At 66.7% G+C, this 57,133-nt stretch carries 53 protein-coding genes (1 of these 53 only partly in view); 33 read left to right on the top strand and 20 right to left on the bottom strand.

Annotated features, from left to right (window positions below):
- The 10 genes from gspG to hrpB form a co-directional block, all read left to right on the top strand.
- Positions 1–106: the 3' end of a type II secretion system major pseudopilin GspG gene (gene gspG / locus CA260_RS18975; RefSeq protein ID WP_111984631.1), read on the top strand. It extends 320 nt beyond the left edge of the window; the window shows 106 of its 426 coding nt (coding positions 321–426); the start codon falls outside the window, past its left edge; its stop codon occupies positions 104–106.
- 4 nt (positions 107–110) lie between these two features.
- Positions 111–617: a GspH/FimT family pseudopilin gene (locus CA260_RS18970; protein ID WP_111984630.1), complete on the top strand. Its 507-nt coding sequence runs from the start codon at positions 111–113 to the stop codon at positions 615–617.
- Positions 614–1,045: a type IV pilus modification PilV family protein gene (locus CA260_RS18965; protein WP_111984629.1), complete on the top strand. Its 432-nt coding sequence runs from the start codon at positions 614–616 to the stop codon at positions 1,043–1,045. Before CA260_RS18970 ends, CA260_RS18965 begins: the two co-directional genes overlap by 4 nt.
- Before the next feature lie 20 nt (positions 1,046–1,065).
- Positions 1,066–1,746 carry a prepilin-type N-terminal cleavage/methylation domain-containing protein gene (locus CA260_RS18960; protein ID WP_338065748.1) on the top strand — a complete coding sequence of 227 codons (681 nt, stop codon included), beginning with the start codon at positions 1,066–1,068 and terminating at the stop codon, positions 1,744–1,746.
- Entirely contained in the window at positions 1,743–2,606 is an 864-nt protein-coding gene (locus tag CA260_RS18955) for a general secretion pathway protein GspK (RefSeq protein ID WP_111984627.1), read from the top strand. Before CA260_RS18960 ends, CA260_RS18955 begins: the two co-directional genes overlap by 4 nt.
- A gap of 160 nt (positions 2,607–2,766) precedes the next feature.
- The gene (locus CA260_RS18950) at positions 2,767–3,933 is read left to right on the top strand and encodes a PilN domain-containing protein (protein ID WP_111984626.1); all 1,167 of its coding nucleotides are present in this window, start codon (positions 2,767–2,769) and stop codon (positions 3,931–3,933) included.
- Positions 3,930–4,556, top strand: a complete 627-nt coding sequence (gspM, locus tag CA260_RS18945; protein ID WP_111984625.1) for a type II secretion system protein GspM — start codon at positions 3,930–3,932, stop codon at positions 4,554–4,556. The genes CA260_RS18950 and gspM overlap by 4 nt, the downstream gene beginning before the upstream one ends.
- On the top strand, positions 4,553–5,284 hold the full coding sequence (locus CA260_RS18940) for a general secretion pathway protein GspN (RefSeq protein WP_111984624.1): 732 nt from the start codon (positions 4,553–4,555) through the stop codon (positions 5,282–5,284). The genes gspM and CA260_RS18940 overlap by 4 nt, the downstream gene beginning before the upstream one ends.
- A gap of 3 nt (positions 5,285–5,287) precedes the next feature.
- The gene (gene gspD / locus CA260_RS18935; protein WP_111984623.1) at positions 5,288–7,666 is read left to right on the top strand and encodes a type II secretion system secretin GspD; all 2,379 of its coding nucleotides are present in this window, start codon (positions 5,288–5,290) and stop codon (positions 7,664–7,666) included.
- 109 nt (positions 7,667–7,775) lie between these two features.
- A complete protein-coding gene (gene hrpB / locus CA260_RS18930; RefSeq protein WP_111984693.1) occupies positions 7,776–10,400 on the top strand; it encodes an ATP-dependent helicase HrpB in 2,625 nt (874 codons plus the stop codon).
- Between the two features lie 89 nt (positions 10,401–10,489).
- Here hrpB and CA260_RS18925 read toward each other — a convergent pair whose 3' ends face one another.
- Positions 10,490–10,939, bottom strand: coding sequence for a hypothetical protein (locus tag CA260_RS18925; protein WP_191983780.1), 450 nt, complete (start codon positions 10,937–10,939; stop codon positions 10,490–10,492).
- Positions 10,940–11,165: 226 nt separating this feature from the next.
- On the opposite strand from CA260_RS18925, the gene CA260_RS18920 reads away from it, so the two are divergent.
- The 7 genes from CA260_RS18920 to CA260_RS18890 all read left to right on the top strand — a co-directional run bounded on the left by CA260_RS18920 (position 11,166) and on the right by CA260_RS18890 (position 20,186).
- Positions 11,166–11,912, top strand: a complete 747-nt coding sequence (locus tag CA260_RS18920) for a CPBP family intramembrane glutamic endopeptidase (RefSeq protein ID WP_172461917.1) — start codon at positions 11,166–11,168, stop codon at positions 11,910–11,912.
- 184 nt (positions 11,913–12,096) lie between these two features.
- Positions 12,097–14,070, top strand: a complete 1,974-nt coding sequence (locus CA260_RS18915; RefSeq protein ID WP_238149837.1) for a serine hydrolase domain-containing protein — start codon at positions 12,097–12,099, stop codon at positions 14,068–14,070.
- A 3-nt stretch (positions 14,071–14,073) separates the two neighbouring features.
- Complete coding sequence (locus CA260_RS18910) at positions 14,074–14,454, top strand: MliC family protein (RefSeq protein ID WP_111984621.1); 381 nt, start codon at positions 14,074–14,076, stop codon at positions 14,452–14,454.
- A 263-nt stretch (positions 14,455–14,717) separates the two neighbouring features.
- Entirely contained in the window at positions 14,718–17,648 is a 2,931-nt protein-coding gene (locus tag CA260_RS18905) for a TonB-dependent receptor (protein WP_111984620.1), read from the top strand.
- Between the two features lie 148 nt (positions 17,649–17,796).
- A complete protein-coding gene (locus CA260_RS18900) occupies positions 17,797–18,693 on the top strand; it encodes a hypothetical protein (RefSeq protein WP_146745386.1) in 897 nt (298 codons plus the stop codon).
- A gap of 62 nt (positions 18,694–18,755) precedes the next feature.
- Positions 18,756–19,709, top strand: a complete 954-nt coding sequence (gene pip, locus CA260_RS18895; RefSeq protein WP_111984618.1) for a prolyl aminopeptidase — start codon at positions 18,756–18,758, stop codon at positions 19,707–19,709.
- Positions 19,710–19,835: 126 nt separating this feature from the next.
- Positions 19,836–20,186 carry a UBP-type zinc finger domain-containing protein gene (locus CA260_RS18890; RefSeq protein WP_111984617.1) on the top strand — a complete coding sequence of 117 codons (351 nt, stop codon included), beginning with the start codon at positions 19,836–19,838 and terminating at the stop codon, positions 20,184–20,186.
- A 32-nt stretch (positions 20,187–20,218) separates the two neighbouring features.
- On the opposite strand, the gene CA260_RS18885 is transcribed toward CA260_RS18890, so the two are convergent.
- From CA260_RS18885 to CA260_RS21225, 8 genes are all read right to left on the bottom strand, one after another.
- On the bottom strand, positions 20,219–20,599 hold the full coding sequence (locus CA260_RS18885) for a potassium channel family protein (RefSeq protein ID WP_111984616.1): 381 nt from the start codon (positions 20,597–20,599) through the stop codon (positions 20,219–20,221).
- 49 nt (positions 20,600–20,648) lie between these two features.
- Entirely contained in the window at positions 20,649–21,713 is a 1,065-nt protein-coding gene (locus tag CA260_RS18880; RefSeq protein WP_202864114.1) for a DUF2955 domain-containing protein, read from the bottom strand.
- 5 nt (positions 21,714–21,718) lie between these two features.
- Entirely contained in the window at positions 21,719–22,840 is a 1,122-nt protein-coding gene (locus CA260_RS18875; protein ID WP_111984614.1) for an HlyD family secretion protein, read from the bottom strand.
- Positions 22,837–24,384 carry a TolC family protein gene (locus CA260_RS18870; protein ID WP_111984613.1) on the bottom strand — a complete coding sequence of 516 codons (1,548 nt, stop codon included), beginning with the start codon at positions 24,382–24,384 and terminating at the stop codon, positions 22,837–22,839. The genes CA260_RS18875 and CA260_RS18870 overlap by 4 nt, the downstream gene beginning before the upstream one ends.
- 16 nt (positions 24,385–24,400) lie before the next feature.
- Positions 24,401–25,507: an AI-2E family transporter gene (locus CA260_RS18865; protein ID WP_111984612.1), complete on the bottom strand. Its 1,107-nt coding sequence runs from the start codon at positions 25,505–25,507 to the stop codon at positions 24,401–24,403.
- Positions 25,508–26,085: 578 nt separating this feature from the next.
- Complete coding sequence (locus CA260_RS18860) at positions 26,086–26,760, bottom strand: response regulator (RefSeq protein WP_111984611.1); 675 nt, start codon at positions 26,758–26,760, stop codon at positions 26,086–26,088.
- Between the two features lie 66 nt (positions 26,761–26,826).
- Complete coding sequence (locus CA260_RS18855) at positions 26,827–27,135, bottom strand: hypothetical protein (protein WP_146745385.1); 309 nt, start codon at positions 27,133–27,135, stop codon at positions 26,827–26,829.
- A gap of 259 nt (positions 27,136–27,394) precedes the next feature.
- Complete coding sequence (locus tag CA260_RS21225) at positions 27,395–27,553, bottom strand: hypothetical protein (protein ID WP_172461916.1); 159 nt, start codon at positions 27,551–27,553, stop codon at positions 27,395–27,397.
- 375 nt (positions 27,554–27,928) lie between these two features.
- On the opposite strand from CA260_RS21225, the gene CA260_RS18850 reads away from it, so the two are divergent.
- The 3 genes from CA260_RS18850 to CA260_RS18840 all read left to right on the top strand — a co-directional run bounded on the left by CA260_RS18850 (position 27,929) and on the right by CA260_RS18840 (position 30,969).
- Complete coding sequence (locus CA260_RS18850) at positions 27,929–28,879, top strand: alpha/beta hydrolase (RefSeq protein WP_111984609.1); 951 nt, start codon at positions 27,929–27,931, stop codon at positions 28,877–28,879.
- Positions 28,880–29,037: 158 nt separating this feature from the next.
- On the top strand, positions 29,038–29,523 hold the full coding sequence (locus CA260_RS18845) for a RidA family protein (protein WP_111984608.1): 486 nt from the start codon (positions 29,038–29,040) through the stop codon (positions 29,521–29,523).
- Between the two features lie 225 nt (positions 29,524–29,748).
- Complete coding sequence (locus CA260_RS18840) at positions 29,749–30,969, top strand: SGNH/GDSL hydrolase family protein (RefSeq protein WP_172461915.1); 1,221 nt, start codon at positions 29,749–29,751, stop codon at positions 30,967–30,969.
- 91 nt (positions 30,970–31,060) lie between these two features.
- Here the strand turns inward: CA260_RS18840 and CA260_RS18835 are convergent, their stop codons facing one another.
- The 3 genes from CA260_RS18835 to CA260_RS18825 all read right to left on the bottom strand — a co-directional run bounded on the left by CA260_RS18835 (position 31,061) and on the right by CA260_RS18825 (position 35,306).
- Positions 31,061–31,915, bottom strand: coding sequence for a ribonuclease H-like domain-containing protein (locus tag CA260_RS18835; protein WP_111984606.1), 855 nt, complete (start codon positions 31,913–31,915; stop codon positions 31,061–31,063).
- Positions 31,912–34,332, bottom strand: a complete 2,421-nt coding sequence (locus tag CA260_RS18830) for a DEAD/DEAH box helicase (protein ID WP_111984605.1) — start codon at positions 34,330–34,332, stop codon at positions 31,912–31,914. Before CA260_RS18830 ends, CA260_RS18835 begins: the two co-directional genes overlap by 4 nt.
- A gap of 71 nt (positions 34,333–34,403) precedes the next feature.
- Positions 34,404–35,306 carry a LysR family transcriptional regulator gene (locus tag CA260_RS18825; RefSeq protein ID WP_111984604.1) on the bottom strand — a complete coding sequence of 301 codons (903 nt, stop codon included), beginning with the start codon at positions 35,304–35,306 and terminating at the stop codon, positions 34,404–34,406.
- 133 nt (positions 35,307–35,439) lie between these two features.
- Between CA260_RS18825 and CA260_RS18820 the strand changes: the two genes are divergently transcribed.
- The 9 genes from CA260_RS18820 to CA260_RS18780 all read left to right on the top strand — a co-directional run bounded on the left by CA260_RS18820 (position 35,440) and on the right by CA260_RS18780 (position 47,357).
- Positions 35,440–36,318: a pirin family protein gene (locus CA260_RS18820; RefSeq protein ID WP_111984603.1), complete on the top strand. Its 879-nt coding sequence runs from the start codon at positions 35,440–35,442 to the stop codon at positions 36,316–36,318.
- Positions 36,319–36,437: 119 nt separating this feature from the next.
- Entirely contained in the window at positions 36,438–37,118 is a 681-nt protein-coding gene (locus CA260_RS18815) for a hydrolase (protein WP_111984602.1), read from the top strand.
- A gap of 57 nt (positions 37,119–37,175) precedes the next feature.
- Positions 37,176–37,814 carry a hydrolase gene (locus tag CA260_RS18810; protein ID WP_111984691.1) on the top strand — a complete coding sequence of 213 codons (639 nt, stop codon included), beginning with the start codon at positions 37,176–37,178 and terminating at the stop codon, positions 37,812–37,814.
- A 114-nt stretch (positions 37,815–37,928) separates the two neighbouring features.
- A complete protein-coding gene (locus CA260_RS18805; RefSeq protein WP_111984601.1) occupies positions 37,929–38,594 on the top strand; it encodes a response regulator in 666 nt (221 codons plus the stop codon).
- Positions 38,591–39,988, top strand: coding sequence for a sensor histidine kinase (locus tag CA260_RS18800; RefSeq protein ID WP_111984600.1), 1,398 nt, complete (start codon positions 38,591–38,593; stop codon positions 39,986–39,988). The genes CA260_RS18805 and CA260_RS18800 overlap by 4 nt, the downstream gene beginning before the upstream one ends.
- A 187-nt stretch (positions 39,989–40,175) precedes the next feature.
- Positions 40,176–41,531, top strand: a complete 1,356-nt coding sequence (locus CA260_RS18795; RefSeq protein WP_172461914.1) for a TolC family protein — start codon at positions 40,176–40,178, stop codon at positions 41,529–41,531.
- Positions 41,528–42,574 (top strand): efflux RND transporter periplasmic adaptor subunit, encoded by a 1,047-nt coding sequence (locus tag CA260_RS18790; RefSeq protein WP_111984598.1) that lies wholly within the window; start codon positions 41,528–41,530, stop codon positions 42,572–42,574. The genes CA260_RS18795 and CA260_RS18790 overlap by 4 nt, the downstream gene beginning before the upstream one ends.
- Positions 42,571–45,636 carry an efflux RND transporter permease subunit gene (locus CA260_RS18785; RefSeq protein WP_111984597.1) on the top strand — a complete coding sequence of 1,022 codons (3,066 nt, stop codon included), beginning with the start codon at positions 42,571–42,573 and terminating at the stop codon, positions 45,634–45,636. Before CA260_RS18790 ends, CA260_RS18785 begins: the two co-directional genes overlap by 4 nt.
- A 110-nt stretch (positions 45,637–45,746) precedes the next feature.
- On the top strand, positions 45,747–47,357 hold the full coding sequence (locus tag CA260_RS18780) for an ArnT family glycosyltransferase (RefSeq protein ID WP_172461913.1): 1,611 nt from the start codon (positions 45,747–45,749) through the stop codon (positions 47,355–47,357).
- Positions 47,358–47,423: 66 nt separating this feature from the next.
- On the opposite strand, the gene CA260_RS18775 is transcribed toward CA260_RS18780, so the two are convergent.
- From CA260_RS18775 to CA260_RS18765, 3 genes are all read right to left on the bottom strand, one after another.
- The gene (locus CA260_RS18775) at positions 47,424–49,208 is read right to left on the bottom strand and encodes a sensor domain-containing diguanylate cyclase (protein ID WP_111984595.1); all 1,785 of its coding nucleotides are present in this window, start codon (positions 49,206–49,208) and stop codon (positions 47,424–47,426) included.
- Between the two features lie 50 nt (positions 49,209–49,258).
- Positions 49,259–49,570, bottom strand: a complete 312-nt coding sequence (locus CA260_RS18770) for a hypothetical protein (protein ID WP_111984594.1) — start codon at positions 49,568–49,570, stop codon at positions 49,259–49,261.
- Between the two features lie 150 nt (positions 49,571–49,720).
- Entirely contained in the window at positions 49,721–50,623 is a 903-nt protein-coding gene (locus tag CA260_RS18765) for an SAM-dependent methyltransferase (protein ID WP_338065747.1), read from the bottom strand.
- 110 nt (positions 50,624–50,733) lie between these two features.
- Here CA260_RS18765 and CA260_RS18760 point away from each other — a divergent pair, with 110 nt between their 5' ends.
- Positions 50,734–51,174, top strand: a complete 441-nt coding sequence (locus tag CA260_RS18760) for a hypothetical protein (RefSeq protein WP_111984593.1) — start codon at positions 50,734–50,736, stop codon at positions 51,172–51,174.
- Positions 51,175–51,314: 140 nt separating this feature from the next.
- A complete protein-coding gene (locus tag CA260_RS18755) occupies positions 51,315–51,557 on the top strand; it encodes a fumarylacetoacetate hydrolase family protein (protein ID WP_238149835.1) in 243 nt (80 codons plus the stop codon).
- A gap of 109 nt (positions 51,558–51,666) precedes the next feature.
- Here CA260_RS18755 and CA260_RS18750 read toward each other — a convergent pair whose 3' ends face one another.
- Positions 51,667–53,220 carry a S53 family peptidase gene (locus CA260_RS18750; protein ID WP_111984592.1) on the bottom strand — a complete coding sequence of 518 codons (1,554 nt, stop codon included), beginning with the start codon at positions 53,218–53,220 and terminating at the stop codon, positions 51,667–51,669.
- A gap of 184 nt (positions 53,221–53,404) precedes the next feature.
- Here CA260_RS18750 and hemB point away from each other — a divergent pair, with 184 nt between their 5' ends.
- Positions 53,405–54,397 carry a porphobilinogen synthase gene (hemB, locus tag CA260_RS18745; protein ID WP_111984591.1) on the top strand — a complete coding sequence of 331 codons (993 nt, stop codon included), beginning with the start codon at positions 53,405–53,407 and terminating at the stop codon, positions 54,395–54,397.
- A 494-nt stretch (positions 54,398–54,891) separates the two neighbouring features.
- Here the strand turns inward: hemB and CA260_RS18740 are convergent, their stop codons facing one another.
- Positions 54,892–55,209: an antibiotic biosynthesis monooxygenase gene (locus tag CA260_RS18740; protein WP_111984590.1), complete on the bottom strand. Its 318-nt coding sequence runs from the start codon at positions 55,207–55,209 to the stop codon at positions 54,892–54,894.
- Between the two features lie 97 nt (positions 55,210–55,306).
- Here CA260_RS18740 and soxR point away from each other — a divergent pair, with 97 nt between their 5' ends.
- Entirely contained in the window at positions 55,307–55,792 is a 486-nt protein-coding gene (gene soxR / locus CA260_RS18735) for a redox-sensitive transcriptional activator SoxR (protein WP_111984689.1), read from the top strand.
- A gap of 59 nt (positions 55,793–55,851) precedes the next feature.
- On the opposite strand, the gene CA260_RS18730 is transcribed toward soxR, so the two are convergent.
- The 3 genes from CA260_RS18730 to CA260_RS18720 are packed head-to-tail and all read right to left on the bottom strand — an operon-like array spanning position 55,852 to position 57,122.
- The gene (locus tag CA260_RS18730; protein ID WP_111984589.1) at positions 55,852–56,232 is read right to left on the bottom strand and encodes a tautomerase family protein; all 381 of its coding nucleotides are present in this window, start codon (positions 56,230–56,232) and stop codon (positions 55,852–55,854) included.
- Between the two features lie 18 nt (positions 56,233–56,250).
- The gene (locus CA260_RS18725) at positions 56,251–56,793 is read right to left on the bottom strand and encodes a DUF4865 family protein (protein ID WP_238149844.1); all 543 of its coding nucleotides are present in this window, start codon (positions 56,791–56,793) and stop codon (positions 56,251–56,253) included.
- Between the two features lie 5 nt (positions 56,794–56,798).
- Positions 56,799–57,122: a carboxymuconolactone decarboxylase family protein gene (locus tag CA260_RS18720; protein WP_111984587.1), complete on the bottom strand. Its 324-nt coding sequence runs from the start codon at positions 57,120–57,122 to the stop codon at positions 56,799–56,801.
- Positions 57,123–57,133 lie beyond the last annotated feature (11 nt).

Raw genomic sequence — 57,133 nt, 5'->3', positions numbered from 1 at the left:
CTACAAGTACCCGGGCGACCACGGCAGCTTCGACCTGATCTTCTACGGCCAGGACGGCAAGCCCGGCGGCGACGGCTACAGCGCCGACGTGGGCAACTGGCAGTAACAACATGCCGGCGGCATCGCCACCCGTACCGTCATCACCTGACCGTGGCATCGGTCGGGGTGGGCGTTCGCGTGGCTTCACCCTGCTGGAAATGCTGGCCGTGATCCTGCTGATCGGCATCGCGGCGGCGGCCGTCGCGGTGTCGGTGACGCAGGGCCTGGCGAGTGCGCGCGTGGCGGCGGCCAGCGGCGAACTCGCCGCTGCGCTGCGGGCCACGCGCACGCAGGCCATCGTGCACGGCAACGAGCACACCTTCGATGTCGATACGCGCGCCAACACCTATCGCGCCGACGACGGCAAAGTGGTGCGGCTGCCCACGGGCATGCGTATCGGCATCACCAGCGCCAAGGAAGACCAGGTCAGCGCCACCACCGGGCGCATCCGCTTCTTCCCCGATGGCAGTTCCACCGGCGGGCACATCACGCTGCAACGCAACCAGCGCCAGTGGCGGGTGAACGTATCATGGCTCACCGGCGCGGTGAGCGTGGCCGACGTGAGCGGTCGTAAATGAAGCATCGCGTGCGTGGTTTCAGCCTGCTCGAGGTGATCGCGGCCACGTTGCTGCTGGCGATTGCATTCAGCGCGCTGCTCAAGGTCGCGGGCGGGTCGATCGCGCTGACGCGCAACGCCGACGATCACAGCCAGGCGGCGCTGTGGGCGCGCAGCCTGCTCGACACCGTGGATATCACCACGCCGCTTCGCGCGGGCAGCAGCGAAGGTCGCTTCGACGATCACTACCGCTGGCGCCTGGTGGTGACCCCGTGGACGGCGCCGCGGGCGCAGGTGCCCGCGCAGTTGGCCACGCCGGAGCTGGCCGCCAATCCGATGCGCATGGTGAAGCTCGACCTCGATGTCTATTGGGGGACTCGCCTGCGTGAGCGCTCCGCGCATTTCAGCACGCTGCGGCTGCTTGGCCCGCCCACCACGGCAACGCCATGACGACGCCATGCGCAGCGGTCATGCCTATGGGGACTGCGTCGGCGGAGCAGGGCTTCACCCTACTCGAAGTGCTCGGCGCGCTGGCGTTGTTCACGCTGCTGTTGCTCGGCATCTACTCGGGCGTGCGCACGGCGACGCATGCGGTGCGTTCGGGTGAGGCGTCGATCGAGCGGCTCGATGAAGTGCGTTCGGCGCAACAGTTCCTGCGGCGCGAGCTGGCGCAGGCACGGGCGGTGGCGATCGCGCATACCGACAAGGGCGACCCATTGTTCTTCACCGGCGATGCGCACGAACTGCGCTTCGTCGCACCGTTGCCGGGCTACCTGGGCCGGCTCGGGCCGCAATTGCACCAACTGAAGCTGGTGTCCGATGGCAAGGGCCGCTCGCGGCTGGAGGCGAGTTTCGCGCTGATGCCTCCCGACGGCAGCGCGCCGCGCCCGCTGGGCGAACCCGAGGTGCTGCTCGACAACATCCGCAACGGCAGCTTCAGCTATCGCGCGGCGGACACGCAGGAGACGAAAGGCGACTGGCAGGATCGCTGGGACGGCAGCCGCAGCATGCCGCGCATCGTGCGCATCGCGCTCGAACTGGACGGGACCACGGCATGGCCGCGGCTCGAAGCGCCGCTGCGCGTGGATGCCTCGGCCATGCAGGGACAGATCGACCTGCTGCAGGGCCTGCAGCGTCGGGGCGTGCAATGAACCGCGCCCCGGCCCGTGGGCAACGTGGCGTGGCCCTGTTGGTGGTGCTGTGGGCGTGCACGCTGCTGGCGATCCTGGTGGGCGGTTACGCGATGCTTGCGCGCACCGAAGGCCTGCAGGCCCGTTACCAGTTCGCCCAGACCCAGGCGCACTACGCGGCCGAGGCCGGCCTGATGCGCGCCATCTACGCCCTGCAGGATCCGCAGCTGCAGCAACGCTGGATGCCCGACGGACGTGTCTATCCGTTCGACTTCGACGGCGCCAAGGTCAAGGTGAGCATCGTCAGCGAGAACGGCAAGGTCGACCTCAATGCGGCCTCGCCGGACGTGCTGCAGAACCTGTTCAAGGCGGCCGGCCTGTCGGACAACGATGCCCAGTCGCTTACCCGCAACGTGGTCGACTGGCGCACCTTCAGCGCCGCGCCGCCGAGCAACGTGCCCAATGCGACCTATGCCCAGGCCGGGCGCGACTACGGTCCGCGGCATGGCCCGTTCGCGACCGTGGAAGAACTGCAGATGGTGCTGGGCATGCAGCCGGCGCTTTATCGCACGCTGGCGCCGCAGGTCACCCTGTGGTCCGGTCGGCAGAGCCCGGACCCCGCCACGGCGCAGCCGCTCGCGCTCGCTGCCGTGCCCGGCATGACGCCCGAGCAGGCGCAGGCCCTGGTGGCGGCCCGATCCGCGGGCGAACCGCAACCCGCGCTGGCTGCGATGCAGGGAGTAACGCATAGTATTCGCGCAGAGGCCACGCTGGCCGACGGCACGCGCGCGATACTGCGGGCGACGGTGCGATTACAGGGCGTACGCCCGGGCGCATTGCCTTACGCGGTGCTGCGTTGGCAGGAGGGAGACGGGGAATGACAAAAAGTCTGTTTTCATATGCCAACTGCCTCGCGCAACCCTGTGGGCCGGGCCTGTTCGCCCACAGGACGGCGTCATCACTCGGTCGCGTACCGACGTACGCTCTTTCGTTCTTCCTTGTCCTGCGCGCAAAGAGATCCCGGCGCGAGGCAGTTGGCATATGAAAACAGACTCCGGGGCTACGCAGCCGTTGCAATTGCAGCTGGACCGGGTGCGCCGCGCATGGCGAGCGTCGCCCGTGCCGCGTTTCCTGGGATGGTGGGGCGGCGAACTCGTCGCCTTGTTGCCGGCGAGCTGGCGTACGCGCTTCGGCGGCGGCCTCGCCTGGCATCTGCTTCACCTCGACGGCGAGGACTGGACGCTGCGCCGTGCGGGCGACATCTATCCGCTGGCCCGCTGGAACAGCCAGCTCGACGCGGCCAGCCAGCAGGTGGCGTTCAATGACGCCCTGCGTGGCGTGGATCGCGAAGACCTGCGCATCGCGCTATGCCTCGATGCCGCCGATGTGCTGCGGCCGCGCCTCAACCTGCCGGTGGCGGCGCGTGACAACCTGCAGCAGATCGGCGCCTTCGAAATGGACCGGCAGACGCCGTTCCGCGTCGACCAGGTGCGCTATGGCGTGCGCGAATTGCGCTCGGGCGCACCTGCCGGACGGTTCGCGGCGGAGCTGGTGGTGGTGCCCAGGACCACGCTCGATCCGCTGCTCGCGCGGCTCGCATCGTCGGGCTTGCAGGTCGATGCGGTGGACGTGGCCAGCGGCAACGATCGCCTGGGCGTCAACCTGCTGCCTGCCGACCAGGTGCCGCGCCGCCAGCATCCGCGACAGCGGTTGAATCTCGCGCTGGGCGTCGCTGCCATCGTGCTGCTGGTGCTGTCGCTGCTGCAGTTCCTGCACAACCGCGAAGCGGCGTTGGAACAGATGCGCGGCGAAGTGGAAGGCATGCGCACCGAAGCGCAGCAGGTGGCCTCGCTGCGCCAGCAACTGCAGGACAACGCCGGCGCCGCAGGTTTCCTGGCCCAGCGCAAGTCGCGCACCGTCTCCGCGCTGGCCGTGCTGCAGGACATCAGCCAGCGCCTGCCCACCACGGCGTGGCTGGAGCGCCTGAGCATCGACAACAGTGGCCAGGTTGGTTTCCAGGGCCAGAGCCCGCAGGCGGCGCGCCTGGTGGACGCCCTCAAGGGCTCGCCTGTCATCACCGACGCGAATTTCCAGGGCACCATCCAGGTGGATCCGTCGACCGGCAAGGAACGCTTCTACATGGTGGCGCAGCTGCGCAAACCCGCGGACGCCAAGCCGAAGCCCACGCCGGCCGGAGGCACGCCATGAAGATGACGGCGCTCAAGCCGCGCGACAGCCGCATCGCGGCCGTGCTGCTCCTGCTGGTGGTATTGGTGATCGCGTACTTCGCCTTGCTGCATTGGTGGTTCGTGGCGCCGCTGCGCACCATCCATGGGGAGATGGACGACCTGCGCGACACGCACTCGCGCTTCGCCGCCGCCATCGCCGAGAAGCCGCAACTGCAGCAACGCCTCGCCGCGATGGGTGCGGGGCAGGCGGCGAGCCATGCCTTCCTCCCCGAGGACGATCCCAACGCCGCCGCCGCCGGCCTGATGCAGCGCGTGGTCGACGCGGTGGCGGCGCATCCGGGCGGCGCCTGCGACGTGACGCAGAAGATGCCGGTGCCCAACCCGCCGGCTGCAGCCGACGAGCCCTATCGCAAGGTGGCCGTGAGCATCAGCCTGCGCTGCGATGTGCAGCCGCTGGCCGAGACGCTGCACGACCTGGAGCAGGGCACGCCCTACCTGTTCGTGGACGACCTCAGCATCTATCGCAATCCGGTGGCGGCCTTGCAGCAGAACACGGCGCCGCTGGAAGTGCAGTTCACCTTGTCGGGCTACGTGCGCCAGCCGCGCGCGGCCGGCGGTGAAGCTTCGCAGGAGGCGCCATGAACGCCGCTGCGCAACGCCGATTGACCCCGGTGCTCGGCGCCATCGCCGGCGTGTTCGGTCTCGCCCTGCTGCTGTTGCTTTCGGGCATGGGCCGTGGCGTGCATTGGGGTGCGCCACGCGCTTCCGCGCCCCTGCCTGAAACGCACGACCAGGGTCTTCCTGCGCCGGTACCGCTGGCCCAGTTCTCGGCGGTATGGCAGCAGCCATTGTTCAGCCCCGATCGCAAGCCAAGCCTGCGCACCGCCAGCGGCGGCGCCAGCCTCGGCGACATGCAGCTCACCGGCATCATCGTCACGCCTGCGCTGCACATGGCCTTGCTGCACGACAAGAGCGGCGACCGCGAAGTGCGCGTGCGCCAGGGCGAAACGCTGCCCGATGGCAGCTGGCGCCTGGTCGAACTCAAGCCGCGCGCGGCCGTCTTCGAATCGGCCAGCGGACGCACCGAGCTGGAACTGCCGGCCGGCGCACCGATCGACATGCCCAAGAACACGCCGGCGCCACCCGCACCGGCGCAGGCCGCCACGAACAACCCGCCGTCGCCGGCGCCGGCCGGCGGCATGCAGATGATGATCGGGCCGGTGAAGCCGCAGGGTGCGCCCCCTGCCGGCGCGAACACGGCGCCCGATCAACCCAACAGCACGCAGGCGGACCGCCTCCGCGCGCTGCGAGAAGCCATCCAAAAGCGTCGCGCCCAACAGCAGGCAGCGAACCCCGAGGGAGCACACTGAGCCATGACCATCCACCGCACACCGCGGCTTCACCGCATCGGCACGCTTGCCATGGCGATGTGGCTTGCCGGCTGCCAGAGCTTGCCGCCCCAGCACGACGACGGGGCGCTGCAACGCGAGGCCATGGCCGGCACGGAAAAGCCGGTGCCGCAGCCCCTGCCCCTCAATGCCGGCGGCAATGCGGAAAGCGCGGTGGTCCCGCGCCCCGACGTGAACAGCGGCAGCGGCCAGTTCATTCGCGCGACCGGGTTGGCTCAGCCGCGCAAGGCGGCCAGCGGCGACGGCGCGGTGACGTTCAACTTCGAAAACCAGCCCGTGCAGGCGGTGGTCAAGGCGATCCTGGGTGACCTGCTCAAGCAGAACTACACCATCGTCCCGGGCGTGCAGGGCAACATCTCCTTCTCCACCGCCGAACCGGTGGACAGCAGCCAGGCCATTCCCATCCTGGAGACGCTGCTGTCGTGGACCAACAACGCGCTGGTCATGCAGAACGGGCACTACGTGGTGATGCCCGCCAAGGACGCGGTCGCCGGCAACCTCGTGCCGAGCCTCAACGCGGTGGCGCCGCAGGGTGGATTGCAGGCGCGCCTGTTCTCGCTGCGTTACATCTCGGCCAACGAGATGCAGAAGCTGATCAAGCCGTTCGCGCGCGCCGATTCCATCCTGCTGGTGGATGCGTCGCGCAACCTGATCGTGCTTTCCGGCACGCCGTCGGAACTGGACAACTACCAGCGCACCGTCCGCACCTTCGACGTGGACTGGCTGCGCGGCATGTCGGTGGGCGTGTTCAGCCTGCAGCACGCCAACGTCGCCGAGCTGATGCCGCAGCTCGACCAGATCTTCGGGCCGAAGGGCGACACGCCGCTGGCCGGCATGCTGCGCTTCATTCCGATCGAACGCACCAATGCGCTGGTGGTGATCAGCACACAGCCCAATTACCTGCAGGAAGTCGGTGACTGGGTCGCCAAGATCGATCGCGGCGGCGGCAACGAGCCCAACCTGTTCGTGTACGACGTGCGCAACATCAAGGCGTCGGAGCTGGCGCAGTACCTGGCGCAGATCTACACCAACGGCGGTGGCGCGGGCGGCGCCAACAACGGCAAGGTCGGCCCGGGTCTTACCAGCAATACGCTGGGCACCAGTGAGAACGCCAATGGCTCGGCCAGCGGCATGGGCAGCACGGCGGGCAGCTTCGGCAGCAGCACTGGCGTCAACGGCGTGGGCGGCGGCTTCGGCAGCGCCGGTGGCCTGGGAACCACCAGCGGCACCGGTACGGGCAATGCCTTCGGCAACACGGGCAGCAGTTTTGGCAACACCGGCGGTGGGGCAGCCGGCGCGCTCGGCAATGCCAACAACGCCAACGGCGGCAACAGCAACGCCGCGGGCGCGCAATACACTTCCGAAGACGGCAGCATCCGCATCAGCTCGGTGGATTCCAACAACCAGTTGCTGGTGCGTGCGCGGCCGTCGCAGTGGGCCGAGATCGAGCAGGCCATCAAGCGCCTGGACAACGTGCCGCTGCAGGTACAGATCGAGATGCGCATCCTCGAGGTGGATCTCACCGGCCAGTTCGAGTTCGGCGTGCAGTGGTATCTGCAGGGCTTGGCGAACAGCACGCCCAAATACGACAGCAGTGGCAACCTCATCGGCGCCGACTCGGTCTACCCGGGCATGCGCCATCAAGGAGCGCTGGGTGGCGGTGGCAACCAGTACGGTGGCGAGCCGCTCTTCTATTCCTTCCTGAGCGGCAACAGCAAGCTGCAGGTGGCCGTCCGCGCGTTGGAAACGAACGGCAACACCAAGACACTGTCTGCACCGTCGCTGGTGGTGCTGAACAACCAGGTGGCACACATCCAGGTTGGTGACCAGGTGCCGATCAACCAGACCTCGATCGTGACCGGCCTGGGGGCCACCACGGCCGGCTCCACCGCGAGCAGCGTGAGCTATGTGCCCACCGGCGTGATCCTCGACGTGCAGCCGCGCGTGAACCCGGGCGGACTGGTGTACCTCAACGTGCAGCAACAGGTGAGCAACACCACCGGCGCGGCGAACTCGCAGGGCAACTTCACCATCCAGCAGCGCGCGGTGGGCACGCAGATCGCCGTGCAGAGCGGGCAGACCGTGCTGCTCGGCGGCCTGATCCAGCAGAACGAGGGCAACACCGATACCGGCGTTCCTGGCCTCAACCGCGTGCCGGTCATCGGCCGCCTGTTCGGCACCACCAACCACAACCGCAACCGCACCGAGCTGATCGTGCTGATCACGCCGCGCGTCATCACCAGCAGCGAAGAAGCCAAGCAGGTGACGGACGAGTACCAGCGCAAGTTCGAATCGCTGGCGCCGCTGCGTGCGGCGAGCGAGGCGCCGCCGTCCACCCACTGAACGTGCTGCGCCTGCGGAAAGGGCATGACGACCTTTCCGCAGGCGCTCCGGCGACTGCCGGAGTGCCGACAGCCCTCGTCATTGCCAGCGCGCCGTTATCATGGGCGCGATGAGTGCATTGCCTTCCTTCCCCATCACGCCGCTGTTGCCGGAGATCCGCGCCTCGCTCGCCGCGCACCCTCGCCTGGTGCTGGAGGCGCCGCCCGGTGCGGGCAAGACCACGCAGGTGCCGCTCGCCTTGCTCGATCAGCCCTGGCTGGGCGACGGCAAGATCCTGATGCTCGAGCCCCGGCGCATCGCGGCGCGTGCGGCGGCGCAGTTCATGGCGCAGCAGCGGGGTGAAGAAGTAGGGCACACGGTCGGTTACCGCATTCGCTTCGAAGCGAGAGTGGGCAAGGCCACGCGTGTCGAGGTGGTGACCGAAGGCATCCTCACACGGCTGATACAGGACGATCCCGAACTCACCGGCATCGGCGCGATCCTGTTCGACGAATTCCATGAGCGGCATCTCGCCGGCGACCTCGGTGCCGCCCTCGCGCTCGATGTACAGGGCACGCTGCGGCCGGATCTGCGCATCGTCGTGATGTCCGCCACGCTCGACGGCGAGCGCATCGCGCAGTGGCTGGATGCGCCGCGCATCAGCAGTCCCGGCCGGAGTTTTCCGGTGAAAGTGGCGTATCCGCCGGCGCGCGTGCAGGAAAGCACCGAGCATCATCTGGCGCGCGTCGTTCGCGTGGCCCTGCAGGAGAACGATGGCGACGTACTAGCGTTTCTGCCTGGGCGTCGGGAGATCGCCCGCACGCAATCCATCCTCGAAGCACCCCTCGATCACCCCCCTCTCCCTTTGGGAGAGGGGCTGGGGGAGAGGGTGCGGTCGGAGCGTAGCGCTTCGGTGTCCCCGAACCCTCACCCCCGACCCCTCTCCCAAAGGGAGAGGGGAGAGATCGAGGTCGTCGCGCTGCATGGCGAGCTTTCGCTGGCCGAGCAGCAGACGGCACTGAGTCCAGCCGAGCCGGGCACGCGGCGCGTCGTGCTCGCCACCAACGTCGCCGAGTCCAGCGTGACGTTGCCGGGCATTCGTTCGGTGGTGGACAGCGGACTCGCGCGCGAGCCGCGCTTCGATCCCCACTCCGGCTTCACGCGGCTGGAAACGGTGAACATCTCGCAGGCCTCCGCCGACCAGCGCGCCGGCCGTGCCGGCCGCGTGGCTGAAGGCACCGCGTACCGGCTGTGGCCGCAGAGCAGGCGGCTCGATCCATCGCGCACCGCGGAAATCGTGCAGGCCGAGCTGTCCGGTCTTGCGCTCGAGCTCGCCGCGTGGGGCATCACTGCCGGCAGCGGCGTCGAGCTTCCCTGGCTGGATGCACCGCCAGCCGGCGCACTGGCGCAGGGGCGGGACCTGCTCACGCAACTCGGCGCGCTCGCGACCGATGGGCGCATCACGGCGCTCGGCCGCGAGATGCTGGAACTGGGCGCCACGCCGCGCCTTGGCGCGGCGGCGCTGCGTGCGGCAACGGAGCTGCGCGCGCTGGTCGCGGACCTGCTCGCACTGATGGAAGCGCGCTCGCCGCTACGCGGCGAGCAGGCGCGCACCGACGACTTCCGCGCGCGCGTCAACGCGCTGCATGCCTGGCGCGATCGCCACACGGCCGGCGCGCGCACCGGCGCCGATGCGGGTGCGCTCGCGGCGATCGAGCAGGCGAGCAAGGGTTGGCGTCGCCGCCTCGACGTACGCAGCGCGGCCAGCGGCGTGCCCGACAGCCATGCGGTGGGCGACCTGCTGCTGCATGCCTTTCCCGATCGCGTCGCGCGTCGCGACGATGGCAACCCGCTGCGCTACACCCTGGCCAACGGTCGTGGCGCGCGCCTGCACGAGAGCACCGCGTTGCACGGCGAACCCTGGCTGGTGGCGCTGGACCTGCGCTTCGAGGCGCGCGACAGCCTGATCCTCGCCGCCGCGCCCATCGATCCGCGCGTGCTGGAACGCGACTATCCCGCGCAGTTCCGGCGCGAGCGCGTGCTGCGCTGGAATGAGGAACGCCAGGCCGTCGAAGCCTTCGAGGAACAACGCTACGCCGCGATCGTGCTCGATCGCCGCAGCGTGCCGGTGAAACCCGAGGATGCCTTGCCGGCGCTGCTTGCCGCGGTTCGCGCGAAGGGTATCGATGTGCTGCCATGGAGCGAGCATGCCCATCGCCTGCGCGCACGCATGCAGGCACTCCGTGCGTGGATGCCGGAGCTCGGCCTGCCCGATGTTTCCGATGCCGCCCTGCTGGACACGCTCGATGACTGGCTGGCCCCCTATCTCAACGGCAAGCGCAGCCTGGGCGCACTGGGCGCCGACGAACTCTCGCAGGCGCTGGGCAGCCTGTTCGACTACGAGCAACGGCGGCAGCTCGATGCCCAGGTGCCCGAAAGCCTTACCGTACCCAGCGGCATGAATCGCCGGCTGGACTATGCCGAAGGCGAACCGCCGGTGCTGGCGGTGAAGTTGCAGGAACTGTTCGGCCTCGCGGATACGCCGCGCATTGCCAACGGGCGCATCCCGGTGACCTTGCACCTGCTGTCGCCGGCCGGCCGCCCCATCCAGGTCACGCAGGACCTCAAGGGCTTCTGGGAACGCACCTATCCCGAGGTGAAGAAGGAACTGAAAGGCCGCTATCCGCGCCACCCGTGGCCGGACGATCCCTGGACCGCGGCGCCGACGCATCGCGCCAAGCCCCGCGGCACCTGAGCGCTGCCTGCTTTGCCGCAAGCCCGCTCAAGCAGAAAAGCCCGGCGAATGCCGGGCTTTTCCTTCAGGCCACTGCGCAACGGCGCGGATCAATTGCCGTCGTCGTCACCGTAGGCCGAGCCGTAGACGACCGTGCCGGGCTGCACCGGCGCCTCTTCATAGACCACCGTCCTGGGCTGCTCGTACACCACGGTGCGCGGCTGGCGATAGACCACCGGCGGATCCTGGTAGACCACCGTCGGCTGCTGTGCGTAGTAGGTCGGCGCCGGCGCCATCGCGCTCTGCACCAGGCCGATCACCGCGCCGGCGACCACTGCACCGGCGATCCACCTGCCGCCGCTCCAGTGACCGTCGTGATGCCCGTAGTCGCGGCGCCAGCCATCACGGTCGTGATATCCGTAGCCGCCGCGATCCCAGCCGCGGTGGTAACCGTTATCGCGCCCCCAGCCATCATGGGCCGAGGCGACCATGGGCGCCGCCACCATCGCGGCGACTGCCAGGCCCATCAGTACTCGACTGCCCATCACGCGCTTGCTCATGACACTTACCTCCGTGGGTTCGGCGCTGATGCTCGGCTTGCCGCGCTTAATGCGTACTGAAAAAAATTTCGATCGCCACGGTTCCAGTTACATGGCAGCAAGCTGCGTCATCGGGAGCTAAGGCAATGCTAAGGTGAGGCGTCGCCGAGGGCGGCAAGCCCACCTGCAGAGAGTAGGGAACATGCCCCAGCGGAATCGTTTTCTGGCTGCAGGAAGAGGATGTCTGGTGGTACTGGTGTTGGTCGCGGCGCTGTCCGTGCGCGATATCGCCGCGAGCCTCGGCGTCAGGATTCCGGGCCTGCCGCTGTCTTCCTACGCGGGTTCGAGCATGGATAACCTGCTGGCGGTGTTGCTTGCCGTGCTGGCAGCGCTTGCGCTCAGGCCCGCGGCGGTCCGGATTCCGGTTGCACGCCTGCTTGGCCTGGCTTCGCCCGGATGGCGCGCGCCTTGCCTCGTGCTGTTGAGCACGTTGCCGTTCTGGATCAGCAGCGCCATCGCCGGCTCGATATCCGCGGATCTGGATCTGCGCGGACTGCTGTTCACCGCGTTGCTGTTTCCGTTCGCCGAAGAGCTGGTGTTCCGCGGCTTCGGCTTCATCTTTCCGCGTCGCGGGCTGCATTGGCCAGCGGTGCTGGCGTGCATGGTCCAGGCGTTGTGCTTCGGCGCGATCCATGGACTCGTCATGCGTGGCAGCGACCAGGCGCTCACCGTGTTCTGCATGACATGCCTGGGTGGCATGGTCTTCGCCGTGCTCGATGCGCTGGATGGATACACGCTGTGGAGCGGCCTGGTATTCCACTGCTCGCTCAATGCGGCGTGGAGCGTGTTCGATCTGTCGAGTGCAAGCAACGGCTGGGGATGGATCAACAATCTGCTGCGCCTCGTGTGCGCCATCGTCGCCGTGGTCGTGCTCTGGCGTATCCGAAAGAAGCGCGGCGGGTTGCTTCGAGTGAGGCGCGTCGAGCCCGCTTGAGCGGATGACGGCAGCAGACGCTGCAACGTTTCCGTCACCCGCGGCATCACGGCAGACGCACTGGCAACTCTTCCCGACACGTGTAGACTCCCTTGACCACCAGCGTTACCGGCTTCGCCGCGAGCGGTTCTGGTTCGTGTGCGCAGTCGACAGTCGAGCGTTTCCTCTATCCGCGAGGTGCTCCATGTTGCTGCGATGTCTCGTATGCCTTGGCCTGATCCTGTGGGTCATGCCGACAGTGGCAGCCATGCCCGCCCCCAATGCCGCGGTCAAGGCGGACACGCCGAAGACCACGTCGGCCGGTACGCAATTCGTCGTGCCTTCCGACTGGGCGATGCACGCCAGCGGCAACAAGGTCACCCTCGAACCGCCCGAATCAGGTTCGCAGGTCGTGTTGGTGGATGTGCAGGCGGCCGATGCGGATGCCGCCGTCGCGCAAGCATGGAAGGCGTATACGCCAGCGAAGACCTGGCCGCTGCAGGTCGCTACCGACAGCGCGCCACGCGACAACTGGGACCAGGTACGCGTCTATGACTATGAGACGTCGGCCAACGACAAGCGCTCGGTCTTTGCCATTGCCTACCGGCACGCCAAGCAATTCACCGTGCTGATCTACGACGTGGCCATGTCAGTGGGCGAAAAACGCAGCTCGCAGTTGCGCGCGATTTCGGACCGGCTGCTGCCCAAGGGCTACAAGCGCGAAAGCTTCGCGGGAAAGAAGGCGCATCCGCTGGATGCCGAACGCATCGATACGCTGAAGAACTTCGTGGACAGCGCACGCAAGGCCTACGACGTCCCTGGGATCGCACTGGGCCTGATCGATCACGGCAAGGTGGTGTACGTCGGCGGGCTGGGCGTGCGTGAAATCGGCAGGCCCGAACCGATCGATGGCGACACCCTGTTCATGATCGCCTCCAACACCAAGGCGCTGACCACCTTGATGCTCGCCAGGCTGGTGGACCAGAAGAAGTTCGATTGGGATACGCCGGTGGTGCAGGTGATGCCCTCGTTCAAGCTGGGCGATGCCGACACCACGAAGCAGGTGTTGATCCGCCATCTGATCTGCGCCTGCACCGGCATGCCGCGGCAGGACATGGAATGGGTGCTCAACAGCCGCAACGCCACGCCGGAAACGGTGATGAAGTCGCTGGCCGGCATGCAGCCGACCAGCAGGTTCGGCGAATTGTTCCAGTACTCCAACCTGATGGCCGCGGCCGCCGGCTACATGGGCGCGCATGTGCTCTACCCCGACATGGAGCTGGGCGCGGCCTATGACCTGGCCATGCAGAAGCAGGTGTTCGACCCCCTGGGCATGAAGCAGACGACCTTCGACTACGACCGCGCCTTGCTCGGCAACCACGCCACGCCGCACGGACTGGATGTGGACGGCCATACGGCCGTGGCCGGGATGGGCATCAATGATTCCATCCGTCCGGCCCGGCCCGCGGGTGCGGCGTGGAGCGCGGTCACCGACATGCTGCACTACGTGCAAATGGAATTGGCCGGCGGCCTGTTGCCGGATGGTTCGCGCTACGTCTCCGAGGCAGCGCTGCTGGAACGCCGCAAGCCCAATGTGGCGTTGGGCACTACCGCGACCTATGGCATGGGCCTGATCGTCGACAACACCTGGGGCGTGCCGGTGGTGCATCACGGCGGTGATCTCGCCGGTTTCCATTCCGACATGCTCTGGCTGCCACAGCAGGGCGTGGGCGCGGTGATCCTCACCAATGCGGATGCCGGCGCATCCATTCGCGGTCCGTTCCAGCGGCGCTTGCTCGAAGTGCTGTTCGATGGCAGGCCGTTGGCGCAGGGCGATATCGATGCCGGCGTAAAGCGCCTGAAGGCGGAAGTCGCCGCGGAGCGCAAACGCCTTACCGTGCCCGCGGACGCTGCGGCATCCTCCAGGCTCGCCGCCAGCTATCGCAATCCGGCGGTGGGCAGCATCCAGGTCACGCACGACGGCAAGTCCACGGTGTTCGACTTCGGCGCGTGGCATAGCGAGATGGCCTCGCGGAAGAACGACGATGGTTCGCTGTCCTTCGTGTCCATCTCGCCCGGGGCGGACGGCTTCGAGTTCGTGGTGTCGGGCACGGCGGACAGCCGCAAGCTCACCCTGCGCGATGGCCAGCATGAATATGTCTACGACGAGGTGAGGTGACCCATGCGTCCATGTCTTCGCCCACTGCTGCGCATCGCGGTATTCGGGTTGACGGCGCTGCCGCCTGCGGCGGCGCTGGCCGAAACGCAGTATCTCCAGCCCATTCCGGTGGACGGCAGTTCGGCGCGCGACTATCAATGCCAGGGCGGCAAGTCGCTGCAGGTGTCCTACTTCAACCAGCGCGATGGGCAGAGCTTCGCGATACTCACCGTCGGCAACAAGCGGCTATTGTTCGTCGATACCGTGGCAGCCTCGGGCGTGAAGTACATGGCTGGTCGCTACACGTGGTGGACCAAGGGTGAGCGTGGCGACCTTTACGATGCGCTGGCGGGTCCGAATGCCGCGCCCATGCTCTCCGCGTGCATGGCGCGTGCGACGAAGTAGGGCGTCGCACGCCATTCAATACGTGACGCAGGTTGTCGACGCCTCTTCATCATCGTGAATGGTGTCCATGAAAGATGCTGCGTCGCATGATGACGCAACAATTTCTCTCGATCATTCTTCGCCTGCACTCAGGAACCGACGACCTTGAGCTGGCCGTCCATCGGCCGGCGCAAGTTCTTGCGTTCCGTGCCCAGCTGCGCGGGGGCGCAGCTTCCAATACCAACAATACGGGGAAGGGAATGAGCTACCGTTGCTTACCGCCGATGCGGATCGTGCGTTCCGATCTTGGCCGCCGTCGTCCGCTGTCCGTCGCCTGTGCCGCACTGTTCGCACTCAGCACGATGGGCATGGCCCACGCGCAGGACGCACAGAACCCGACCACCACCAACCAGCAGCAGACCACGCCGCCCGCCAGCAGCACGCAGGCCGCCAAGAACCAGCAGGCGACCCCGGCATCCAAGCGATCGGAAGACACCGCGAAGAACCTCGACGCCGTCGTGGTCACCGGCATCGCGGCGAGCATCCAGAATTCGCTGAAGGCCAAGGAGAACGCGGACGACATCGTCGAAGCGATCTCTGCCGAAGACATCGGCAAGCTGCCGGACGCGAGCATTGCCGAAAGCCTCTCCCGCCTGCCGGGCCTGGCCACGCAGCGTGCGGACGGCAAGGCGAACCTCATCTCCATTCGCGGCCTCTCGCCCGACTTCGCCGGCACGACGCTCAACGGCCGCGAGCAGGCCACCGTCGGCGAAAACCGCGGCGTGGAATACGACCAGTATCCGGCTGAGTTGATGACCGGCGCGGTGGTGTACAAGACGCCCGACGCCAGCCTGATCGGCCAGGGCCTTTCCGGCACGGTCGACCTGCACACCATCAAGCCGCTGGACCTGCCCAACCGCGCGATCGCCGCGAACATCCGCGGCGAGTACAACACCAACGGCACGCAGAACCCGGGCAGTGGCGTGGGCGACACAGGGCACCGTGTCAGCTTCTCGTACATCGACCAGTTCTTCGACCACACGCTGGGTCTTGCCGTGGGCTTCGCGCAGCTCGACTCGCCCATCCAGGAGAAGCAGTACCAGGCCTGGTGGTGGAGCATCGACAACGGCCCGGGCAGCATCGAGGACGCATGGGGTGGCCCGCATTCGCCCGGCATGCCGGATGGTGTGCTCTCGCAGCAGGGCATGCAGCTGCGTGCGCAGTCGCAGAGCCAGCTGCGCAGCGGCCTGATGGCCGTGCTGGAGTGGGCGCCGAACGACTCGTACCACTCCACGCTGGACATGTACTACTCCACGTTCAACGAGAAGAAGTTCACCAACGGTGCGCAGTGGGCGAGCGGTCCGTATGACAACGCAGGCCCTGCCGTCTACAGCAATGTGGGCTACGTGCCGTCGCAGCCGTATCCCGTCGTCACGACCGGCACCATGGCCAACATCGCGCCGATCCTGCAGAACGACTACAACAAGGAACACGACAAGCTGTTCTCGGTGGGCTGGAACAACCAGTACGACTTCGGCAGCGGCTGGCAAGGCATGGCCGACCTCTCGTACTCGACGGCCAAGGTGAACCTGCACGACGCGTACCTGTTCACCGGTCTCGCCAATGGCGCCACCACCACCGTGAACTACGCCACGCCGATCAACTTCGGCTTCCCGAACTTCAGGACGGACGCGAGCCTCTCCGATCCGGCTTCGGTGGTGTTCACCGATCCGGACAACTACGGCTACAACGGCCGTGAGGAGTTCGACAAGCAGAAGGACACCATCAAGGCGATCCGTTTGCAGATCTCGCATCCGGTCGGCTGGATCTTCAGCACGTTCGACCTGGGCGTGGATTACTCCGACCGCAAGAAGACCAAGGCGGCGGACGTCTATTTCGCATGGCTCAACGGCAACGGTTCGGATTCGGGTTCCTACGACCACGCGATGGGCGTGCCGGTGAATCCGGCTTACCTGCACGGCCCGACCGACCTGGGTTATGGCGGCCTCGGCGGCATTCTCAACTACAACGTGCTCGCCGCGTTGTCGAACCAGTTCTACCTCACGCAGCGCAACGGCCAGTCGGACTGGAGCCGCAACTACTCGATCGAGGAGAAGGTGCCGGTCGGCTACGTGAAGTTCAACATCGACACCGCGCTGGGCGATGTGCCGCTGCGCGGCAACGTCGGCGTGCAGTTCGTGCACACCGACCAGTCGTCCGATGCGTACCAGACCAACGGCGACAAACTGGTGGGCACGCTCACCGGCGGCACCACCTACAACAACGTACTGCCCAGCCTCAACCTGATCGCCGATCTCGGCAACCGCCAGTACCTGCGCTTCGGTTTTGCCAAGACCATGGCGCGCGGTCGTATCGACGACGAGAAGGTGGCCAGCTCGGCGAGCGTGTCGGAGGTGACGTCCGGTCCGGCGGCCGGCCAGGTGCTGTGGTCGGGCAGCGGCGGCAACCCGCAGTTGAAGCCCTATGTTGCGGTCGGCGTCGACGTGTCGTGGGAAAAATACTTCGGCCAGTCGAGCTACGTGGCAGCCGCGGTGTTCGGCAAGAACCTGCTCAACTACATCTACAACAAGACCGTGCTCGACTTCAATTTCGAGCAGGCCGGTTATGTCAACGACAACCCGACGCTCACGCCCACCAGCCCCATCGGCGCATTCACGCGTCCGGAAAACGGCACCGGCGGCAAGATGCAGGGCCTGGAATTGTCGGGTGCCATCGAAGGCGGCTTGATCAACCCGGCGCTGGAAGGCTTCGGCGCGCAGGCCAACTTCTCGCTGACCAACAGCAGCATTCCGGTGAGTTCGATCTCTTCGGTGCCGGGTGGTCCGGCCACGCTGCCGGGTCTCTCGCGCAAGGTGGCGAACCTCGCGCTGTACTACGAGAAGTACGGCTGGTCGGTGCGCATCGCCGAACGCTATCGTTCCTCGTACACCGGCGAGGCCATCGCGCTGTTCGATCAGCTCGGCTACATCCAGATCCTTCCCGAACTGGTCACCGATTTCCAGGCCGGCTATGCCTTCCCCGACGATGGCAAGTGGAAGGGCCTGTCGGTGCTGTTCCAGGTCAGCAACCTCAACAACGAGGCGGCCAAGACGCGGCAGATCTCAGGCCTCCCCAACAACGTGGAAGTCGGACGTCCGCTCGACTACAACACCTGGGGTCGCACGGTGCTGCTTGGCCTGAACTACAAGCTCTGAGTCGGTCATCGGAACGCAAGGACGCAGGATGAAAGGACAGGCGGTCATCATGGCCATGCTGCTGGCGGGTGCGGTATGCCCGGCCAGCGCGGAGCCCAGGCAGCTGGTGCCGACGGTCTACGAGGCAGGACATTTCTACGCCACGCCGATGCTGGCGACCGGCGAGCGCTTGCGCCTGATCGTGGACACCGGCGGTGGCGGCAACCACGGTTGGTTCGTGCTCGGCCGCCAGGCGCCCGCGCGCTTTGGCCTTGCGACCGATCGCTGCCGTATCGGCGAAAACGAAGTCGACGTCGTCAGGTCGATGACGTTTCGCAGCGGCCAGGGCCTGCCACCCTCGGCTGCGCCGTGCGGATCGATGGCGCTGGTGATGCCCGGTGACGGCAGTGTTGATGGCGAGGATGGCCAGCTCGGTGCCGGCTATTTGCCGGGCCGTATCTGGACCTTCGACTATCCCGCGCAAAAATTGTGGTTGGAGCCGGCGCGCTGGAAGGCTGCGCGCGACATGCATGCAGCGAACCTTGGATTTCCTCGCGATGAGCAAGGTCACCTCGAATCAGGCTTTGCCCGTATTGCGCTGAGCGTGGCGGGCGAATCGATGGATTTCCTGCTCGATACCGGCGCCACCGCGCGGCCAACCGAGGCAGGCAAGGCTTCCGCCGCCTCCTTGAGCGAGCACGGCATCGGCGTGGCCTCCTACATCGCGAGCAGCGTGTTCGAGCGCTGGCGCCGCGCGCATCCGTCGTGGCGGGTCATCGAGCATGGCGACAACCTGCTCGGAGCGCGCTTCGACAGCCGTCTCATCGAGGTGCCAGAGGTGATGATCGCCGGGTGGCGCGTGGGCCCGGTGTGGTTCACGGAACGCCCCGATGCCGCGTTTTCGAGCAAACCCGGCGGGATGTCCAGCTATATGGATCAACCGGTCGTCGGTGCCGTGGGAGGCAATGTCTTCATGCATTTCACGATGACGGTCGACTACCCGGCCTCCAAAGCCTGGTTTGCGTGCGGCGTGGATTGCTGGCGGGACACTACGACGGCGAAGTAACCGCCCTTTCGCCCACTGTGGGGACGTGGGTATGCTCGGCCAAACCCTGCAGGAGTTTGACCGTGCGCGAGCTGTATCCCGAGATCGAGCCCTACGCCCAGCATCGACTCAAGGTCGATGATCTGCACGAGCTGCATATCGAGGAGTGTGGCAATCCCAACGGATTGCCGGTGGTCTTTCTGCATGGCGGGCCGGGCGCCGGTGTGTCGCCGTACCATCGCCGCTTCTTCGACCCCTCGCGTTATCGCATCGTGTTGTTCGACCAGCGTGGCGCCGGTCGTTCCACGCCGCATGCGGAGCTGCGCGACAACACGACGTGGCATCTCGTATCGGACATCGAAGCCATCCGCGAGCACTTCGGCATCGAGCGATGGGTGGTGTTCGGCGGTTCGTGGGGTTCCACGCTGGCGCTGGCCTATGCGCAGAAGCATCCGGAGCGCGTGCTGGGGTTGGTGCTCCGTGGCATCTTCCTGGGGCGCGATTACGAGTTGCGCTGGTTCAACGAACGCGATGGCGGTGCGCAGTGGATCTTTCCGGAACGTTGGGAGCGATATCTCGCTTACATTCCCGAAGACGAGCGCGACAACATGGTCGAGGCGTACTGGCGACGGCTCGACAGCGACGACGAAGCCGTGCGCTTCGCGGCCGCGATGGCGTGGGGCAACTGGGAAGGCGGCAGCACCACGCTGGTCCATGATCCCGACGAGCCCGGCAACTTCGAGGATCCGCAGGCGGCGATCAGCGTGGCGCGGGCCGAGGCGCACTATTTCCGCCACGGCATTTTCCTGGAGCCGGATCAGCTGCTGCGTGATGTTGAACGCATCCGCCACATTCCCGCCGCCATCGTGCACGGCCGCTACGACATCATCTGCCCGGTGAAGTCGGCATGCGATCTCGCCAAGGCATGGCCCGAGGCGCACTTCGATATCGTGCTGGCCGGTCATAGCGCCGCTGATCCGGCGATCGTCGACAAGCTGGTGAGCGCGACCGACAGCCTGGCGGATCGCTACTGTTGAAGTTGTTAGGCTCGTGCGCATCTTCACGAGGTGCGCGCGGGCGATCCGGTATGACGAACGGATGGCGCTGCGGTGCATCGCGTTCGGCCGATGGCTGGCTGCACCCAGCACGTGAGGAGATAAGGCATGACGGTTCATGACGAAGAGATCAATGTCGACGTCGCTCCCAGCGGCACGGGATGCGTCGAGTGCATGAAAGCCGGCGGATGGTGGCTGCATCTGCGCCGCTGTGCGCAATGCGGGCATATCGGTTGTTGCGACAACTCCCCGCATCGGCACGCCACCCAGCATTTCCACGCGACCGGGCACGCCGTGATCACCAGCTTCGAGCCAGGAGAGACGTGGTTCTACAACTTCCGCTCGAAGCAGTTCTTCGATGGCCCGGCATTGCATCCGCCGCTGTCCCATCCGCTTGACCAGCCGGTGCCCGGCCCCAGGGGCAAGGTGCCGGAGGACTGGGAAGATCTGCTGATGTAGCGGGCGCGCCGCTGTGACGCGGCCACGGCGGGTCAGTGGGGATGGTGGCTGATACGCGCGGCTTCCTGCACGGCGCGCACCGCGGCGGCGATGACCAGGCCGGTCAACAACAGGCCGACGAGGCCCAGCAGCAGGGCATCCAGTCGCCCGAACGGCGTGGTGGGCACCACGTCGCCATAGCCAATCGTGAGCGCCGTGATCGCGCAGTAATAGATGGTTTCGCCGATCGGCGATGCCGATCGATCCGAGGTCTCCACCGGCCCACCGAAGTAATACATCGCCGTCGTGAGCACGGCGAACAACAGCAGCAAGCCCAGCATGATGGCGCGTAGATACCACATCGTCTTGCTGAATTCCCCGAGTACGTCGCTGGCCTTCAGATGCGTGCGCTCGGCTCTGGCGATCCTTCTCATGTGGGAGGCCTCTGGAGGGTGTGTGGCCTGATGGTCCGATATGCCGTGCCTAGCCTGATGGTTGTGGCGCATCGCGCGCCCGCGCATGCGTGCCTGCCTTTCGCAGACGGGACCCCGCATCGAGCAGTTGCACCATCAGGCAGGCATACAGCGTGACCGCGATGAACAGGCCCATGCGCACGATGAAAGCGGTATAGACGTCCTTGCCGGCCACGCTGTCCTGTACAGACTGGCCGAGCAGGATGACGAGGGTGACGAGGCTGTTGAGCCAGAAGCTGGGCGTGCTGCGGCTCGGCACGAGGCGGTACAGCCTGCGCGCGACCAGCAGGCCAAACAGCAGCATCCACAGGAAGAACATCCACAGGTGCACGAACCACTTCAACGCAAACCAGAATACGATGGCCATCGCGCCGCCGAGCAGCGTCGAGCCCAGCAGCTCTCGCGCCGCGCTTCGTGCCGTGGTGGTGCAGGTCTGCCTGCCGAGGCTGACTGACTTCATGATGATCGGCATGTAGCTCGACGGATCGGCCAGCGCCAGCAGAAACGCGGGCAGCACGACCAAAGCGGCGCGCAAGGCCAGGCGCGTTGCTTCCGCCGCCGCCGGCACCGCACGCACCGGCGGTCGGGAAGCGGCGAGGGGCTCGGGAAAGATCGCATGCACGATGCCGAGGACCAGCACGGCAAGCAGCAGCCCTTTCACCAACGCGCCGACGACGGTGAGCGCGAGCTGCATATCGGCCGTGCCCGCGGCGGAAATCATGGTGAGGCCCGCAGCGAGAAAGGTCGCCACGAGGTTGTTGCCTCCTTGCAGGCCATGGCGAAAGGCAAGGAACAGCCCCAGTCCGACGCAAAGCACACCGGCCATGAAGTAGTAGCGGAGCAAAGGGGCAAGCAGCAACCCACTGCCGGTGGTGAGCGCCACGACCAGCACCAGCCCTAGGCCTGCCTTGAGCGATAGCGGACGCGGGACGGAGGCGATGAGGAACACGGCGAACACCGGCGCGATGATGGGAACGGGCAGGTCGATGCCGAAACTGACGGCGAGGCAGAGCGCCGTGCCGAAGGCGAGGCGCAACGCGCGTCGGCCGAGCAGTTCGCGTTGGCGGGCCGCCATGTTCATCAGTAGAGATAGGAGAGCCAGCTCATCACGCGCAGGAAGACTCTTCCCAGGGGATTGAGCGGATTGCCCTGGGTCGGAAACGCCATCACCTCGGCTTGTCCACCGACGCGGATATCACGCGTGGGCACGGTCTCGTCCGCGGCGAATTCGACGACGACGGGAAATCGCTGCGCAGGGCGCAACCAGTCGCGACTGTTCTGCACGGTGGGAAGCGTGCCGGGCGGCGAGGCCTGGCCGACGCTCACGCCGTAGCCGATGCTGCGGATGCGTCCGCGGAACAGCTCGCCCGGCCGCGAATCCAGCGCAATCGCCACCGGCATGCCCGGCTCCAGGTGGCCGAGGTTGTTCTCGGTCATGTCAGCGCTCACCCAGACATCATGATTGGCGATCAGGGTCATGACGGGATTGCCGATGGCCGCGAATTGGCCGACATCCGTGCGCAGATCGGCGATCAACCCGGCCGAGCGCGCATGCACCTTGGCATTGGCCAGATCAAGCTCGGCCTTCTCGACCGCCGCGGCGGCGCTGCGCAACTGCGCGTTCTCTGCCTCGTTGCCGCCTTGTTGCTCCTTCGCGCGCTCGACTTCCGCGCGCGCGGCGCTCACCTGGCTGGTCGCCTGTTCGTGCGTCGCGCGGGCCACTTCCAGCCGGCGCAGCGAGACGGTGCCCTGGTCTTCGCGATAAAGACGTTCGAGCCGATCGCTGTCCTGGCGCGCCTTCACTTCATTGGCGATCGCCGCGCGCAACGAGGCTGTCGCCGAATCGATGCCGGCCGTGCTGGCGCCGATCTGGCGCCGCATCGATTCCAGGTCGGCGCGCGCGCGAACCAGCGCGATGCGGTACGGCTCCGCATCGATCTCGAACAGCAGCTGCCCCGCCGCGACCTGCTGGTTGTTGTGCACGACCACGCGCGTCACGCGGCCTGCGGCTTCCGCCGCCACCGGGATCACGTAGGCCTGCACGCGCGCCTGCTGCGTATAGGGCGTATAGCGATCGGCCAGCAGGTACCACAGCAGGCTCACGCCAATCAGCACGAGCACCCAGCGGACGCCCTTGCCCGAGGGCTCGGCGCTCGCCGGCGTTGCGGGCGCGGAAGGAGCGGGCGACGAGGTCTCGCTCATCGCGCGGGGCTCGTCGGCGCGCGGGCCGCGGCGGAGGGTGACTCGACGTCGTCGAACAGGTCGCCCCAATCGGTGCGCTGCTGCATCTGCTCGCGTGTCGCCGGATCGACCACCGGCTGGACGGTGTGCCAGCCGCCGCCCACTGCCTTGTAGAGCGCGATCAGGCTGCCCACCGCGTTGCTGCGGTTGACCACATAGGCATCCTGTTCGGAAGAAAGCGCCCGCTGCGCGTCGAGCACGCGTTGGAAGTCCGAATAGCCTTCGCGATAGACCGTATTGGCGAGCGTCAACGAACGCCGCGCCGAGGTCTCCGCATCGCGCAGGATGCTGTCGCGCTGCAACGCGGAGATCAACGACGTGGCGGCATCGTCGGCCTCGCGAGCCGCTTCGCGCACCGTGCCCTGGTAGGCGACGGCCAATTGCTGCAGCCGTGCATCCTGCACGCGCACGTTGTTGACGATACGGCCGTGGTCGAACACGTTCCAGGTGACGCTCGGGCCGACGGCGAGACCCAATGTGCTGGGTGAGCCGGGCAGCGAACTGGCGCTCCACGCCAGCGTGCCGAGCAAGCTCACGGAGGGATAGAGGTCGGCTTTCGCCACGCCGATCAGCGCCGACTGCGCGGCCATCTGCAGCTCGGCGGCGCGCACGTCGGGGCGGCGAAGCAGCAGGTTGGCGGGCACGTCCTGCAATACGGCGCGATCGACCAGCGGGATGAAGCCTTGCTTGTCGGCCTGCTCGTCCAGCTCGGGCAAGGGGCCGGGCGGCCGCCCGACCAGCACGGCCAGCGCGTGGCGAGCGAGCGCGATCTGGCTTTCGAAGTCGGGAATGCTGCTCAGCGTGCTGAGGTACTGGGTCTTGGCCTGCTGGAAATCGAGCTCGTCGCTTTCGCCGCTCTTGAACAGGCGTTCGGTGATTTCGAAGCTGCGCTTCTGCAGTTCGGCGTTCTCGCGCGCGATGCGCAGGCGAGCTTCGGCCGTGCGCATGGTGTAGTAGGTATCGGCGACCTGCGCATGCATGAGCACCAGCAGCGCGTCGCGATTGGCCTGCGAAGCGAAGTATGCGGCGTCCGCCGATTCGATCGATCGCTTGAAGCGGCCCCAGAAGTCCAGCTCCCAGCCGAGGTTGAAACCCGCGCCGTATTGCCATGAGCCGGGAACGCTGCCGCTGGCTTCGTGATGGGTGTGCGTCTTGGTGTACGCCGCGTCGGCGCCGATCTGCTGCACCTGCGGATAGCGGCCGCTCAAGGCGATGCCCAATTGCGCGCGCGCTTCGAGCACGCGCAGGCCGGCTATCTTCAGGTCGGTGTTGTGCGCATCGGCTTCGGCGATCAGCCGTTCCAGGCTGGGGTCGGCAAACACCTGCCACCACTGGCTCGCATCGGGCTGCGCCTGCGACGCCGTGGTCTTTTCGATGGCCGGGCTGCTCCAGTGCCCGGGCCAGTCTTCATGTTGCGGATGGAAGTCCGGACCCACCGTCGCGCAGCCGGCGAGGCAGGCCACGCTCGCCAGCAGGAGTCGGTGGGAACCGGTGACGCACGACACGGTCGTCGCCCGCGCGTCAGGATTGCTTCGGCTCGATCGGTACCTCGACCGTGGTCGGCTGGTCTTCCACCCAGCGCCAGAACAGCTGATAGCCGACGGCAAGCACCACCGGGCCGATGAACAGGCCGATCACGCCACCGGTCACCATGCCGCCGAGCGCGCCGATCAGCACCACCGGCATCGGCACGTCCACGCCGCGCCCGAGCAGCAGCGGCTTGAGCACGTTGTCCGCGAGACCCGCGACGAACACGTAGACCGCGAACACGATGGCGCCGACGGTGAAACCCTCCTTGGCGAACACGAAGATGATCACGGGAATGGTGATCAACGTGGCCGGCAGCTGCATGATGCCGAGCAGCAGCACCGCCAGTGCGAGCAGGCCCGCGCCCGGGACGCCCTTCACCACGAAGGCGATGCCCACCAGCAACATCTGGATGAAGGCGATGCCCACCACGCCCTGCGCCACGGCGCGGATGGTGGCGGCGCACAGCTCGGTGATCTTCGGGCCGGTTTCCTGGCCGAACAGGCGCGAGGCGATCTTCACCGCGCTGTTCCTGGCTTCCTCACCGTAGGCCATGAAGATGCCCGAGATGATCAGGGCGAAGATGAAGATCAGCAGCCCGGAGCCGACGCTGGTGGCCACACCGAGCAACGCGGCGCCGACGCCCTTGAGTTGCGGCGTGGACTTCTGGATCAAACCGGTGAGGTCGGTGGACGCCTGCGACCAGAACGCGTAGACCTTGCCGCCCACGAGCGGCCAGCTGGCCACCGATTCCGAAGGCGGCGGGATGCGGATGTTGCCTTCCTTGGCGACGTCCATCGCGTGCTCGACCGATTCGACCAGGGCAACACCCAGCAGGTACGCCGGCACCATGATGACGATGAGCGACAGGACGACGATGAGCGTCGCCGTCAAGCCATTCTTGTTGGAAAGCCGCTTGCGTAGCCGAAGGTGCAGCGGATACAGCGTGATCGCGAGGATCAGCGACCACACCATCAGGCTTCCGAATGGATAGAAGATGCGGAAGCAGAACACCGCGAGCACCCCGATCAGGCCGGCCCGGATCAGGACGTCGAGCATGCCGCGGGACAAGGTTTTTTCGGAAATGAGCGTGGACAGCATCGACGATCTCCTTGCACGGGCACTTAGAGATATCCGAGCGGCAAGCCAGGCTGTTCGATGGCGTCACGTCGGCAACGTAGGTAACGCGGCGGCGCCATGCTCCGCCCGTGCCCGTGTTCGCCATGAGAAAGCCCCGGTCTCCTGCACGGTATGAATCGCGTCATGCTGACGAAAGACGCGCGATCGACCGAAACGAGAACGCCGCTGCGTGATTGTCGCCATGGCCTTCGCTTCGGAGATGACTGCTTTCGCCCGCGCCAATCATCGTCCTCTGATTGCCTTTCGTCTTCCTTCTGTGAGTCGTAAGTAGATTTACCTAGCGATCGTCCATCGCCGTAGAACTACTTATTTTTCTTGCACCACGCGCCGCACGATGGCGTCGCGCGGTGCATGGCAGCCGTACGTTGACGTGGTGTTGCCAGCATGGGCCATGACTGTTGCGAGCGATGGCTGCTCGTTGGGGGTGAACGCTTTCCCATGGTCCGGTCAATGCAGGCGCGATGCGCCGCTTGTTATCAGGGCCGATGCAGTGGCCACCGCCGCGGGACGAACGCGCAGGCAACGGCGGCGTATCGGTTTCAGGCGATGACCGTATTCCTTTGCTGCCGAAGAAGACCCATGCGGCGCGCCAGTGCGAGCAGTTCTTGCGGGGAGTGTGTCTGGGTCAGGTACCTGAGTCGGGCCTTGTGGGCTTCCACGGTTCGTCGCGACAGTCCCAGCGTGTCGGCGATCTGCTGTGCCTTCATGCCCTCCGCCATGAGGCCAAGCACCATCTGTTGCCGCGGGCTGATTCGCACAGGCGGCAGTACCTGCTCGTGGATCAGGCATTGCATGAGCGTGCTGGACAGGTACGAACGTCCTTGCAGGGCGAGATCAACTGCCAGTTGAAGCGCTGCCACACCTTCCTGCTTCGAGACGAGTGCGCAGGAACCCGCCTGAAGAGCGCGATGCAGTGCGCCTGCATCCGTCGATGCCGTGCATACGATGAAGCAGACATGGTGCAGCTTGTGCGCCATGAGCTCCGCCACCGCGAGGCCGCTGCGGTTCGCAAGGTCGATTTCGGTGATCACGACGTCCGGCGGATTTGCCTCGAGCAGATCTTCCAGGTCGCGGCCACTTCTCAGCACGGCCTTGATCTCATAGCTGTTGCCGAGCGCACGCGCGAGGCCTTCGGCCACCAGAAGATGATGGTCGCAAAGCACCATGGAGGGTTTCCGCGACATCACCTGCGCATGCGGCCGACTCATCGTCATGGGCTCGCCTCGCCGTCCAGGAAAAGTTCGGTGCTGCGCAGCTCGCCAGGAAACGGGAGCCCTTGGCTACAAGCTTGCGTCAGACTTGCGCACCCATTCCAACCCTCGCAGCACGGAACGCGTGACGTCGGATTGTGCACATGGGGTCTGCAGCGCGGCGGCGCCGTCGATGCTGCGCACCCGGCCATCCAGCACGACGTTGGCGATCCATATCGCCTCTTCGTCGCCGCTGCGTTCGTACCTGACGCGCACCTGCGCGCCCAGGAAATAGCAACTGAAGGTCTTCACGATGTGCGCCCCCTCCGACCCGACGCCCATGCTGAGCTCGCCCACTGCACCACGCAATCTTCCATTTGGCTGATCCTGCGCGGTCACGAGCTGCCTGGTTTTCGGCATGGCCGGCTACCGGCGTCGAGGGACGCGACCGCCCTTGAGGCGGATATCGGTCCGGTGGGCTTGGGCGGATTTGCCTGCCTAAGGAAGATCGCCGGCACCTATTGCGTGAGCGTGGGGCGACTCCCTCCCGGGACATGGCCGCCGCCGGCATGACGCGCGGCAATGAAGCGCGATGAACCGTTGCGCTTGGCTGTGGTGCCATACCCGAAAGTCGTGGGCGCCTTCTTATGAAGACGTCTCAATCGTCGGCGGTGACGCCGTGCACGACGCCGGGTGCCTTGCCGATCTGCGACGCGAGCCCGAAGGCGATGGCGCCATAGATGGTGATGCACAGGAGTGACAGCAGGGTCAGCACGAGTGCCATGCCGGAGGGCTTCTTGAACTTGAACTTCATCATGGGTAGGTCGCCGGGCATCGCCCGCGCGTAGGAAAGTGGTGGTGGCGCAAAGTTTGACAGCGGTCTGGATCAGCTCGGCGCGGCAAGAAAGCGCATGTGGCAAAACGCGCAGGCGCTCACCAACCTGCGGAAACGTGGTGCGGTCGCGTGTGTCGGACGAAGTCAGGCACGGTGACAGCCAACTCGGCTGCGACTTTCGCAGCGTCCCGGTGCGCGCTCTGGTGCCATCAGGAACGTGCGTCCGGCTTGCCCGGAGATTTCCTCCGGCCTGGCGCGAAAGTGCCCGATCTCGCCCGCATGCTCCGGTCGCGGGGCGGGAGGGCTGGCTTTTCTCGCGATCCGTACGTTCCAGGCATCAAACGAGGAGGATGCGCCATGAGGTCATGGTTGACGGCACTGTGCCTGCTTGCCGGCTGCGCAGGTGTGCACGCGGAAACGACGGTGTGGCAACCCGCTGCCGGGCACACGCAGCTGTCGCTGTGGCCTGGCACGCCACCGGGCGCGGTGGCGATGCCCGGGCCGGAGAAGGTGGATACGAATCCCGCGGCGCTGATCGGCGGCAAGACGGTGACCGGCGTCAGGAATGTGTCGCAGCCTACGATGACGGTCTATGCGCCGCAGGGAAAGAACACCGGCGCCGCCGTGGTGGTCTTTCCTGGTGGCGGCTTCGAAATGCTGGCCATCGATCTGGAAGGCACGGATGTCTGCGACTGGCTGACCACCAGGGGCGTCACCTGCGTGCTGCTGAAATATCGCGTGCCCAGCGCGCCCTATGACTGGCATTGCGATTGCCGCCCGCACAATTTCAACTTGTCGATGCCCTCATTGCAGGATGCGCAGCGCGCACTGAGGCTGGTGCGCGCGCACGCGGCGGACTGGCACATCGATGCGCACAAGGTGGGCGTGCTCGGGTTCTCCGCCGGCGGTTTCCTGGTGGCGGAAGTCAGCACGCAGTTCAAGCTGCGCAGCTATGCGCCGATCGACGCGGTGGACAGGGAAAGCAGTCGCCCGGATTTCGCCTTGGCCATCTATCCGGGGCATCTGGCGACCGACAGCGGCAAGTTCAATCCGCACTTGCCGGTGTCCCACGACACGCCGCCGACGTTCGTGCTGCAGGCGGAAGACGATCACGTGGATGGCGTGGACCAGGCGCTGGTCTATTACAACGCCCTGAAGCGCGCGGACGTGCCGGCCGAGCTGCACGTCTATCCGCACGGAGGCCACGCCTTCGGCCTGAGGCCCACCTCGCTGCCGATCACGCATTGGCCCGCGCTGGCCGAAACGTGGATGGGCAGCCTGGGCATTCTTCCGGCGGTAGAGCCATAGCGACACTGCGATCCGGTGTCGAGGCCAGCGAGCACGCGAGGAGGTGCTCGGCTAAGCTTGGATGGGTACGCCATGGGCGCCCCGGGTTTCGACTGGAATGGACGTCCAAACTTATGGCCGGCTCTTTCCACGGCCTCGGGATACACAGGAAGACACCGATGAGCGATATCGAACGTCGTCTGCAAGCGCTGGGCCTGGTGTTGCCTCCACCGTTTCCGGTGCCAGCCCATCTGTCGCTGCCCTTCGATGTCGTGCAGGTGGATGGCTTGAGGGTGCTGGCGTCCGGCCATGGGCCACAGGCCGCCGATGGCTCCCTGGCGGAACCGTTCGGCAAGGTGGGCGCCGATCTCACGCTCGAACAGGGTTATCACGCGGCGCGACTGGTCGCGCTGTCGATGCTCGCGAGCATCCAGCGAGCCATCGGCGACCTGGACAGGGTGCGCCGCTGGCACCGCGTCTTCGGCATGGTCAATTCCGCGCCGGGGTTCGCGCAGCAGCCCGGCGTCATCAACGGCTTCTCGGACCTCATCCTCGAGTTGTACGGTCCCGAGCGTGGCGCCCATACGCGCAGCGCCGTGGGCATGGCGGAGCTTCCGTTCCATATGCCGGTGGAGATCGAGGCCGAGCTGTCGCTGCATCCGTGAAGCCTGCATCTTGCCGGGCTCGCAGCGTCCGCATCTCGTGGACGATGCGAGATGCCGCGAATGTGTCGCGACGTCATAGGCAAATATCCGGCTGATCCGGAAGCGATCTGGAGCGTGCGTGGTCGATCGGCCTGCAGGCGGCTTTCATGCCCACGGCAACGCGGTTTGCTATGGTCTTGCGCTTCAGCGCAAAGACGCGTCCCGACCGCGATTGGAGGAGACACCATGCATCGCCCGCTGCTTCGCATCGTCCTTGGACTGTCCTGCTCACTCTGTCTCGCATCGGCCTTCGCAGCGACGGCCGGCGAGCCGCACTGGGTCGGTACGTGGTCGGCGTCGCCTGATGCAGCGGGCCCGGTGGTGTCCGGCCAGACGATCCGGCAGGTGGTGCGCATCAGTGCGGGCGGCACGGCCTTGCGCCTGCGACTGTCCAACCTCGATGGCAACGGCCCGTTGACGATCGGGCCCGTGCACGTGGCCTCCCACACGGAAGGTGGCGCTACCGCGCCTGGTACGGATCACGCCGTGCTGTTCGACGGCAAGCCGACGACGACGCTCGCCAAGGGCGAGGCCAGGTGGAGCGATCCGGTCGAGATGCCGGTCAAGCCGCTGCAGGCGTTGGCCGTCAGCCTGTACGTGCCGGCGAATGGCGGCGTGCCCTCCACCATCCATAGCGCGGGGCTCGCGACGGCGTACCTGACCGAGCAGGGCGATGCCACGGCGTCGGCGCAGTTTCCGGGTACGGAGACGAACGGCAGCCGGTTCTTCCTCACGGACGTCGACGTGGCGCCGGCAGCGGAGGGCGCGACGATCGTGGCGTTCGGCGATTCCATCACCGACGGCGTGGGCTCGAACGCCGACGCGCAGCAGCGCTGGCCGGACGTGCTCGCCGCGCAACTGCAGGCCGATGAGCGCTTCCACGGCATCGGCGTGGCCAATGCGGGTATCGGCGGCAACCGCATCCTGCATGATGATTTCGGCCCCAGTGCCTTGTCGCGTTTCGATCGCGATGCGCTGGACCAGGCGAACGTGCGTTGGATCGTACTGCTCGAAGGCATCAACGACATCGGCAGTTCGGGCCCCCAGTCAAAGCCGGACGATCGCGTGAGCCTCGAGCAGATCACCGGCGGCATGAAGACGCTGATCCAGCGCGCGCACGCCCGCGGCATCCGCATTTACGGCGCCACGCTGACGCCCTTCCGAGGCGCCTCCTGGCCCTACCATTCCGCCGCGAACGAAGCGAAGCGCAAGGCGGTCAACGAGTGGATACGCCATGGCGGTGCGTTCGACGCGGTGATCGACTTCGACAAGGCCGTACGCGATCCGTCGCAAACCGATCGCATGCTCCCCGCCTACGACAGCGGCGATCATCTTCACCCCAATGGTGCGGGCTACAAGGCCATGGCCGAGGCGATCGACGTCGGACTCTTCAGCATGAAGCATTGAGTTCCGAAGGCGGCCTTCATGTTCCGTGGCCGCTGGCCTGCTTGGGAAGCAGGTTTCATACGGACGGCTAAAGGGAATTGCAGACGGAACTTCACTCGCGGGGAAGAAACTCCTCCTGCGGCGATGCGAACTGCTGGAGGATGCCGCCGAGGCTGCGCAGGTCCTGGCTGTTGTGGTGGGCCACGCGATGCAACGGCGCGGCCGAGCCGCCACGCAGGAAGCCGAGCCACGCGGCCGGTGCTTCCGAGCCGGGCAGGTCGTCTTCGCGCACTACCTGCAGCAACTGGCGCTCCGCGGTGGCAAGACGGCAGTTTTCCCACGCGCCGCGCCAACGGCGCCGCACCGGATGCAGCAGGTCGATGTGCATCAGGCCATCCAGCGGGCTGGCGCGGCGTTGCAGGCGAAAGCGCGTCTTGAGCAACGGTGCGTCGTAGGACTTGCCGTTGTAGCTGACCAGCACGCTTTCGGGCTTCAGCCAGGCGGCGAAGCAATCGAGCATGGCCGCTTCGCCGGCGAGCGTGGTGATCAGCAGTTGCCGCTCGCGAAAATGCCCTTCGTGCCAATCGCCCACGCCGATCATGAAGGCACGCGTGCCGGTGCCGCCGGACAGGCCCGTGGTCTCGGTATCGAACAGCAGCAGGCGCTCCGGTTCGATCCATGCATCGAGCTTGGCGAATTGCGCATGGAACGTGGGCGGCGCGGGCGGCCACGCGCTGTTCGCCTCGCACAGCTGCAGGCCGGGAGCGAGCGTGCGGCCGGGCAGTGATGCCGGTGCCGTCGTCGCCTTGCGTGGCGATGCGGCGACGCGGTGTCGAACGCCAAGCAGGGCGCGAAGGTTGTCGGGCAAGGGCGCGGAACGTCGTGCGGGGCGCGGGTCGTCCGCGGCGGGCGCCGCAACGCCGGCCTGGCGGCGCAGGCCACGCAGCTTGTCGGCAAGCGCGCTCACAGGGCGACGATGAGGTCGAGCACGCGCGTGGCGAGCGATTTGAGCGAGCGCTCCTGCTGCTCGTCCACGGCTAGCACGGGACCGACGCAGGCGGGGCAGCCGGCGCGGCAGTCGCAGCGATGCACCAGTTCGCGGGCGAAGCGCACGAGATCTTCGCGCCGTTCGTACAGCGGTGCGCTCAGGCCGACGCCGCCGGGGAACGCGTCGTACAGGTACAGCGTCGGTACGAACGGTCCCTGCAGCGCGGCATCGCCGTCGCCGAAGCTCGATCGCATCTGCGCACGGCCGTTGGCATCGGGCGTGGCGAACCACGCGCCGTCGCCGCTGCCCACCGCCTTCTGCAGGTCGCGCGCCTCGGCCATCACGGCGACGGTGGCGACGATGTGCAACGCATGCGCCGCGGCGAGAAAACCATCCAGCGCTTCCTGCCGGTGATCGAAGGCCTGTTCCAGCGCACGCTGCGGCAGCTGCCACCACACGGCGGTGGTGTGCAGTTCCAGGTCGGGCAGATTCACCGGGCCGTAGCCGATGTTCTCGTGCGTGTAGTAGCGGATCTTCTTGTAGCCCGCCACGCGGCGCGCCACGTGCACTTCGCCGTGGTGCGCGCTGCCGCGGCCGGCGGGCGAGCCATCGAACGCTTCCAGCACCTTGAGCTTGGTGTAGTCGATGGCGTCGGTGTAGTAGTCGACCTGCGTACGCGTGACGTAGGCCTTGCGGCCGGTCCAGTCCAGCTTTTCCACCTGGTAGGGCACCGACTGGATCATGTGGATGGCGCCTTCGTACAGCGTGAGCGAGGCTGCGCTGAAATCCACTTCCGCCACGATGGTCTGCCGGCCTTCGGTGCGATCCACCACCACGAAGTTGCCGTCGGCCACCGAGCGCAGCGACACCGCATTGGCGGGATAGCTGTCGGCGATCCATTCGAAGCGCTCGCCTTCCTGGTGCAGCACGCCTTCCTCACCCAATACCTGCAGCCACGGCGTGGCGTCCTGCGGGCCGTACAGTTCGCCGTCGCGGAACGGCAGTTCGAATGCCGCGCAGCGGATGTGATCGAGCAGGATCAGCGGCTGGTCGGGCGCGATGCGCGCATGTTCCGGTGGCGCGCCCTGGAAGAATTCGGGATGGCGCACGAGGTACTGGTCCAGCGGATCGCTGCTCGCGACCAGCACGCCGAGCGACGCCTGCTGGCGGCGACCGGCGCGGCCGAAGCGCTGCCACGTCGCGGCGACGCTGCCGGGGTAGCCATTGAGCACCACCACGTCCAGCGCACCGATGTCCACGCCCAGCTCCAGCGCCGAAGTGCTGACGATGCCGTCCACCTGTCCCGCGCGCATCTCGCGTTCGGCGGCGCGGCGTTCGGTCGGCAGGTAGCCGCCGCGATAGGCGCGGATGCGCGGCGGCTTGCGCGGGTCGCTGTCGAACACGTCCTTGAGGTACTTGGTGAGCACTTCCACCATCAGCCGCGATTGCGCGAACACCAGCGTCTTCAGGCCCGCGCGGATCGCCGTGCGCGCGATGCGGTTGGATTGCGAACGCGCCGAGGCGCGCAGGCCGAGGTCGGGGTTCACCACCGGCGGGTTCCACAGCAGTACGTGCTTCTCGCCCACCGGCGCGCCGCTCTCGGTGATGGCGGTAACCGGCTGCTCGATCAGCGCGCTGGCGTGCTCGGCGGGATTGCCGATGGTGGCCGAGCACAGGATGAATTGCGGCGACACGCCGTAGAACGCGCACACGCGCTGCAGGCGGCGCAGCACGTTGGCCACGTGCGAGCCGAACACGCCGCGATAGGTGTGCACCTCGTCGATGACGATATAGCGCAGGTTCTCGAAGAACTGCGCCCACTTGGTGTGATGCGGCAGGATCGCCTGGTGCAGCATGTCCGGATTGCTCACCACGATGTCGCCATGCAGGCGGATCGCCTGGCGCGCGTCACCCGGCGTATCGCCGTCGAAGGTGAAGGCTTTCACGCCCAGCCCGCCGGCCTGGTTGAGCTCCAGCAACTCGGCGACCTGGTCCTGCGCGAGCGCCTTGGTGGGAAACAGGAACAGCGCCTTGGCGCGCTGGCGGATCGCCGCGCTGATCACCGGGAGCGTGTAGCACAGTGACTTGCCCGACGCGGTGGGCGTGGCGATCACCACGTGCTTGCCGGCCGCGGTGGCGTTCCAGGCCTGCGCCTGGTGGTCGTAGAGCTGTTCGATGCCGCGTGAGCGTAGCGCCTGCGCCAATGCGGACGGCATGTCGCCGGGCAACGGCGCGAAGCGGCCTTCGCGCGCGGGTTGCACGAACGAGCCGGTGATGCGATCGCCGTAGCGCTTGACCAGCCGACCCGCCAGCTCATCGCCACCGATCACGGGCGCGGCCAGGGCGCCGTCCTGCCGCACCGCGCGGCGGGCGAGAGGGTTGGGCAAGGCATTCATCGGCGCGCTCCATCCGGCAGGGAGCGGCATTGCAGCCGGTGGCCGTCTCATCCGGTGAGACGTGAAGCGCACTAGTCGTCCGCCGCGCGCATCCGTTCGGCCAGGAAGTCGAGCAAGGTCCGCACCGCCGGCAGCATGCCGCGGCGCGAGGGATACACCGCGTGCACGATGCCAAGCTTCGGCGACCAGCCCGGCAGCAGTTCCTCCAGTTCGCCCGTCTTGAGCTGGTCGGTCACCACCATGCTGGGCAGCTGGGTGATGGCGACGCCGTGGACGGCCGCCGCACGCAGCGCGATGAGATCGTCGGTGACCATGCGCGGCGTGTGGTGCAGCGTGGCGCGCGCGCCGTTGGGGCCGTCCAGTTCCCAGGTGTGATGCCCCGCCGGCGGCACGGTGTCCACGGTGGGGAAGCGGTTGAGGTCCGCCGGCACGGTGGGCCGGCCCAACGCGGCGATGAGCGTCGGGCTCGCCACCAGTCGCCAGCTGCGTTCGGCAAACACGCGCATCACCAGGTCGCTGTCTTCCAGCGGCGGTGGGCGCGCGCGGATGGCGATGTCGAAGCCTTCGGCGATCACGTCCACGCGCCGGTTGGTGCTTTCCAGCAGCAGAGTCACCTTGGGATGGCGCCGCATGAATTCGGCCAGCATGTCGCCGACACGCGCATGCAGCAGCGCGATGGGACAGCTCAGCCGCACCACGCCCTGCGGCTCGGCGCTGCGCAGGGCGATCACCTCGTCTGCCGCATTCGCCTCCACCAGCATGGCGCGGCAGTGTCGGTAGAACTCCTGGCCGATCTCGGTCACCGAGAAGCGGCGGGACGAGCGCTGGATCAGGCGTACGCCCAGCTCCTCTTCCAGCAGCGCCACCCGCCGGCTGAGCTTGGATTTGGGAATGCGCAGGGCGCGCCCGGCCGGCGCAAATCCCTGGTGCTCGACCACCTGGGCGAAGTAGTACAGGTCGTTGAGGTCGCGCATGGATGTCTGCCTATCGTTCTAAATATGGAACGCAGGAAGCGAAAATTGCCGTCTACTGGACTCATCGTTCCAAGCGTATCGTCCCCTGTCAATGGAGCGGCGCCCTCTGGCGCGGCCCAAACCGGAGACTTCCATGAAGAAGGTGCTTGGCCTTTACAGTGCGCCCCACGGCCATTGGGTGGGCGACGGTTTCCCCGTGCGCTCGCTGTTTTCCTACGACAGCCACGGCGAGCATCTCAGCCCGTTCCTGCTGCTGGACTACGCCGGCCCGCTGCACTTCAAGCCCGGCGACCGTCCGCGTGGCGTGGGCGAGCATCCGCACCGCGGCTTCGAGACGGTCACCATCGTCTACGAGGGCGAGGTGGAACACCGCGACTCCACCGGCGCCGGCGGCCGCATCGGCCCGGGCGACGTGCAGTGGATGACGGCGGGCTCGGGCATCCTGCACGAGGAATTCCACTCGGCCGAGTTCACCCGCACCGGCGGCGTGCTGGAGATGGTGCAGCTGTGGGTGAACCTGCCGGCGAAGCACAAGATGGACGCGCCGCGTTACCAGACTCTGCTCGACGGCGAGATTCCCTCGGTGGACCTGCCGCAAGGCGCCGGCCGGGTACGCGTGATCGCGGGCGACTACGACGGCCATCGCGGCCCGGCCCAGACCTTCAGCCCGATCAACGTGTGGGATGTGCGCCTCAACGCGGGGCGGCAGGCGCGCCTGGCGTTGCCGGCCGGCCAGACCGCGGCATTGATCGTGCTGCGCGGCACCGTGCAGGTGAACGGCGGCCAGGTGGCGCGGGACGCGCAGATGGTGATGCTCGATCGCGACGGCACCGACGTGGTGATCGAGGCGAACAGCAACGCCACCTTGCTGGTGCTGGGCGGTGAGCCGCTGAACGAGCCGATCGTCGGACGCGGGCCGTTCGTGATGAACACGATCGCCGAGATCCACCAGGCCATCGACGATTTCAGCAACGGCCGCTTCGGCCGCATCCCCCCGCAAGGCGGGTCCTGAGTTCTGCCCGTCGCGCCCACTGACCCGGCGCGACGGTTTTCTCCCTGCCGCTTCTGCTGGCGACACCGTCGCCGGGCACGGCCGGGCTTTGTCCTTCACTCCACACCCGAAGGTGCAGCATGAGCGCTCCCGCGAACTTCAACGGCAAGATCCCCACCATCGACGTCGCCGACACGGCGATGTTGCTGATCGACCACCAGAGCGGCCTGTTCCAGACCGTGGCAGACATGCCGATGACCACACTGCGCGCGAACGTCATCGCCCTGGCCAAGGCCGCCACGCTGACCGGCATGCCGGTGATCACCACGGCCTCGGTGCCGCAGGGTCCGAACGGTCCGCTGATTCCCGAGATCCACGCGCTGGCGCCGCACGCGAAATACGTGGCGCGCAAGGGCCAGATCAACGCGTGGGACAACCCCGATTTCGTCGATGCGGTGAAGGCCACCGGCAAGGGCACGCTGATCGTCGCCGGCACCATCACCAGTGTGTGCATGGCCTTTCCCAGCATCAGCGCGGTGCATGAGGGCTATCGCGTGTTCGCCGTCATCGATGCGTCGGGCACCTATTCGAAGATGGCGCAGGAGGTCACGCTCGCGCGCGTTGTGCAGGCCGGCGTGGTGCCCATCGACACGGCCGCCGTGTTGTCCGAACTGCAGCAGACCTGGCATCGCGACGACGCGCAGCAGTGGGCCGACGCCTATACGCAGGTGTTTCCGCCGTATCGCCTGCTGATCGAGAGCTACCTGAAGGCGCAGGACGTCGCCACGCAACACGAGATCCTCGATTCCGACCGCGCCTGATCCGGGCGCTCACCCATCCGGCGCCTCGCGCGCTCTTTCACCCCAGGAGACATGACCATGGCCAGTGAACCCATCCGCGATCCGCTCAAGGACGAACTGCTCACGCCGCAGAACGCGGCCTTCGTGATCATCGACTACCAGCCCGTGCAGGTGAATTCCATCGCGTCGATGGATCGCCAGCTGCTGGTGAACAACATCGTCGGCACCGCGAAGGCCGCGGTGGCGTACGGCCTGCCGATCGTGCATTCCACCGTCAACGTGAAGACGGGCCTCAACAAGCCGCCGATCCCGCAGCTGCGCAAGGTGCTGGACAAGCAGCCCACCTACGACCGCACCAGCATCAACTCGTGGGAAGACGTGGAATTCCGCAAGGCCGTCGAGGCCACGGGACGCAAGAAGCTCATCATGACGGCGTTGTGGACGGAAGCGTGCCTTACGTTCCCCGCCCTCGATGCCTTGCGCGAAGGCTACGAGGTGTACGTGGTGGCCGATGCCGTGGGCGGCACGTCGGTCGCGGCGCACGAGATGGCGCTGCGCCGCATCGAGCAGGCCGGCGGCAAGATGATCAGCGTGGCCCAGCTGTTCTGCGAGCTGCAGCGCGACTGGCAGCGCAAGGATACCGTGCCGGCCTTCATCAACCTGTTCATCGAGACCGGCGGCACGGCGGGCATCCAGTTCGCCTACGACAGGGAGTGAGGCACGGCGTTGTCCTCTCCGTCGACGCGAGCGGGGAGGGCGGCATTTAAGTCATTCATAAGTCGGCTCCCGCATAATGGCTGTCGTCGGCGCTGCCACGGGAGCCAACGGTTCGTGCACATCCTTCTGGTCGAAGACGACGCGCAGCTCGGGGCCGCCATCCAGCGTGCGCTGGAGCGGCTGAGTTACACCGTGTCGTGGCTGCGCGACGGGCGCTCCGCGTTGAGCGCCATCCGCGACCGCTCGGCGGACCTCATCCTGCTGGACCTGGGCCTGCCAGGGCGGGACGGTATCGAGGTGCTGACGGAAGCGCGCCGCGCGCACATCGATACGCCGGTGCTGGTGATGACCGCGCGTGATGGCGTCTCCGCCCGCGTGGACGGCCTGGACGCGGGCGCCGACGATTACCTCACCAAGCCCTTCCACGTGGATGAGCTGGCCGCACGCATCCGCTCGCTCAGCCGCCGCATGCGAGGGCTGGCGGTGAACCGCATCGAGGTAGGCGCGCTGAGCCTGGACGTGGGTACGTCGGAGGTGACGTTCCGCGGTGCGCCGGTGGACCTCACGCGTCGCGAGTTCGCGCTGCTGCAGGCGCTGATGGAGAACGCCGGCAAGCTGGTGCGCCGCGAAAGCCTGGAAAACTCGCTGTACGGACTGGATCACGTGGTGGGCAACAACGCGCTGGAAGTGCTGGTGCATTCGCTGCGCCGCAAGCTCAGCTTCGAAACCATCCGCAACGTGCGCGGCTTCGGTTACATGGTCCCGCGGGATCCGAAGTGAGGCCCGGCAGCCTGCGATCCCGACTGCGCTGGCTGATCCTGGGCGTGATCGCCGTGGTGCTGCTGCCGCTGGGCGTATTGAGCTTCAAGCGCACCATCCACGAAGTCGACGAATTGTCCGACGGGCGACTGGCGCAATCGGCGCGCACGCTGCAGACCATGATCGGCAACGTCGGCCTCGAGGCGATCCGGCGCAAGGCGGGCGAGGGCGGCGTGGTGGTGCCGATCGAGGCCAAATCCAGGCAGGAGCTGTTGCTGCACGAAGAGACCTACGAATCCGAGGTCGGCTTCCAGGTGTTCGACATGCAAGGTCGCCTGCTGATGGTGACGGGCAACATCGCCGACCTGCCGCCGCCCGGCAAGGACCGTGTCGGCTATGAAGACGTGCAGCTGGGCCATTACCGCTGGCGTCTCTTCACGCTGCCGGCGACGCCCGAAGGCGTGATCATCCGCTCCGCCGAGCGTTACGACAGTCGACGCGACATCACGCGCGCACTGTGGATGGAATACGCGCTGCCGCCGTTGATCGCGCTGCCCTTGCTGGCGCTGCTGGTGGGCTGGGCGGTGAAGCGCGGCCTGCGGCCGCTGGATGCACTGGCTGCGTTGCTGGCGTCGCGCAAACCCGGCAGCCAGGAGACCTTGACGGTGGCCGATGCGCCGCGCGAACTCGAACCCGTGCTGGCCGCGCTCAACGACCAGTTCGCCCGGCTGGAGGAAGCGCTCGAGCGAGAGCGCCGCTTCAGCGCGGACGTGGCGCACGAACTGCGCACGCCGCTGGCCTCGACCATGATCAATCTCGAAAACGCCGAAGCGACGCGCGACACGCATGAGGCCGACGTGGCACTCGCGGGTGCACGAGAAAGCCTCGCGGCGCTGGCCCGGCGCGTGGAGCAGTTGTTGTCGCTGGCCAGGCTGGAAGCCAGCTTCCGCGATGGCGAGCGCAGCACCGTCGACCTGGCCGCGGTGGCCAGGACGGTGATCGAGGAATTGTCGCCGCTGATTGCCGAAAGCGACGTGGAGCTGGACGTGGAACTTCCGGACCGGCCCGTGCCCGTCCGCGGGCATGAGGTCGCGCTCGCCGCGCTCATGCGCAACCTGCTGGAAAACGCGTTGCGGCACGTACCCGGCGGCGGCCGGGTGCAATTCGCCGTGGCGAGCGATCAGGGCAAGGCCGTGATCGACGTCATCGACAATGGCGAGGGTATTCCGCCGGAGCGTCGAGCTGCCGTGTTCGCCCGCTTCCATCGCGAAGCCGGCAGTCGCGGCGACGGCTACGGCCTGGGGCTTTCCATCGTGCAGCGCGCGGCGCAGTTGCACGGCGCCTCCATCGAGCTGCTCGATTCCCCATTCGGCCGCGGCTTGCGCGTCAGCGTGCGGATGCCGCTGGCGGCCTGAACCTCATCATCCGGACCTGGCATGTGGCAAGGCCCGATCGCAGGAATTTGCTCTTCGGCCACGTTGTCGGGTCGGGCCCGGCGAAACGGCGGCAGGCGTTGGGCTGCCTAGGCCTTGCGGCACGCAGCAAAGAGAAAGCTAAGGCAATAACGTTAGGGTGTGTGCTCCCCAACGGTACGGACTGCCGGTGCGATTGCCATTCCCCCCCGCGCTCCTGAAGGCCTGTGGCCGCGCCATGGTCGTGACGGCCGGTGCCTGCCTGGCCGGCTGCGCCACCTATCACGCCCATCCACTGCCGGAGCAGGCAGCGTCGGCATCGTCGCTGTCGCAGCTACGCGGCTATGACGCGACGATGGCACCGCTCAGTGCGGATGCAGTCGAGCGCCTGGTGCTGCTCAACAATCCCGATCTCAGGAGTGCGCGCGCACGTCACCAGGCGGCGCAGGCGCAGCGCCAGCAGGACAGCGTGCTGCCCAATCCCGTGATTGGCGGCAGCATCGGCTACCTGCTCTCGGGCCCCGGCGACGCCACCGCGTGGACGGCATCGATCACCCAGGACATCACCTCGCTCATCACGCTCAAGCCGCGGCGCGAGGCCGCCAGGGCCACCGCCGACGAAGTGGATGCGAGCCTGCTGTGGGAGGAATGGCAGACGATCGGCAAGGCGCGCTTGCTGGTGATCGATCTCGTCGAGGGGCAGCGCCAGCTCGATCTGCAGCAACGGGCGCTGGACCTGCTGGCGAAGCGCGAATCGCGCATTACCCAGGCGATCGGTGCCGGCAACGTCGATCGCGTGACGGTGGCATCGGATCTTTCCGCCGCCGCCGATGCGCGCACGGCCATGCATGACCTGCAGCGCCGCCAGCTCGACCAGCAGCAGCAACTCGCCGCGCTGCTGGGCCTGAAGCCCGGCGTCGCCGTGCCGCTTGCCACGCCGCTCGCTCCGTCGGATCTCGATGCCGCGTCGATCCGCGAGCAGGCCGAGGGCATCAGCCGCCGCCGGCCCGATCTGGTTGCGCTGCAGCTGGGTTATCGGGCGCAGGAGGCGACGCTGCGCGCCGCCGTGCTCGCGCAGTTCCCGCCGCTTTCCATCGGTTACGACGCTTCGCAGGACAACAGCCGCGTGCGCAACGGCGGCCCGGCGGTGTCGTTCGCGCTGCCGATCTTCGATCGCAACCAGGGCAACGTGGCGATCGCCAAGGCCACGCGCGAGCAGTTGCACCAGGAATACACGGTGCGCATGGCGACCTCGCGCGACGAGGTGGATGCGCTGCTCGATCAGTACGCGCAGCTGCAGCGACAACGCCAGGCACTGCTGCCCGCGCAGGACGACGCCACGCGCGCCGCGGCCCAGGCCATGCGTGCATGGCAGGACGGCCTGGTGGACATGCGTGCCTATGTCGACCTCGAAGTCGCGGCGCTTACCCGCCAGGCGGCGCTGGTGGCGACCGACCAGGCCATGCTCGAACAGCAGGCCGCGGTGGAATTGCTTGTCGGTCGGGGCATGCCGACCTCACTCGAACAGGATGTGATCGCACCATGATGTTCCGTCAGCCATGGCTCATACCCGCGCTTGCCGCAATGATGCTGGCCGCGTGCTCCGGTGGCGAAGCGCCGGAAGAAGCCGCCGTGAGCGCCGCGGTGACCACCGTGCCGGTGCGCCAGGGCAGCCTGCCCGAACAGGTGGTGGCCTATGGCACCGCCGGCCCCGCGGCAGACGCGTCGCACGTGATGAACGTGCAGGCCGCCGGTCACGTCGCGCAGTGGAACGTGACGGCCGGTTTGCCGGTGAAGCGCGGACAGCGCCTGCTCACGTTCGCGCTCGCGCCTTCCTCCATCGCGGCCTACCAGCAGGCGCTATCCGCGCAGAAGGTGGCGGCCGCCGCACGTGCGCACACCGACGAGCTGTTCGCGCAACAGCTCGCCACGCGCGACCAGAAGGAGCAGGCCGAGAAGACCTTGCAGGACGCGCAGGCCAATCTCGACGCCCTGGTGCAACAGCAAGGCCGCAGTCCCACCGTGGACATCAGTGCGCCCTTCGACGGCACCGTGGTGAGCGTGGACGCCTCGCAAGGCGACCAGCTGCAGCCCGGTGCGCCGCTGCTTACCCTGCAACGCGGCGATGGCCTGGTGGTGACCGTGGGCATGGAGCGCGACGCGATGGGACGCGTGTCCTCCGGCGCGGCCGTCGCGCTGACGCCGCTGGATGCTTCCGCGCCGATGCACGGCACCGTGCGTCGCGTGGCGCGCGCGTTGAATCCGCACACTCACCAACTGGACGTCGAGGTGGTGCCCGATGGCGAGCCCGTGAACGGCGAAAGCTTCCGCGCGGACATCACCGTCGGCCAATGGCAGGGCTGGCTGGTGCCGCGCGACGCGTTGCAGGGCGACGATGCCCAACGCCTGGTCTTCCAGGTGGCGGACGGCAAGGCCGTGCGCGTGCCGGTGAAGGTGCTCGGCGAATCGGACAGCGTGAGCGTGGTCAGCGGCGCGCTCGATGCGCATCGGCCGCTGGTGACCACCGGCGCCACCCAACTCGATGACGGCATGGCCGTGCGCACCTCGGCGCCGGATGCCAAGCCATGAGCATGCCGTCGTTCCTGGCCAGGCACGCGCGTGCCATCGTCATCGTGGCCTTTGCGCTGGCGCTGGCGGGTCTGGCGAGTTCGTTCACGCTGCCGGTGGGGCTGTTCCCGCAGGTGTCGTTTCCACGCGTGGTGGTCGACCTGGATGCCGGCGATCGTCCGGCGGACCAGACGGCGCTGCTGCTGACGCGCCCCGTCGAGGAAGCCATCCGTACCGTGCCCGGCGTGGCCAATGTGCGTTCGGATACGACGCGCGGTTCGGCACAGATCTCGGTCGATTTCGGTTGGGGGCGCGACATGATCGCCTCCACCCTGCAGGTCGATGCGGCCATCGCACGCGTGCTGCCCAGCCTGCCGCCCGGCGCCACGTACAACGTGCGGCGCATGGATCCCACGGTGTTCCCGATCATCTCGTATGCGCTGCAGTCGGACAGCCTGTCGCCGGTGGCCCTGCGCGATCTTGCGCAATACCAGATCGTGCCGCTGCTGGCGTCGGTCGATGGACTGGCGCGTGTGGACGTGCAGGGCGGCGAGACCGCCGAACTGCAGGTGGATGCCGATCCGCGCAAGCTCGCGCAATACGGCCTCGGTCTGGATGACCTGGTGTCGGCGCTGTCCGGTGCCAACCAGCTCGAAGCCGTGGGGCGCCTGCAGGATCGCAACCAGTTGTACCTGGTGGTGGCCGATCATTCGCTGCAGCACATCGAGGCGCTGCGCAAGATCGTGGTGAAGAACGATCCGCACGGCTGGGTGCGCCTTGGCGATGTCGCCGATATCCATGCGGGCTACGTGCCGCAATGGGTCAAGGTAAGCGAGGACGGCAAGCCCGCCGTGCTGTTCAACGTCTACGAGCAGCCGGATGGCAATGCCGTGCAGATCGCCGCCGCGGTGCGGCAAAAGCTGGCGGCGTTCCGCCTGCCTGCCGGCGTCAGGCTGAAGAACTGGTACGACCAGAGCGAGCTGGTGGTGGAGTCCGCGCACAGCGTGCGCGACGCCGTGCTGATCGGCCTGCTGCTGGCTGCCGCGGTGCTGCTGCTGTTCCTGCGCAACCTGCGCGTCACGCTGATCGCGATGGTGGTGGTGCCGCTGACGCTCGCGGTCACCGTGCTGCTGCTGCAAGTGTTCGGCATGAGCTTCAACATCATGACGCTCGGCGGCATCGCCGCCGCCGTGGGTCTGGTGATCGACGACGTGATCGTGATGGTGGAGCACGTGGCCCGTCGCGCCGGCGCCGCCGAAGGCGGTGGCGAGGAAGCGGTGCTGCCGGCGGCGCGCGAATTTCTCGCACCGCTCACCGGATCGAGCCTGGCCACGCTGATCGTGTTCATTCCGCTGGGCCTGTTGAGCGGCGTGACCGGATCGTTCTCCAAGGCGTTGTCGCTCACCATGGCCGCCGCACTCACCGTGTCCTGGCTAGCCAGCGCGTGGGTGGTGCCGCCGCTGCTGCGTTGGCTGGTGGATTTCAAGCGCTGGCACGATCCGGGCTTCACGCACGACCAGTGGCTGTCGCGCTGGCACGGCCGGCTGTATGACGGGCTGTCGCGTCGGCCCGCATGGCTGTTGCTGATCGTCACCCCGTTGCTGGTGATCGGCGCCATCGCCTACACGCACGTGACCACCGGCTTCATGCCCGCCGTCGACGAAAGCGGCTTCGTGATGGACTACTACACCAAGCCCGGCACCTCGCTGCCTGAAACCGCGCGGCAGATCGGCCAGGTCGAAGGCATCCTGCGCAGCATGCCGGAAGTGGACACGTTCTCGCGCCGCCTGGGCACTGGCCTCGGCGGTGACCTGGGGCAGTCCTACCACGGCGATTTCTTCGTGCGGCTCAAGCCCGATCATGCGCGTGCCACCGAGGACGTGATGAGCGACGTGCGCCAGCATGTGGAGAGCGAAGTCCCCGGCGTGCAGGTGGAGCTGGCGCAGTTGATGGAAGACCTCATCGGCGATCTCACCGCGGTGCCGCAGCCGATCGAGATCAAGCTGTACGCGGTCGATCCCACGCAGCTCGTGCCGCAGGCGCAGAAGATTGCCAAGGCGCTGGCCGACATTCCCGGCGTGGTGGAAATCAAGGACGGCGTGCAACTGGCCGGCGATGCGTTGAACGTGCAGGTCGATGCGGACAAGGCCACCGTCGAAGGCATGACGGTGGGCGCCATCACGCAGGCGGTGAACAACGCGCTCGCCGGCGTCGTCGCGACGCAGCTGCCGCAGGCGACCAAGAGCGTGGGCGTGCGCGTGCGCATGCCTGATGCCATGCAGTGGCGCCTGCCGCAATTGCTCGCCTTGCCGATCCGTGCGCCGGACGGCCATGTGTTTCCGCTCAGCCGCGTCGCCACGATCACCACTGAGAACGGCCAGCCCCAGATCTCGCGCGAGAACCTGCAGCAGATGGTGGCCGTCACCGCGCGCATCGAAGGCCGCGGCATGGGCGCGGCCGTCGCCGACGTGAAGAAGCTGCTGGCTCGTCCCGGCATGCTGGATGCGGACATGCGCTACGAACTCGGCGGGCTCTACCAGCAACAGCAGATCGCGTTCGTCGGGCTCACCAAGGTGTTCCTGCTGGCGTTGGTGGCCGAATTCGTACTTCTCCTGTTCCTGTATGGACGGCCGGGGCTGGCGGTCATCGTGATGGCGTGCTCGCTGTTCTCGGCCACGGCGGTGTTCATCGCGCTGTGGCTGTGCGGCGTCGACCTCAACATCACCGCGATGATGGGCATGACCATGATCATCGGCATGGGCACCGAGATGGCCATCTTCTTCGTGTCCGAATACGTGACGCTCGCTCGCACCATGCCCTTGCACCAGGCCTTGCGCACGGCGAGCCGCGATCGCCTGCGCCCGATCACCATGACCACGCTGGCGGCGATTCTCACCTTGCTGCCGCTGGCGCTCGCACTGGGCGCGGGCGCTGGCATCCAGCAGCCGCTCGCCATCGCCATCATCGCGGGCCTCACGCTGCAATACCCCTTGGTGCTGCTGGTGCTGCCCACCCTGATCGGACTTGCCTCGCGCCGTTCACACCAACCTGATGATGGGCGTGTGACAAAGGGGTTTCAGTAAGGGCACGTCGCCGTCGCTTCGCGTGGCCTTCATCGGTCGACGGCGCGAGGCGGCGGGCATGACGCGTGAACCTAAGAATCCCGTAAGCAACGCCACGCAAGATGGACGACATGGACTTCCGGTTTCGTCGTGACGGTCAGCTGCAGATTCCGCCGGCGCTGTGGCTGCTCGCGCTGCTGCCGCTGCTCGTCGTGCTGCCGCCGGTGCCCATCGATGAAACGCGTTACCTGAGCATCGCGTGGGAGATGCGCCAGACCGGCAGCTGGATCACGCTGCATCTCAACGGCACGCCTTACTTCGACAAGCCGCCGCTGCTGTTCTGGCTGTTGAACCTCGCCTGGAGCGTGCTGGGCGTTTCGCTGTGGTCCTCGCGCGCGCTGGTGGCGTTGTGCGGCCTCGGCTGCGTGGCTTTGTGCCAGCGGCTGGAAAAGCGGCTTTCCCCCGCAGACAACGGACAAGCGCCCTGGATGCTGCTGGGCATGATTTTCCTGGTGCTGTTCTCCGGCGTGGTGATGTTCGACGTGTTGCTGTGCCTGTGCGTGCTGCTCGGCTTCGTGGCGATCGCGGATTACGTGAGCGAAGGGCGGCCGGCCGCGTTGTGGCTGCTGTTCGCGGCAAGCGCGCTTGGCCTGCTCGCGAAGGGTCCGGTGATGCTGCTGCACCTGGCCGGCCCCATCATCCTGGCGCCATGGTGGTCAGCTCAAGGGCAGCGCGCTTCATGGCGCCGCGTGCTGGCGATGTTGCTTACGGCCGTGCTGGGCGCGCTGCCGGTGCTCGGTTGGGCGTGGGCCGCGGTCCATCATCTCAGCGCCGCGGATGCCAATAACCTGCTGCTGCGGCAGACCGCGGGTCGGGTAGTGCAGAGCTTTGCGCACAACCGCCCGGTCTGGTGGTACCTGCCATGGGTGCCCGTGCTGTTGCTGCCATGGCCCGTGCTGCTGCGTTGGCGCCGCTTGCCGAACGCGATGCGCGGCGCACGGCTCTCGCGCGCCGCGCGCTTCGGCGCATGCGCTTGTGTACCGGCGTTGCTCGCGTTCTGCGTGGTGAGCGGCAAGCAGCTGCATTACCTGCTGCCGCTGATGCCGGGCACGGCCATCCTGCTGGGCGCCTGGCTGAGAAGCGAGCCGGGCCTGCTGGATATCCGACGCATGGGCATCATGATCGCCTTGGTCGCGGGCGTGCTGGCGTGGGCGATGTTTGGCCCCGAACCCATCGGCCGTGGCATCCTGCAGCGACACACGGTGGTGTGGCTCTACCTGCTGGCCGCGGGCCTGCTGCTCGCGGTCATCGTTTTCCTCGTGACCAGCCGCGGCCTGCGCGCCGAGCAGCGCGCGTCGTTGGCGGCCTTGCTGCTGGCGATGGCCTTGCTGCCACTGGTGAGGCTGCAGGCGCTGGGGGCCCTGGATGCGCGAGAGGTCGCGCGCCGCGTGGTCGAACTGCAGGCGCAAGGCGTGCCGGTGGCGCGCATACCCAACGATCCGGGCGTCATCACCTTCCTCGCGCAGCTGCCCGCGCCGTTACCGGAGGCGACCCAGCCCTCTGCCTGGGCCAAGGCGCACCCCGACGGCATCCTGCTGGCGTATGCCGGTCGCGGATCAGCGCCGGAAGGAACGCAGAACGCCGTCAGGCTCGCCAACGGCTGGGTGGGCTTGATGCCTTCGCCGGTGGTCGAGGCCAACGCGGCGCTGCTTGATCGACTGGCCCCACCGCCCGCCGAGTAAGGCGCGGATCCGACCGCACAAGAGTCAACGGCGGCACGGCAACGGCAAGCAGGAAAACCTGCTCGATCAGTGCGGCAGATCAGCCAGGCGTTCGCGGGGCGCGGCTTCGCGCAGCGCGTTTGCTTCGAGCTCGGCGGCGTCCATGTCGTCGCCGTAGATCACGCGGTTGCGTCCGTCGCGCTTGGCGCGATAGAGCGCGTTGTCGGCATCGATCATCAGCTGGCGCAGCTCGTATCCGCTGCGGTCGGTGCAGGCCACGCCGAAGCTGGCCGAAATCACCACGTGCCGCGTCTCGCCCCACAGCGGCGTGGCGGCGATGGCCTGGCGGATCCGCTCCGAACGCTCCTGCGCCTGCGCGGCCGTGGACTCGGGGAACAGGATGGCGAACTCCTCGCCGCCCAGGCGCCCGAACAGCTCGTTGCGCCGCAGGTGCTGCTGGCACGCCGCCACGGCGCGCTTGAGCACCAGGTCGCCGATGACGTGTCCATGCGTATCGTTGACCAGCTTGAAATGATCCAGATCCATCAACACCAGAGAGACGCTGCGCGTCGTACGCGCCGCCTGCCGCAGCACCTGCTCCGCCTCGTCGACGAAATGCTGGCGACTGCAGATATGCGTGAGGCTGTCCTGCGTGGCCAGTCGCTTGAAGCGCAATTGCGAGCGCTTGGTGCGCAGCAGCCAGAAACCGGCCGAAACGAGTACGGTCAGCAGCAGCGCGATGTACAGGCGGCTGGTTTCCATCGCCTTGTGGTCGAGCTCGCGCTGCAACTGCAGGATCTGGTTTTGGCGGTTGAGCGTGTCGACCTCGTTCTTCTTGGTCTGCACCTGCTGTTTGACGGCCTGGTAGGCCAGCGCACCCGCGCTGACGTCGGTAAGGTAACCCTTGTCCGCCGCCATGTACTTCTCGTGATACGCGAGTGCTTCCGTCGCGTGACCTTGCTGGCTCTCGATGCGATAGAGCAGGTCGTACGCTTGTCCCAACGGTTCGCTGATCTCGTTTTCCACGGCGCTGGCGATGGTGGCAAGCGCATATCGACGGGACTTCGCCAGATCGCCCAGGCGGTAATACCCCTTGGCGAGCAGCACGTTGAAGTACTGCATCAACGCGGGGTACTCGTACCCCTGCACTTCGGCGTAATGCTCTTCCAGCAGGCGTACCGCCTCGGCCGGGCGTCCCTGCTCAATCTCAAGCGTAGCCATGTCCGTGCGCATGGCATTGGCCAACAGCGATTCGTTGGCGCTCATGCATAGATCGACACCTTCCTGCAGCTGGCCCTGCGAAAGCCGCACCATCTTGCCGTGGAAAAGTGCATGAAGCTTGAAATACACGGCCCGACATTCGTTCATGCCTTCGGGCACGCTCTTCATCATCTGGTCGGCGTATTCCACCGCCTGTTCGTACTGCCGGGCGATGATGAGAAACTGCGCCACATCCGCCATGGCTGCGTAGCGCGCTTCCTTGTCGGTGATCTGCGGCAGCAGCTCCGACAGCTGATTCAGCTGGATAAAGGCTTCTTCATAGCGGTGGCCGAAGCCGAGGATATTGATCAGCGTGCCGATCGCGCGCAGGCGAAGCGCCTTGTCGGGTGCCTGCTCGACGATGGTGCGCAGCGAAGAGGTCGCTCGCGGATAGTTGCCATCGAAGGCGAATTGCCACGCATTGAGATAGCGCAGCTTCCACTGCTCGTCGATGGGCAGGTCGGCGGCATTCTGGTCAAGTTGCTGGAGGATTTTCAGGAACGCGCCATGGTCGGCGGTCTTGATCGCGTCGGCGCGCTTCAGCTGTTGATCGGGGACGTCCGTCGCAGGCGTGGCATTCGCCACGCCCACGACCATGCCAAGCAGCAGCATTGCCACGGCTGTCCAACGGCATGTTTGGCCTTGCCGAGGCACGGGAAGAGTTAACCCTGCGCGACCGCGGTGCGTCGTGCGGAAGGCAGCCCCGCCAGCTTGCGCTGCGACGGTGCTTCCTCGTCTTCCTCGCCTTCTTCTTCTTCCTCTTCCTCTTCGCGGCCCGGATTGTTCTGCACATGGAACATCGGACGCTGGCCCAGCAACGCGTAAAGCTCAGACGTGCTGCGCGCGATGATGGCGGCGCCGACATCGGCGTCGACCCGCGACTCTTCCAGTGCTACGGCGATATCTTCCTGCGACGCGTGGCGCAGCAGCGCGTCCGTACCCAGGCGTTCCAAGAACTCGATGACGCTCGACATGGCTTTGATTTCCCCTGATGGTCGTGTAGTGCGACGCACCCCCCTCCGACTTGCCGTTCCCCTCTCCCCGGGGAGTACTGGGAGAAAGCGATCATAGCTCTGTTTTAAGGCAAAAATGTCTAGATGACACCTGTCGCCGATGGCGGTCGGCTAGCCGGCCACGATAGCTTCGTCCAGCGCCGTCAATCGATTCCGGATGTCGTCATCGACCTCCAGCTCACGGCAAGGCGGCACCGCGAGGGTATCTGACATGCTGAGATCGATATCAGGCAAGCCCGAAATCGGCAGCTGCTCCATACGCGGAGCTTGCAGCGGCAAGGTGGCGGCACGGTAGACCGTCACTTCGTGGTCGGCGGGGTAATGGCGTAGCAAGACATCCACCAGGACCTGGCGATAGGCCGGCCCCGTGGCAAACCGGCGCCCTGTCTGTTCGCCCGCCAGTCCCACCTGCCACAGGATCAACCAAGCACTCGGGTCGACGTTTCGGCGGAACAGCATGAACTGGGTGGTGTCGAAATGCTGGCAGCCGACCCTGCCGGGATCGACGCCGAGATCCGCGTACAGGCAGTCCTCGGAGGAAATGCCCGGTTCCATGTGCGCGGGGTAGCCTTCTTCGCGCGCCACCTTGATCGCCCGGTGCGGCGCCCACGCGAATACGCCCGGATGGCCATAGAACACGCCGCAGACGCGCTTGCCCGCGCGCACCTCGGCCATCATGACTTCCACCATTTCGCGGTAGGTCTGCGGGCGCGGTTTGCCCTCGGCATAGAGAGGCTGGAGGCTGCGCACGTCGGGGTTCATTTCCTTGAGCCACAGCTCGACGATGCCGTCGGACACGGCCGTGAACACCACGTCGGACTTCTCGATGTGGCTGCGCGCCAGCGCGCTGATGTGGGATCCCAGGGTGATGCCGATGCCCACGCAGGCGAGGCTGCCGGTCGAGGAGGGGGTGTTCACTGCCTTGTGCTCCATGATCGCGAATGACTGGGACGGCGGCGAGGTCAGCCGACGGCCGCAGCATAAGGGCGGCGCTCCGCAGGCCGCCAGCGGCATGAACGAATCGCAGGGTCTGGCTCGCGACCCCGGTGGAGCGCACGCGGTCGACCGGATACAGTCGCGGCCAGGATCGGTTCCCTGCCACGGATGAAGAGGAGACGCGATAGATGATGCGCAGCCTGGCGTTTTTCCTTGGAGCGGCGTGTCTGGCGGCGTCGCCCGTGTTCGCGCAGCAGGGAAGCCTGCCGATGGGGCATTCGCCAGTGCCGGCGATGCACGACCACCCGTCCAGCGCGGGTTACCGCGAGCCGCTCGCCGGAAGCGTTGCCCTGGCGAACGAGCCGCCGCCGGCCATGCCACATGGCCCTGTACCGGCCTTTCCTCATGGGCTTACGCCTGCCGAGCAGGCATCGGCAACCGCGCTTGGGTTTGCGGCCAAGGCGGCGTTTTCCCTGGCAGCGATGCGTACGGGAACAGCCAACCCGGTGCCGGCCCCTTCCTATGCGTCGTACCGGCCAGGCATGCCCATGCCGGAGCCCGGCGCCGAACCTGTCGCGTGCGAGCCCAACGGTGTGTTGACGTCGCCGATGGCCTGCGCCGGTCGCTGACGGGGCCAGCGCGCACGCGTAGTAAGCTCGTCGGACCCGATCATGGCGGGCGCCTCGGTCACCCGCGTGCCTGGAGGGCGATATGCGATTCCTGCGCTTCCAGCAAGGCGACCGCGCGGGTCTGGCGGTGGATACCGGTGATGGTTTTTGCGCGCGCTTCGACGACGACGCGCGGTATCCGGGCGATGTTCGGCGTGGCCCGCACCATCGCCTTGCTCAGTGAGGCGATGACGCTGGAAGCGGGAGACGTGCTGGTGATGGGCACGCCGTCGGGCGTGGGTTACGGCCGCAAGCCGCCGGTCTACATGAAGGCCGGCGATGTGTGCGAAGTAACGATCGAACGCATCGGCACGCTGCGCAATACCGTGGTCGACGAGATGTGACAAACGCGATTTTTCCACTGTAGGAGCGCACCCAGTGCGCGACCGCAGGGCATTGACCAACCACCGCGCTCGGCTGTCGCGCACAGCGTGCGCTCCCACAAAAAAACGATCAGCTCGCGCTGCCGCTCCCCTTCAACGACGCCAACGTCGTCAGCAGCGTCTGCCCCTTCGGGCTGCCCCATCCGGTGCACGCATCCCAGCCTTTCGCAGCCTTGAAGGCGCCGTTGTTGCCCTTGGTGATGTCGTGGAACGCCTTCGTGCCGATGCCGTAGAGCGCCTCGTGCACATCGCCCACGTTCTGCCCCAGCTGCTGATTGAAGCGTGCGATCAGCGCGGCCCACAGCGGCGCCACTGCACTGGTGCCACCGATGACCTGGCTCTGCCCGTCGACCAGCACCTGATAGCCCGTCTCCGGGTCGGCATTGCCCGCCACGTCAGGCACGCCACGGCCGCTGAAACCGTTGGCGCCCGCCGGCACCTTGGCGGACGACTGCCAGGTGGGCAACGCGAAGCTCGCACTGACGCCGCCACCGGTCGCGCCTTCGTTCTTCGTCAGTTCGTTCCACACGGTTTCACTGGAAATCTTGCTGCCGCTGCCGGTGAGCTTGGTGCCGCCACAGGCGAGCACGTAGGCGCTCGAGGAGGGGTAGTCCACATGCTGTTGGCCGTCGCTCTCGCCATCGGTGGACCCGCTGTCGCCGCTGGCGGCGGTGACGGTGACCCCCAGCGTCGTGGCGTCCAGCAGGGCGCTTTCCATGGCCTGGAGCGTGGTGGCGGCCCAACTGTCCTCAGGGCCGCCCCAGCTGATCGAAATGACGGACGGATTGCGCGTGCTGTCGTGCGCCGCCTGCGAAATGGCCTCGTAGAAACCCTGGTCGGTGTTCGGTGCGAAGTAGATGGCGATGGCCGCGCCCTGCGCGAGCGCTCCGATCACTTCCACGTCCAGCATCACTTCGCCATCCGCATCGCCACCGGGCTGGCTGGTGCCGCCCGCCACGGAGACCACGTCGACCTTGGGCACCTGGCTGATGCCCAGCGATTGCATGTACCGGCTGAAATCGCTGGCGGTGTAGCCGCCACCCAGCTCGATGATGGCCACGGTCTGGCCGGTGCCATCGGTATGGGCGGGAAAACCGTAAAGATCGCCAACCTGCAGCGGCGTATAGGAGGTCGCCGCGGCGGCCGCCGCCAGGCGGCGGAAGTGCGGTCGCGCGACGGGCCGCTGGTCCAGGCCAAGCACGGCGACCACGGCGGGTGAAACGTCGCCGGGAAGCGTGGGTTTGCCGTGGCATCCGCGCTTGATCGGGCCACCATCGGGCATCTGGTAGCTGCCCAGTTGCACGCCGAACGCCTGCTGCAGTTGTTCCGGCGTGCCGCGCAGATGCATGACGCGACGATGCAGCTCGCATCCGGTTTCGGTCAGGCCGTGCTGCTGCGCGAAGCCACGCAGCTTCTCCGCGTCCGCCGGATCGGCGCCCCACTGCGCGTCGAAATCCTCACGCTTGCATGGCGGCCGGTGTGGCCACGCAGCGGGCGTGGGGTGAGCGCCACGTCGTCGCATCACGACGGTGACATCGATCGGTTCCGTGCCTTGGTGCGGGCCGACGTATTGCGCATCTTTGCCAAGAGGCCATTGGCTGTGCCGGGCGGTGGACATGCTCATGGGCTGGGCTCCTTCGAGGGTCGGGGGGAGACTGCACCGGCGAACGTGTCAGCAGGGTGTTCGCAAAATGGTGCGTTCACGCATCATGCGGTTCGGGGGTCTCATGCACCGCGTCAATGCGGCCCTCGGGCAAACCGGCGATGAGGCGCTAAAATGGGTGGATGTCTTGCCTGAGAGTTCGCCGATGAGCTTCCCCGCCGTCCGTATGCGTCGTATGCGCCGCGATGCCTTCTCCCGCGCACTGATGCGCGAGCACACGTTGCTGGCGACCGACCTGATCATGGTCGCGTTTGTCATCGAGGGCGAAAGCCAGCGCGAGGCCGTGCCGTCCATGCCGGGCGTGTCGCGCCTGTCGATCGACGAATTGCTGAAACTCGCCGGCGAATGCGTGCGGCTCGGCATTCCCGCATTGGCGCTGTTTCCCTCGCCGGGCGCATCGGTGAAGACCGAGGATGCGCGCGAGGCGTGGAACCCCGATGGCCTCATGCAGCGCGCCACCCGCGCGTTGAAGGCGACGTATCCGGACCTCGGCCTGATCGGCGACGTGGCGCTCGATCCGTACACCACGCACGGCCAGGACGGCCTCATCGATGAGCACGGCTACGTGATGAACGAGCCGACCATCGAGGCGCTGATCAAGATGTCGCTGGCGCAGGCCGAGGCCGGCATGGATTTCGTGGCGCCGTCGGACATGATGGACGGCCGCATCGGCGCCATCCGCGAGGCGCTGGAAAACGCCGGCCACATCCACACGCGCATCCTTGCTTATTCCGCCAAGTACGCCTCGGCGTTCTATGGCCCGTTCCGCGACGCGGTGGGTTCGGCGGGCAACCTCGGCAAGGGCAACAAGCACACCTACCAGATGGACGTCGGCAACAGCGACGAAGCGCTGCGTGAGATCGAGTTGGACATCCACGAGGGTGCCGATGCCGTGATGGTGAAGCCCGGCATGCCCTATCTCGACGTGCTGCGTCGCGTGAAGGATGCCTTCGGCATGCCGACCTTCGTGTACCAGGTGAGCGGCGAGTACGCGATGTTGAAGGCCGCGGCGCAGAATGGCTGGCTCGACGAGAAGGCCGTGGTGCTCGAGTCGTTGACCGCGTTCAAGCGCGCGGGAGCGGACGCGATCCTCACGTATTTTGCGGTGGATGCGGCGCGCTGGTTGCGAGGGGAGTGAGGGTGGCGCTGGGCGCGAGGCGTTAGCGGCCTCGCGCTCCCACCCCACCTGTAGGAGCGCACCCTGTGCGCGACAGTCTTTCGCGCCGGTCTGCATGGTTGCTGCTTTTGTGAGGCGGTTTGGCCTTCGGTTGCCGTGCTTCAGCGAGCATGCCGCCTACGCGGCGGGCGTTTCGATCTCCTGCCGGAGCTCGAGTCACTTTTCTTTTGCTGGCCCAAAAGAAAAGTAACCCAAAGAAAACGGCCTTCAGAGCCAAGGCTCGTAGCGATATGTGGAATAGAAGCGTCGGGCGACCGAGGCCAGCATTGATGCGCTCGTTACTACCTCGAACGGAGCGGCTACACCGCAACGCGCCGTAGCGGAGAGGACTTAAAGCGGCTTTGGTGAATGGCGAAGAGTGCATGGGCGCCGCGCGCCATCTCCCTCTCCCCTCCGGGGAGAGGGCTGGGGTGAGGGGCGGGTGCTCGCGGTGGCGTTGCCTACCGCGAGCAGCGTCACGCCTGCCGATAAACCCCCAAATCCGCCTTTACGCCCAGGCCATGCATGAAAGCGGCGGGGTCGAAACGTTCCTCTTCATACAGCTTCTGCATGAATGATTTCGCGGCGGCGACGTGTTGCTCGTCGCTCCATTCCACCACGGTCATCACGTTGTACTCGCCGGCCAGATCCGGCTGAGCAAGCACGAGGTTCTGACGGCAGCCGGGCAGTTCATTGAGGGTGCGTTGCGTGTAGCGCACGCGTTCCATGAAGGCGGGCAGGGCCTGTGCGGGCACGTTGAAGCGATCGATGCGGTAGATGGCTTGGGCTGACATGGGGGAAGCTCCGTGGGCACGTTTCGTGGCACTCTACGACCTCAACTTAACTTGAGGTCAAGAGGGTTCCGTGGACAAGCTGCCAGGTCCGGTCGGCATGCCTTCGATGCTCACCGTAGGTGACGTTGCGCGCCGCAGTGGTGTGACGGTGTCGGCGCTGCATTTCTATGAAGCCAAGGGATTGATCCGCAGCGAACGTTCCGCAGGCAACCAGCGACGCTACCCGCGCGCAGTGCTGCGCCGCGTGTCGTTCATCCGTGTGGCGCAGCGCGTGGGAATCTCGCTGTCGGACATTGCGGCAGCACTCGCCACCTTGCCCGTCACGGCGGCGCCGGGCAGGGAAGACTGGGCGCGACTGTCCACCGCATGGCGTGCCGATCTCGACGAGCGCATTGCGCAGCTGAAGAAACTGCGCGACACGCTGGACGATTGCATTGGCTGTGGTTGTCTCTCCATCGACCGCTGTCGACTGCGCAATCCCTACGACAGGCTGGCCGATGAGGGCGCGGGACCGCGACGTCTGCTGGTAGAGGCGGCTACCGCCAAAGCGCGTCCGGTGCGCAAGAAGCCAGCGACGCGGTAAGGCGAATCCGCCCCGGGGTTTGCCTTTCGGGCGCGCACCTGCATCAGCGATGGATGCGCTCAGACGTATTGCGCCACTCCATTGCCGAACGACCAATTCTCCTTCCCCGTCTCCAGCAAATTGATGAGCACGTCCTCCGGCCGCAGTCCGGGGTCCTTGCTGAGCAATTCGGCCGTGCGTTGGTAGAACGCCTGCTTCTGCGCCACCGTGCGCGTGTTGTTGCAGGCGACCTGGATGATCACCAGGTTGTCGGTGCGCGAAATGTCGAGATAGTTCGGGTCGTAGTCGAACTCTTCCGCATCGTGCTGGTGCACCAGGATGAAGCGATCGTTCTGCGGTACGTTGAAGCTCTCGGTCATCGCGCGATAGATGCCGTTGCGAATGGCGGCGATGTGCTGGGCGGACTTGCCGCGGCGAAGGGAAATGCGGACGAGGGGCATGGGAAGCGCTCCGTGGGGTCAGGGTTGGGAGACGTGGCCGACGCCATACCACTGGCGGGCATTAGCGGCGGCAAAGGATGGCGTTTCGTCGAACAGGCGGAAGCTCATCCAGCTCCAGGTGGTCGGTTCGAATGCGGTGACGCCGGCGAGCGCCCGGTGTTCCACGTCATGTTGAAGTGCGTCGCGCGCAACGTTGCGCAACGCATCCAGCGCGGTATGCGGAACGATGGGATGAATGTCGCGCGAGGCAAAGCGTGCCTGCCGCGCATGCGGAGGCAGGTAGGCGTCCCATACCTGCCAGCAGCGGATCGATGGCCAGCCGAAGGCCTGCGTGAGCGACTGGAAACCCGCGCTGCCGAGGAAGCGCTGCATGGCCTCGCTGTCCCGCCAGACATAGAAGGGCGCATAGAGGTTGTCGCGGGCGTGTTCGCCGGCCGTCGCGTGCAGGTACGCCTTCAGGTGCAGGCCGTCGAAGTGGTCGAGGCTCGGGCCCTTCTCGGCGATACGTCGCCGGATGATGGCCATGTCGTAATCGGCCGGCAGGGTGAAGCTGTATTGCATGGCGATCACGTCGCGTTCCTCGCCAGCTCGCGCAGCCGGGGAACGGCGGAAGCCGCCGCGGGCCAGCCGGCGTAGAACGCGAGATGGGTGATCAGCGTCGCCAGCTCGTCATGCGACAGGCCGTTGTCGATCGCATGCTGCAGGTGGAAGGGTAACTGCTCGGTGCGGCCGAGAGCGATGAGCGCCGAGACCGTGGCGAGGCTGCGATCGCGTGGCGACAGGGAGGGATCCTGCCAGATGCGGTCGAACAGTACGCGGTCGGTAAGTTCGGCCAAGGTGGGCGCGACATCGCCAACGCTGCGTTGGCCCTGGTCGGAAGGGGGCGTCATGGGGAACCTCG

Source organism: Dyella jiangningensis, from assembly GCF_003264855.1.
Lineage (GTDB): Bacteria > Pseudomonadota > Gammaproteobacteria > Xanthomonadales > Rhodanobacteraceae > Dyella > Dyella jiangningensis_C.
This window is presented reverse-complemented; position numbering and strand designations above follow the sequence as displayed.

Excerpts from the sequence above, each read along its gene's own strand:
- CA260_RS18790 (WP_111984598.1), top strand. The coding sequence starts at position 41,528 with ATGATGTTCCGTCAGCCATGGCTCATACCCGCGCTTGCCGCAATGATG.
- CA260_RS21225 (WP_172461916.1), bottom strand. The coding sequence starts at position 27,553 with ATGATGAAGTTCAAGTTCAAGAAGCCCTCCGGCATGGCACTCGTGCTG.
- CA260_RS18830 (WP_111984605.1), bottom strand. The coding sequence starts at position 34,332 with ATGAATGCCTTGCCCAACCCTCTCGCCCGCCGCGCGGTGCGGCAGGAC.
- hemB (WP_111984591.1), top strand. The coding sequence starts at position 53,405 with ATGAGCTTCCCCGCCGTCCGTATGCGTCGTATGCGCCGCGATGCCTTC.
- CA260_RS18900 (WP_146745386.1), top strand. The coding sequence starts at position 17,797 with ATGCTGGCGACCGGCGAGCGCTTGCGCCTGATCGTGGACACCGGCGGT.
- CA260_RS18810 (WP_111984691.1), top strand. The coding sequence starts at position 37,176 with ATGGCCAGTGAACCCATCCGCGATCCGCTCAAGGACGAACTGCTCACG.
- CA260_RS18750 (WP_111984592.1), bottom strand. The coding sequence starts at position 53,220 with ATGAGCATGTCCACCGCCCGGCACAGCCAATGGCCTCTTGGCAAAGAT.
- CA260_RS18955 (WP_111984627.1), top strand. The coding sequence starts at position 1,743 with ATGAACCGCGCCCCGGCCCGTGGGCAACGTGGCGTGGCCCTGTTGGTG.
- CA260_RS18890 (WP_111984617.1), top strand. The coding sequence starts at position 19,836 with ATGACGGTTCATGACGAAGAGATCAATGTCGACGTCGCTCCCAGCGGC.
- CA260_RS18780 (WP_172461913.1), top strand. The coding sequence starts at position 45,747 with ATGGACTTCCGGTTTCGTCGTGACGGTCAGCTGCAGATTCCGCCGGCG.
- CA260_RS18970 (WP_111984630.1), top strand. The coding sequence starts at position 111 with ATGCCGGCGGCATCGCCACCCGTACCGTCATCACCTGACCGTGGCATC.
- CA260_RS18815 (WP_111984602.1), top strand. The coding sequence starts at position 36,438 with ATGAGCGCTCCCGCGAACTTCAACGGCAAGATCCCCACCATCGACGTC.
- gspM (WP_111984625.1), top strand. The coding sequence starts at position 3,930 with ATGAAGATGACGGCGCTCAAGCCGCGCGACAGCCGCATCGCGGCCGTG.
- CA260_RS18770 (WP_111984594.1), bottom strand. The coding sequence starts at position 49,570 with ATGTCGAGCGTCATCGAGTTCTTGGAACGCCTGGGTACGGACGCGCTG.
- CA260_RS18720 (WP_111984587.1), bottom strand. The coding sequence starts at position 57,122 with ATGACGCCCCCTTCCGACCAGGGCCAACGCAGCGTTGGCGATGTCGCG.
- CA260_RS18725 (WP_238149844.1), bottom strand. The coding sequence starts at position 56,793 with ATGCAATACAGCTTCACCCTGCCGGCCGATTACGACATGGCCATCATC.
- CA260_RS18860 (WP_111984611.1), bottom strand. The coding sequence starts at position 26,760 with ATGACGATGAGTCGGCCGCATGCGCAGGTGATGTCGCGGAAACCCTCC.
- CA260_RS18785 (WP_111984597.1), top strand. The coding sequence starts at position 42,571 with ATGAGCATGCCGTCGTTCCTGGCCAGGCACGCGCGTGCCATCGTCATC.
- CA260_RS18730 (WP_111984589.1), bottom strand. The coding sequence starts at position 56,232 with ATGCCCCTCGTCCGCATTTCCCTTCGCCGCGGCAAGTCCGCCCAGCAC.
- CA260_RS18825 (WP_111984604.1), bottom strand. The coding sequence starts at position 35,306 with ATGCGCGACCTCAACGACCTGTACTACTTCGCCCAGGTGGTCGAGCAC.
- CA260_RS18940 (WP_111984624.1), top strand. The coding sequence starts at position 4,553 with ATGAACGCCGCTGCGCAACGCCGATTGACCCCGGTGCTCGGCGCCATC.
- CA260_RS18775 (WP_111984595.1), bottom strand. The coding sequence starts at position 49,208 with ATGCTGCTGCTTGGCATGGTCGTGGGCGTGGCGAATGCCACGCCTGCG.
- CA260_RS18760 (WP_111984593.1), top strand. The coding sequence starts at position 50,734 with ATGATGCGCAGCCTGGCGTTTTTCCTTGGAGCGGCGTGTCTGGCGGCG.
- hrpB (WP_111984693.1), top strand. The coding sequence starts at position 7,776 with ATGAGTGCATTGCCTTCCTTCCCCATCACGCCGCTGTTGCCGGAGATC.
- CA260_RS18875 (WP_111984614.1), bottom strand. The coding sequence starts at position 22,840 with ATGAGCGAGACCTCGTCGCCCGCTCCTTCCGCGCCCGCAACGCCGGCG.
- CA260_RS18925 (WP_191983780.1), bottom strand. The coding sequence starts at position 10,939 with ATGAGCAAGCGCGTGATGGGCAGTCGAGTACTGATGGGCCTGGCAGTC.
- CA260_RS18740 (WP_111984590.1), bottom strand. The coding sequence starts at position 55,209 with ATGTCAGCCCAAGCCATCTACCGCATCGATCGCTTCAACGTGCCCGCA.
- CA260_RS18950 (WP_111984626.1), top strand. The coding sequence starts at position 2,767 with ATGAAAACAGACTCCGGGGCTACGCAGCCGTTGCAATTGCAGCTGGAC.
- CA260_RS18865 (WP_111984612.1), bottom strand. The coding sequence starts at position 25,507 with ATGCTGTCCACGCTCATTTCCGAAAAAACCTTGTCCCGCGGCATGCTC.
- CA260_RS18765 (WP_338065747.1), bottom strand. The coding sequence starts at position 50,623 with ATGCCGCTGGCGGCCTGCGGAGCGCCGCCCTTATGCTGCGGCCGTCGG.
- CA260_RS18820 (WP_111984603.1), top strand. The coding sequence starts at position 35,440 with ATGAAGAAGGTGCTTGGCCTTTACAGTGCGCCCCACGGCCATTGGGTG.
- CA260_RS18850 (WP_111984609.1), top strand. The coding sequence starts at position 27,929 with ATGAGGTCATGGTTGACGGCACTGTGCCTGCTTGCCGGCTGCGCAGGT.
- soxR (WP_111984689.1), top strand. The coding sequence starts at position 55,307 with ATGCCTTCGATGCTCACCGTAGGTGACGTTGCGCGCCGCAGTGGTGTG.
- CA260_RS18905 (WP_111984620.1), top strand. The coding sequence starts at position 14,718 with ATGCGGATCGTGCGTTCCGATCTTGGCCGCCGTCGTCCGCTGTCCGTC.
- gspD (WP_111984623.1), top strand. The coding sequence starts at position 5,288 with ATGACCATCCACCGCACACCGCGGCTTCACCGCATCGGCACGCTTGCC.
- CA260_RS18885 (WP_111984616.1), bottom strand. The coding sequence starts at position 20,599 with ATGAGAAGGATCGCCAGAGCCGAGCGCACGCATCTGAAGGCCAGCGAC.
- CA260_RS18965 (WP_111984629.1), top strand. The coding sequence starts at position 614 with ATGAAGCATCGCGTGCGTGGTTTCAGCCTGCTCGAGGTGATCGCGGCC.
- CA260_RS18910 (WP_111984621.1), top strand. The coding sequence starts at position 14,074 with ATGCGTCCATGTCTTCGCCCACTGCTGCGCATCGCGGTATTCGGGTTG.
- CA260_RS18915 (WP_238149837.1), top strand. The coding sequence starts at position 12,097 with ATGTTGCTGCGATGTCTCGTATGCCTTGGCCTGATCCTGTGGGTCATG.
- CA260_RS18755 (WP_238149835.1), top strand. The coding sequence starts at position 51,315 with ATGGTTTTTGCGCGCGCTTCGACGACGACGCGCGGTATCCGGGCGATG.
- CA260_RS18845 (WP_111984608.1), top strand. The coding sequence starts at position 29,038 with ATGAGCGATATCGAACGTCGTCTGCAAGCGCTGGGCCTGGTGTTGCCT.
- CA260_RS18840 (WP_172461915.1), top strand. The coding sequence starts at position 29,749 with ATGCATCGCCCGCTGCTTCGCATCGTCCTTGGACTGTCCTGCTCACTC.
- CA260_RS18880 (WP_202864114.1), bottom strand. The coding sequence starts at position 21,713 with ATGGCGGCCCGCCAACGCGAACTGCTCGGCCGACGCGCGTTGCGCCTC.
- CA260_RS18960 (WP_338065748.1), top strand. The coding sequence starts at position 1,066 with ATGCCTATGGGGACTGCGTCGGCGGAGCAGGGCTTCACCCTACTCGAA.